This window comes from Cellulomonas humilata, assembly GCF_013359775.1.
Taxonomy (GTDB): Bacteria; Actinomycetota; Actinomycetes; order Actinomycetales; family Cellulomonadaceae; genus Cellulomonas; species Cellulomonas humilata.
The window spans coordinates 1-57671 of the sequence record NZ_JABMCI010000043.1; the positions used below are offsets into that span (position 1 = coordinate 1).

49 protein-coding genes (1 of these 49 running past the window's edge) are annotated in these 57671 nt (G+C 73.4%); 24 read left to right on the top strand and 25 right to left on the bottom strand.

All coding sequences use genetic code 11. The features are described from left to right. The coding region (locus HP550_RS02960; RefSeq protein ID WP_484482102.1) for an LCP family protein at positions 1-1061 on the top strand (1061 nt) is incomplete at its 5' end. Positions 1062-1065: 4 nt separating this feature from the next. Here the strand turns inward: HP550_RS02960 and HP550_RS02965 are convergent. From HP550_RS02965 to HP550_RS02975, 3 genes are all read right to left on the bottom strand, one after another. Further along, complete coding sequence (locus HP550_RS02965) at positions 1066-2193, bottom strand: acyltransferase family protein (RefSeq protein ID WP_175346109.1); 1128 nt, start codon at positions 2191-2193, stop codon at positions 1066-1068. Between the two features lie 71 nt (positions 2194-2264). Beyond that, positions 2265-2804, bottom strand: a complete 540-nt coding sequence (gene purE, locus HP550_RS02970; RefSeq protein ID WP_175346110.1) for a 5-(carboxyamino)imidazole ribonucleotide mutase — start codon at positions 2802-2804, stop codon at positions 2265-2267. Positions 2805-2893: 89 nt separating this feature from the next. Beyond that, positions 2894-4060: a 5-(carboxyamino)imidazole ribonucleotide synthase gene (locus HP550_RS02975; RefSeq protein WP_175346111.1), complete on the bottom strand. Its 1167-nt coding sequence runs from the start codon at positions 4058-4060 to the stop codon at positions 2894-2896. Between the two features lie 129 nt (positions 4061-4189). Here HP550_RS02975 and HP550_RS02980 point away from each other — a divergent pair, with 129 nt between their 5' ends. After that, entirely contained in the window at positions 4190-4705 is a 516-nt protein-coding gene (locus tag HP550_RS02980) for a GtrA family protein (RefSeq protein WP_175346112.1), read from the top strand. A gap of 3 nt (positions 4706-4708) precedes the next feature. Here the strand turns inward: HP550_RS02980 and manA are convergent, their stop codons facing one another. From manA to HP550_RS02995, 3 genes are all read right to left on the bottom strand, one after another. Then, positions 4709-5905, bottom strand: a complete 1197-nt coding sequence (gene manA / locus HP550_RS02985) for a mannose-6-phosphate isomerase, class I (protein ID WP_175346113.1) — start codon at positions 5903-5905, stop codon at positions 4709-4711. Positions 5906-6010: 105 nt separating this feature from the next. Further along, entirely contained in the window at positions 6011-7333 is a 1323-nt protein-coding gene (locus tag HP550_RS02990) for a HAMP domain-containing histidine kinase (RefSeq protein WP_175346114.1), read from the bottom strand. A 3-nt stretch (positions 7334-7336) separates the two neighbouring features. Continuing rightward, complete coding sequence (locus tag HP550_RS02995; RefSeq protein WP_056089661.1) at positions 7337-8038, bottom strand: response regulator transcription factor; 702 nt, start codon at positions 8036-8038, stop codon at positions 7337-7339. Between the two features lie 153 nt (positions 8039-8191). Between HP550_RS02995 and HP550_RS03000 the strand changes: the two genes are divergently transcribed. The 5 genes from HP550_RS03000 to HP550_RS03020 all read left to right on the top strand — a co-directional run bounded on the left by HP550_RS03000 (position 8192) and on the right by HP550_RS03020 (position 17429). Continuing rightward, positions 8192-9496, top strand: coding sequence for a DUF7134 domain-containing protein (locus HP550_RS03000; protein ID WP_175346115.1), 1305 nt, complete (start codon positions 8192-8194; stop codon positions 9494-9496). After that, positions 9493-10209, top strand: a complete 717-nt coding sequence (locus HP550_RS03005; RefSeq protein WP_175346116.1) for a response regulator — start codon at positions 9493-9495, stop codon at positions 10207-10209. Before HP550_RS03000 ends, HP550_RS03005 begins: the two co-directional genes overlap by 4 nt. Before the next feature lie 103 nt (positions 10210-10312). Next, entirely contained in the window at positions 10313-11104 is a 792-nt protein-coding gene (locus HP550_RS03010; RefSeq protein WP_175346117.1) for an ATP-binding cassette domain-containing protein, read from the top strand. Beyond that, positions 11104-13695 (top strand): ABC transporter permease, encoded by a 2592-nt coding sequence (locus tag HP550_RS03015; protein ID WP_175346118.1) that lies wholly within the window; start codon positions 11104-11106, stop codon positions 13693-13695. Before HP550_RS03010 ends, HP550_RS03015 begins: the two co-directional genes overlap by 1 nt. Positions 13696-13808: 113 nt before the next feature. Beyond that, the gene (locus HP550_RS03020) at positions 13809-17429 is read left to right on the top strand and encodes an FtsK/SpoIIIE domain-containing protein (protein ID WP_175346119.1); all 3621 of its coding nucleotides are present in this window, start codon (positions 13809-13811) and stop codon (positions 17427-17429) included. Here HP550_RS03020 and HP550_RS03025 read toward each other — a convergent pair. Continuing rightward, the gene (locus tag HP550_RS03025) at positions 17411-17806 is read right to left on the bottom strand and encodes a hypothetical protein (protein ID WP_175346120.1); all 396 of its coding nucleotides are present in this window, start codon (positions 17804-17806) and stop codon (positions 17411-17413) included. The two genes, HP550_RS03020 and HP550_RS03025, sit on opposite strands and share 19 nt — an antisense overlap. Positions 17807-18196: 390 nt before the next feature. Here HP550_RS03025 and HP550_RS03030 point away from each other — a divergent pair, with 390 nt between their 5' ends. Continuing rightward, positions 18197-18445, top strand: a complete 249-nt coding sequence (locus HP550_RS03030) for a WhiB family transcriptional regulator (RefSeq protein WP_055912771.1) — start codon at positions 18197-18199, stop codon at positions 18443-18445. Between the two features lie 111 nt (positions 18446-18556). On the opposite strand, the gene HP550_RS03035 is transcribed toward HP550_RS03030, so the two are convergent. Then, positions 18557-20038: a histidine kinase N-terminal domain-containing protein gene (locus tag HP550_RS03035; protein WP_175346121.1), complete on the bottom strand. Its 1482-nt coding sequence runs from the start codon at positions 20036-20038 to the stop codon at positions 18557-18559. 111 nt (positions 20039-20149) lie between these two features. Here HP550_RS03035 and HP550_RS03040 point away from each other — a divergent pair, with 111 nt between their 5' ends. The 5 genes from HP550_RS03040 (at position 20150) to HP550_RS03060 (ending at position 25470) form a co-directional block, all read left to right on the top strand. Next, positions 20150-20668, top strand: a complete 519-nt coding sequence (locus tag HP550_RS03040; protein ID WP_175346122.1) for a DUF2505 family protein — start codon at positions 20150-20152, stop codon at positions 20666-20668. Positions 20669-20956: 288 nt separating this feature from the next. Beyond that, positions 20957-22258, top strand: a complete 1302-nt coding sequence (locus HP550_RS03045) for an ABC transporter substrate-binding protein (protein WP_343047955.1) — start codon at positions 20957-20959, stop codon at positions 22256-22258. Positions 22259-22344: 86 nt separating this feature from the next. Further along, complete coding sequence (locus tag HP550_RS03050; protein ID WP_175346123.1) at positions 22345-23355, top strand: carbohydrate ABC transporter permease; 1011 nt, start codon at positions 22345-22347, stop codon at positions 23353-23355. After that, the gene (locus HP550_RS03055; RefSeq protein ID WP_175346124.1) at positions 23352-24266 is read left to right on the top strand and encodes a carbohydrate ABC transporter permease; all 915 of its coding nucleotides are present in this window, start codon (positions 23352-23354) and stop codon (positions 24264-24266) included. Before HP550_RS03050 ends, HP550_RS03055 begins: the two co-directional genes overlap by 4 nt. A gap of 163 nt (positions 24267-24429) precedes the next feature. Beyond that, positions 24430-25470 carry a substrate-binding domain-containing protein gene (locus HP550_RS03060; RefSeq protein WP_175346125.1) on the top strand — a complete coding sequence of 347 codons (1041 nt, stop codon included), beginning with the start codon at positions 24430-24432 and terminating at the stop codon, positions 25468-25470. Between the two features lie 92 nt (positions 25471-25562). Here the strand turns inward: HP550_RS03060 and HP550_RS03065 are convergent, their stop codons facing one another. Beyond that, positions 25563-28844, bottom strand: coding sequence for a proline dehydrogenase family protein (locus HP550_RS03065; protein WP_175346126.1), 3282 nt, complete (start codon positions 28842-28844; stop codon positions 25563-25565). A 225-nt stretch (positions 28845-29069) separates the two neighbouring features. Here HP550_RS03065 and HP550_RS03070 point away from each other — a divergent pair, with 225 nt between their 5' ends. The 3 genes from HP550_RS03070 to HP550_RS03080 all read left to right on the top strand — a co-directional run bounded on the left by HP550_RS03070 (position 29070) and on the right by HP550_RS03080 (position 31906). After that, positions 29070-29462 carry a hypothetical protein gene (locus tag HP550_RS03070; RefSeq protein WP_175346127.1) on the top strand — a complete coding sequence of 131 codons (393 nt, stop codon included), beginning with the start codon at positions 29070-29072 and terminating at the stop codon, positions 29460-29462. Between the two features lie 82 nt (positions 29463-29544). Then, on the top strand, positions 29545-30816 hold the full coding sequence (locus HP550_RS03075) for a Glu/Leu/Phe/Val dehydrogenase dimerization domain-containing protein (RefSeq protein ID WP_175346128.1): 1272 nt from the start codon (positions 29545-29547) through the stop codon (positions 30814-30816). Between the two features lie 37 nt (positions 30817-30853). Beyond that, the gene (locus HP550_RS03080) at positions 30854-31906 is read left to right on the top strand and encodes an MsnO8 family LLM class oxidoreductase (RefSeq protein ID WP_343047956.1); all 1053 of its coding nucleotides are present in this window, start codon (positions 30854-30856) and stop codon (positions 31904-31906) included. Here the strand turns inward: HP550_RS03080 and HP550_RS03085 are convergent. The 8 genes from HP550_RS03085 to HP550_RS03120 form a co-directional block, all read right to left on the bottom strand. Then, the gene (locus tag HP550_RS03085) at positions 31903-32259 is read right to left on the bottom strand and encodes an META domain-containing protein (RefSeq protein WP_175346129.1); all 357 of its coding nucleotides are present in this window, start codon (positions 32257-32259) and stop codon (positions 31903-31905) included. The two genes, HP550_RS03080 and HP550_RS03085, sit on opposite strands and share 4 nt — an antisense overlap. 24 nt (positions 32260-32283) lie before the next feature. Beyond that, positions 32284-32976, bottom strand: coding sequence for a hydrogen peroxide-dependent heme synthase (hemQ, locus tag HP550_RS03090; RefSeq protein WP_175346130.1), 693 nt, complete (start codon positions 32974-32976; stop codon positions 32284-32286). A gap of 25 nt (positions 32977-33001) precedes the next feature. Beyond that, a complete protein-coding gene (locus tag HP550_RS03095) occupies positions 33002-34213 on the bottom strand; it encodes a ferrochelatase (RefSeq protein WP_343047957.1) in 1212 nt (403 codons plus the stop codon). Between the two features lie 93 nt (positions 34214-34306). Beyond that, positions 34307-35275 carry a carbohydrate ABC transporter permease gene (locus HP550_RS03100; RefSeq protein ID WP_175346131.1) on the bottom strand — a complete coding sequence of 323 codons (969 nt, stop codon included), beginning with the start codon at positions 35273-35275 and terminating at the stop codon, positions 34307-34309. Then, positions 35272-36201 carry a carbohydrate ABC transporter permease gene (locus tag HP550_RS03105; RefSeq protein WP_175346132.1) on the bottom strand — a complete coding sequence of 310 codons (930 nt, stop codon included), beginning with the start codon at positions 36199-36201 and terminating at the stop codon, positions 35272-35274. The genes HP550_RS03100 and HP550_RS03105 overlap by 4 nt, the downstream gene beginning before the upstream one ends. Positions 36202-36286: 85 nt before the next feature. After that, positions 36287-37681: an ABC transporter substrate-binding protein gene (locus HP550_RS03110; RefSeq protein ID WP_175346133.1), complete on the bottom strand. Its 1395-nt coding sequence runs from the start codon at positions 37679-37681 to the stop codon at positions 36287-36289. A gap of 97 nt (positions 37682-37778) precedes the next feature. After that, the gene (locus tag HP550_RS03115; protein ID WP_175346134.1) at positions 37779-39410 is read right to left on the bottom strand and encodes an alpha-amylase family glycosyl hydrolase; all 1632 of its coding nucleotides are present in this window, start codon (positions 39408-39410) and stop codon (positions 37779-37781) included. A gap of 269 nt (positions 39411-39679) precedes the next feature. After that, on the bottom strand, positions 39680-40708 hold the full coding sequence (locus tag HP550_RS03120; protein WP_175346135.1) for a LacI family DNA-binding transcriptional regulator: 1029 nt from the start codon (positions 40706-40708) through the stop codon (positions 39680-39682). Positions 40709-40863: 155 nt separating this feature from the next. Here HP550_RS03120 and HP550_RS03125 point away from each other — a divergent pair, with 155 nt between their 5' ends. Further along, complete coding sequence (locus HP550_RS03125; RefSeq protein ID WP_175346136.1) at positions 40864-41724, top strand: protein kinase domain-containing protein; 861 nt, start codon at positions 40864-40866, stop codon at positions 41722-41724. Between the two features lie 23 nt (positions 41725-41747). Here the strand turns inward: HP550_RS03125 and HP550_RS03130 are convergent, their stop codons facing one another. Next, a complete protein-coding gene (locus HP550_RS03130) occupies positions 41748-42236 on the bottom strand; it encodes a MarR family winged helix-turn-helix transcriptional regulator (RefSeq protein WP_175346137.1) in 489 nt (162 codons plus the stop codon). Positions 42237-42422: 186 nt separating this feature from the next. On the opposite strand from HP550_RS03130, the gene HP550_RS03135 reads away from it, so the two are divergent. The 4 genes from HP550_RS03135 (at position 42423) to HP550_RS03150 (ending at position 47666) form a co-directional block, all read left to right on the top strand. Further along, the gene (locus HP550_RS03135) at positions 42423-43874 is read left to right on the top strand and encodes a glycoside hydrolase family 10 protein (RefSeq protein WP_175346138.1); all 1452 of its coding nucleotides are present in this window, start codon (positions 42423-42425) and stop codon (positions 43872-43874) included. 62 nt (positions 43875-43936) lie between these two features. Further along, complete coding sequence (locus HP550_RS03140) at positions 43937-44512, top strand: NYN domain-containing protein (RefSeq protein ID WP_175346139.1); 576 nt, start codon at positions 43937-43939, stop codon at positions 44510-44512. Between the two features lie 243 nt (positions 44513-44755). Beyond that, positions 44756-45370 carry a hypothetical protein gene (locus tag HP550_RS03145; RefSeq protein ID WP_175346140.1) on the top strand — a complete coding sequence of 205 codons (615 nt, stop codon included), beginning with the start codon at positions 44756-44758 and terminating at the stop codon, positions 45368-45370. A gap of 1 nt (position 45371) precedes the next feature. Next, positions 45372-47666, top strand: coding sequence for a hypothetical protein (locus HP550_RS03150; protein ID WP_175346141.1), 2295 nt, complete (start codon positions 45372-45374; stop codon positions 47664-47666). Between the two features lie 63 nt (positions 47667-47729). On the opposite strand, the gene HP550_RS03155 is transcribed toward HP550_RS03150, so the two are convergent. Genes HP550_RS03155 through nirB form a run of 6 tightly spaced genes read right to left on the bottom strand, consistent with a single transcriptional unit; the run spans position 47730 to position 54627 of the window. After that, complete coding sequence (locus tag HP550_RS03155; RefSeq protein WP_175346142.1) at positions 47730-48488, bottom strand: alpha/beta hydrolase family protein; 759 nt, start codon at positions 48486-48488, stop codon at positions 47730-47732. 44 nt (positions 48489-48532) lie between these two features. Beyond that, positions 48533-49273, bottom strand: coding sequence for a sirohydrochlorin chelatase (locus HP550_RS03160; RefSeq protein WP_175346143.1), 741 nt, complete (start codon positions 49271-49273; stop codon positions 48533-48535). Beyond that, positions 49270-50388 carry a uroporphyrinogen-III synthase gene (locus HP550_RS03165; RefSeq protein ID WP_175346144.1) on the bottom strand — a complete coding sequence of 373 codons (1119 nt, stop codon included), beginning with the start codon at positions 50386-50388 and terminating at the stop codon, positions 49270-49272. Before HP550_RS03165 ends, HP550_RS03160 begins: the two co-directional genes overlap by 4 nt. Further along, positions 50385-51656: a uroporphyrinogen-III C-methyltransferase gene (cobA, locus tag HP550_RS03170; protein ID WP_175346145.1), complete on the bottom strand. Its 1272-nt coding sequence runs from the start codon at positions 51654-51656 to the stop codon at positions 50385-50387. The genes HP550_RS03165 and cobA overlap by 4 nt, the downstream gene beginning before the upstream one ends. Then, positions 51653-52039 (bottom strand): nitrite reductase small subunit NirD, encoded by a 387-nt coding sequence (nirD, locus tag HP550_RS03175; protein WP_175346146.1) that lies wholly within the window; start codon positions 52037-52039, stop codon positions 51653-51655. Before nirD ends, cobA begins: the two co-directional genes overlap by 4 nt. Then, the gene (gene nirB, locus HP550_RS03180; RefSeq protein ID WP_175346147.1) at positions 52036-54627 is read right to left on the bottom strand and encodes a nitrite reductase large subunit NirB; all 2592 of its coding nucleotides are present in this window, start codon (positions 54625-54627) and stop codon (positions 52036-52038) included. Before nirB ends, nirD begins: the two co-directional genes overlap by 4 nt. 134 nt (positions 54628-54761) lie before the next feature. Between nirB and HP550_RS03185 the strand changes: the two genes are divergently transcribed. The 3 genes from HP550_RS03185 (at position 54762) to HP550_RS03195 (ending at position 57517) form a co-directional block, all read left to right on the top strand. Continuing rightward, positions 54762-55295, top strand: coding sequence for a DUF1697 domain-containing protein (locus HP550_RS03185; RefSeq protein ID WP_175346148.1), 534 nt, complete (start codon positions 54762-54764; stop codon positions 55293-55295). 14 nt (positions 55296-55309) lie between these two features. After that, positions 55310-55756 carry an HIT family protein gene (locus HP550_RS03190; RefSeq protein ID WP_175346149.1) on the top strand — a complete coding sequence of 149 codons (447 nt, stop codon included), beginning with the start codon at positions 55310-55312 and terminating at the stop codon, positions 55754-55756. Positions 55757-55987: 231 nt separating this feature from the next. Then, positions 55988-57517, top strand: a complete 1530-nt coding sequence (locus HP550_RS03195) for a molybdopterin-dependent oxidoreductase (RefSeq protein WP_175346150.1) — start codon at positions 55988-55990, stop codon at positions 57515-57517. 133 nt (positions 57518-57650) lie between these two features. Here the strand turns inward: HP550_RS03195 and HP550_RS03200 are convergent, their stop codons facing one another. Beyond that, a protein-coding gene (locus HP550_RS03200) for an FAD-dependent oxidoreductase (RefSeq protein WP_175346151.1) crosses the window boundary here: on the bottom strand, positions 57651-57671 show its 3' end. 1506 nt of this gene lie beyond the right edge of the window; only the last 21 of its 1527 coding nucleotides appear in the window; its start codon lies off the right edge, out of view; it ends in the stop codon at positions 57651-57653.

Here is a 57671-nt window from a genome sequence, read left to right on the forward strand (position 1 = left end):
CCTCCCGCCCGGCAACGGGCCGGCCGCCCGCACGGCCCGCCGGCACCCGCCCGCAGGCCGCGCCGACCCGGCCGAGCACCCCCGCCGCACCGCCGCAGCCTCCCGGGGGGCACCGCAGCCGGAAGCCGCTCATCGGGCTCGTCGCGGCACTGCTGGTGGTGGCAGTCGTCGCGTGGCCGATCGGTCTCGCGGTCTGGGCCAACGGCAAGGTCCAGCACACCCCGGCGCTCAGCGGCGCGGCGAACACCCCGGGCACCACCTACCTGCTGACGGGCTCGGACTCGCGGGCGGACGGAGCGGTCGGCGAGGACGGCACCGAGGGCGCGCGGACCGACACGATCCTGCTGCTGCACGTGCCCGACAGCGGTCCGACCGCGCTGATCTCGCTCCCGCGGGACACCTACGTGGACATCCCCGGGCACGACCCGTCGAAGCTCAACGCCGCCTTCTCCTGGGGCGGGGCACCGCTGCTGGTGCAGACGGTCGAGGGCCTCACGGGCCTCACGGTGGATCACTACGCCGAGATCGGCATGGCCGGCGTGGAGCAGATCGTCGACGCGGTCGGCGGCGTGAACCTCTGCCACGACGCCAACGTGAACGACCCCGACTCGGGCATGGTCTGGGTGGCCGGCTGCCACGACGTCGCCGGCGAGCAGGCGCTCGCGTTCGCCCGCATGCGCAAGGCGGACCCCACGGGCGACGTCGGCCGCGCCGAGCGTCAGCGCCAGCTCATCGGCGCCGTGATGGGCAAGGTCAAGCCGAGCCAGCTGCTGTTCCGCCCGACCCAGCAGGTGGCGCTCATCGACGCCGGGACGCAGGCCCTGACCGTGAGCGACGAGACCGGCATCGTCGACATGGGCAGGCTGGCGCTCGCGTTCCGGGCAGCCAACGGCGCCGACGGCATCACCGGCACCCCGCCCATCGCCAGCATCGACTACCGGCCCGGCGGCAACGTCGGCTCGACCGTCCTGCTCGACCCTGACCTCGCGCCCGCGTTCTGGGTGGCCATCGCGGACGGGTCCCTGCCTGCCGGTCCGGTCGGCGGGATGCCCGGGGCCTGAGCCCTCAGGCCATCGCCTCCACCAACCGGGGGCCGCGCATCACGCGGTCGAGCACGGCAGCGCGCGGTCGCTCCAGGGCGGCGAGGGTCGCGCTGCGGAGCCGGGGGCCCAGCGGGACCTCGACGTACCGGTGCACCACCCACGCCAGGGCGGTCACCACCCCGAGCGCCGCCGCGAGGGCGACCGCCGCGGGCACGTGGTCGGCGAGCAGCCGGATCACCGCCAGCCCCCAGTACTCGTGCACCAGGTACAGCGGGTAGGTGAGCGTGCCGAGCACGACGAGACGGCGGTGCTGCCAGCGGCTCACCCGCGTGAGCACGACGACCGCGACGAGCGCGACGCACCCGATCACCGCGAGGCCGAGCAGCGCGGTCGAGGGCGTGTACCCGGTGGTCCGTCCGAGCACGGCCGCGCGGGACGGGACGACGAGGGCGACCGCGAGCGCGGTGTTCACGGCGACCGCGGCCCACGGCAGCACGCGGCGACGGGCGGACTCGCGGTCGCCGACCAGCACGTACAGCGCCATCCCGGCGGCGAACAGCGGGGCGTAGTCGGCGATGAGCAGCGCGGCGAGACCGTCGGCCCCGGCGCGCTCGGCGAGCAGGGCGACCCACGGCCAGGCCAGTGCGACACCGACGACGCGGCGGCGGGTGATCCCGACCAGAGAGAGCACGCCGAGCAGCAGGTAGAACCGCAGCTCGGTCCAGAGAGTCCAGTAGACGCCGTCCACGTGCTCCACGCCGAGGGCCGGCTGCAGCATCGTGAGGTTCACCAGCACCTGGTGCGGGGTGACGTGCTTGCCCTCCGGCCAGACCAGCAGCAGCAGGGCGCCCGTCGCCAGAACCGCCACCCAGTACGCCGGGTAGAGCCGGGCGACGCGCGACGCGACCACCTGCGCCGTCGGACGACCCCACGCCGTCATGAGGATGACGAAGCCGCTGATCACGAAGAACAGCTCCGGCCCGAGCGAGCCGTAGCCCGTCCACCGGCCGATGCCGCCGAGCCGGTCGGCCTGCCCCTCCCCCCACGCCGAGCTGGTGCGCGCCGTGAAGTGATAGAGCACCACGGCAGCAGCCGCGAGGAACCGGAGGGCGTCGAGCGCGGCGAGCCGCGGGCGGGGCGCAGAGGTCATCCGCTCGACGCTAGGCAGCCCGGGCCGGGCCCGCACGCCGAGCGGGGGCTCCGCACGGACCCTTCACACGGTCAGACGCTGAAGCCCACGCTCGGCCGGGAGGTCGTCTGGGACCGCAGCCGCTCGCCCTTCCCGTCGGCCTGGCCCTCGAGGTCCTTCTGGAACGCGGCCATCGCGGCGCGCAGGCGCGTGGACTGCTCTCCCTCCCCCGAGGCCAGGATGCGGACCGCGAGCAGGCCCGCGTTCCGCGCACCGCCGATGGAGACGGTCGCCACGGGCACGCCCGCGGGCATCTGCACGATGGACAGCAGGGAGTCCATGCCGTCGAGGTAGGCCAGCGGCACGGGCACCCCCACGACGGGCAGCGTGGTCACGGCGGCCAGCATGCCGGGCAGGTGGGCCGCTCCCCCCGCACCGGCGATCACCACGCGCAGGCCGCGGTCCGCGGCGGTGCGGCCGTACGCGATCATCTTCTCCGGCTGACGGTGCGCGGAGACGACGTCGATCTCGACCGGCACGTCGAACTCGGCGAGCGCCTCCGAGGCGGCCTTCATCACGGGCCAGTCCGAGTCGGAGCCCATGACGATCCCCACCAGGGCCTGCGCTGCCATCACCGTCTCCGTCCGTGCAACCGATCAGCTACGGCGACGCCGCGCGCCCATCATCACCCAGCCTGCGCGCTGCGGGTGCCCTGTTCGCGTCAGGCGGACGCGTCGCCCCGCAGCACGGCCGCCGCGGCGACCGCGCGGCGCCGGACGTCGTCGAGGTCGTCGCCGCTGACGTTCACGTGCCCGAGCTTGCGCCCCGCGCGCACCTCCTTGCCGTACAGGTGCACCTTCGCACCGGCGTCGAGCGTGGCGACGTCCGCGAGCGCGTCCGTGGGGTCCGGCAGCGCGCTGCCGAGCACGTTCGCCATCACGGTCCACGGTGCGCGCGCCGACGTGTCGCCGAGGGGCAGGTCGAGCACCGCGCGCAGGTGCTGCTCGAACTGGCTGGTCACGGCACCGTCGATGGTCCAGTGGCCGGAGTTGTGGGGTCGCATGGCCAGCTCGTTGACCAGCACGCGCGGCGGTCCGCCCGCGCTGTCGGCGACCTCGAACAGCTCCACCGCGAGGACGCCGGTGACGCCGAGTCCCGCGGCGATCCGCGTGGCCACGTCGAGGGCCTCCGCCCGCGTCGACGGATCCAAGCCCGGGGCGGGGGCGACGACCTCGGCGCACACGCCGTCGCGCTGCACCGACTCGACCACCGGCCACGTGCGGATCTCGCCGCTGGGGCGTCGCGCCACCAGGACGGCGAGCTCGCGGGTGAACGGGACCTTCTCCTCCGCCAGGAGCGGGACACCGGTGCCGTCGGCGACCGCGGCGAACCAGTCCTCGACCTCGCCGGCGGCGCGGACCACCCGGACACCCTTGCCGTCGTACCCGCCGCGCGACGTCTTCACCACCGCCACCCCGTCGTGCTCCGCCAGGAACGCGGCGAGGTCAGCGGCGTTCGACAGTGCCGCCCAGGCCGGGACCGGGACCCCCAGCGCCGCGAGCCGGGTGCGCATCACGATCTTGTCCTGCGCGTGCACCAGGGCGGCCGCGTCCGGGTGGACCGCGACCCCGGCCGCCTCCAGCCGGTCCAGCAGAGCGTTGGGCACGTGCTCGTGCTCGAACGTCAGGGCGTCGGCCCCGTCCGCCAGGCGCGTGATCGCGGCCTCGTCGGACGCGGACCCGACGGGGGCGTCGACCACCACCTGCGCCGCCGAGGACGTCGGGCTCTCGACCAGGACCCGCAGGTGCACCCCGAGCGCCGTCGCCGCCGGCGCCATCATGCGGGCCAGCTGGCCACCACCGACCACGGCCACCACGGGTGCTGTCACGGGCGACGACACTAGCCGAGCGCCGCAGCGCGCCGAAACGCTTCGCCCTGGCCCGCACGAGGCCCCACCCAGGCCGTCGGGCTATCCTCTCTGGACTGCCCGACACCACACCCACGCCCGAGGAGCTCCGTGAGCGCGCACGACGAGCTGACCGCCAGCCCGTCCGTCCTCGCGCCCACGACTCCGCCCCTGGCCTCCACGGTCCGTGCGGCCGCCCTGCGTGCACGCGCCTACGAGCTGGCGCGGTTCCTGTCGGTGGGCGGGGTCGCGTTCGTGGTCGACCTGGGCCTGTTCAACCTCCTGCGGTTCGGCCCGGGGCAGCTGCTGGAGCACAAGCCGCTCACCGCGAAGATCCTCTCGGTGATCGCGGCGACGTTGGTGTCCTGGCTCGGGAACCGCCACTGGACGTTCTCCCGGCAGCGCACCGACCGCCCCACGCGCGAGCTGGTCGTGTTCACCGCCATCAACCTCGTCTGCGCGGTGGTGCCGGTGCTCACGCTGGCGTTCTCGCACTACGCGCGCGCCCTGACCACCCCGCTGGCGGACAACGTGGCGACCGTGATCGGCATCGCGATCGGCACCGCGATGCGCTACGTCGCCTACAAGCGCTGGGTGTTCACGGGGTCCACCCGACCGACGGCCTGAGCGTCAGGGCACGTCCGCCTGCACGATCACCGCGTCACCCGACGCGGTGACGTCGCCGTCGGTCGCCGGCACGAACGCCGACTGCCCACGGGTGAGCAGGAACGAGCCGTCGTTCTGGGTCGAGACCTCGGCCTCGCCCTCGATGCACACCACGACCCGCGGGCCGCGGCCGGGGATCCGGATGGGACCCTCGTCGGTCAGGCGCGTCACCGACAGCTCGAAGTCGTCCACGGGCGCGTAGAAGATCCGCGTCGAGGTGAACACCCGCTCAGGGGCGATCCGGATGGGCGGGGCGGCCACGCAGTCCACGTTCCGCAGCAGCTCGTCGACGTCCACGTGCTTGCGGGTCAGTCCCGCGCGGAGCACGTTGTCGGAGTTGGCCATGATCTCGACGCCGACCCCGCGCAGGTACGCGTGCACCGCGCCGGCCGGGACGAACAGCGCCTCGCCCGGCCGCAGCGTGACGGGGTTGAGCAGGACGGACGTCACGGCGCCGGGGTCCCCCGGATAGGCGGCTGCGAGGCGGATGACCGTGCGGTCGGTGCGCGGCGACGGGGAGCCCTCGGTCAGCCGGCGCGCGCAGGCGTCGACGAACTTGGCCACGTCGTCCGCGCCCGGCCGGGTGTCCGGCAGCAGGAGCCACTCGAACGCCTGGCGGACGCCGGTCGAGGTGGGGTCGCTGACCAGCAGGGAGTGCAGGTCCGCAGCGAGGGGGGCGTCGAGGTCAGCCAACAGCTCCGCCGCGCGCCGGGGCGCGCGGAACCCCACCATCGCGTCGAACCGGGTCAGCGCGTACAGGAGCTCGGGCTTGTGGTTGGTGTCCCGGTAGCTGCGCGTCGGCGCATCCACGGCGATCCCGGCGCGCTCCTCGTCGGCGAACCCGGCGCGGGCGCGCTCGATCGAGGGGTGGACCTGGAGCGAGAGCGGGGCGTCGGCGGCGATGATCTTGAGCAGGTAGGGCAGCTGGGAGCCGAACCGCGAGCCGACGTCCCCGCCCAGGTGACGGGCCGGGTCGGACGCGATCAGCCGGTCGAGCGAGATCGGTCCGTCCTCGGTCTCGACGATCGAGGGGGCGCTGGCGTGGGCGCCGAACCACGCCTCAGCGACCGGGCGGCCGTCCGGCACCAGTGCGAGCACGTCCTGGATCGCGGTGGTCGATCCCCACGCGTAGCTCTGCGTGGCGGGCGTGATCCGGTACACGGCGGTGCTCTCCTGCGGGTGCTCGGTGGTCAGGTTGGCGTCCCAGGTTACTTGGCCGCCCGCCTCGGCCGGCGCGGTCCGCCGGGTGAGACCTGGACATGTCGGTCAGCGTCGGCGCCGGTCCGGCCGGGCGGAGACGACGGCGCCCAGCGGCAGCACCACGTCCGGGCGCAGGGACGCGGGGACGCCGGACAGGAACAGGGCGAAGACGGCGGGCCGGCGCTGGGCGAGCTCGAGGCGGCCGCCGTCCGCGGAGGCCAGGTCGCGGGCCAGGGCCAGGCCGAGGCCGGTGCCCCTGCCCGAGGTCACCTCGCGCTCGAAGATGCGCGGCGCGAGGTCGTCCGGCACGCCGGCGCCCTCGTCGGCGACCTCGACCACCACCGCACCCGACGGTCCGCTGGGGCGCGACCGGACCGTCGTGGTGCCGGCGCCGTGCTTCAGCGAGTTCTCGACGAGCGTGGCGATCACCTGCGCGAGCGCACCGGGCGTGGCGAGCACCTGGGTGGCGGGGTCCACCTCGACGACGAGCCGCCGGCCCACCGCCTGGAACGTCGGCTGCCACTCCTCCTCCTGCTGGTGCACCACCTCGAGCAGCCGGAGCGCCTCGGTGGTGCCGCCCGCGACCCGGCGCGAGCTGGCGAGGAGGTCGTCGACCACCCGGACGAGGCGCTCGACCTGCTCGAGCGAGATGCGCGCCTCCTCGCCCACGGTCGGGTCGTCGGTGGCGAGCATGATCTCCTCGAGCCGCATCGACAGCGCGGTCAGTGGCGTGCGCAGCTGGTGGGAGGCGTCGGAGGCGAACTGTCTTTCGGCCGCCAGCCGGCCGGCCATCCGGTCGGCGCTCCGCGCCAGCTCGGCGGCGACCAGGTCGATCTCCTCGACCCCGGAGGGTTCCAGGCGCGGACGCACCTGTCCCGCGCCCAGCTGCTCGGCCGAGGCGGCCAGGTAGACGAGCGGAGCCGTCAGACGGTTGGCCTGCCAGATGGCCATGGCGATGCCCGCGGCGAACGCGACGACGGCGGCCACGACGACGAGCGCGATGACCCGCGCGCTGAGCCAGAACACGTCCCACCACGACACGTACAGCAGGACGGTGGCGCCCGTGTCGGAGTCCACCTTCACCGACAGGCTGCGGCCCTGGATGCGGTCACCCGCCCGGTACACCTCGCCGTCCGGCGCCTGCACGACCACGGACGCCGGGATGTCGCCCGGCCCGCCCGCGGCGTTCTCGAACATCCGGTTGGTCAGCGGGATGTCCTGCTCGAGCCGGAAGTCGACCGCGCGGGCGGTGTCGGCCGCACGCGACTGGAGCGCCTGCATCTCGTTCTCGCGGACCAGCTGCGCGCCCAGGAAGGCCAGGGGGAAGCCGAGCAGGACCACCGCGACGGTCACCGCCGCGATCGTCGCCTGCAGGACGCGACGACGCAAAGCTCAGGCCCGCTCGGACGCGCCCGCGCCGCCGGTCTCGAAACGGAAGCCCATGCCGCGCACCGTGGTCACGTAGCGCGGGGCGTTGGCGTCGTCGCCGAGCTTGCGGCGCAGCCAGGAGACGTGCATGTCCAACGTCTTGGTCGAGCCGGTCGGGTCCGAGCCCCAGACCTCGCGCATGAGCGTCTCGCGCGCCACGACCGTGCCGGCGGCGCCGACGAGCACGCGCAGCAGGTCGAACTCCTTGGCGGTGAGGTGCAGCTCCCGCTCGCCCTGGAACGCGCGGTGGGCGGCGACGTCGACGCGCACGTTCTGCGCGTGCAGCTCGTCCTCGTCCGCCGGGTCACCCACGCTGCGGCGCAGCAGGGCGCGGACCCGGGCGAGCAGCTCGGCCAGTCGGAACGGCTTGGTGACGTAGTCGTCGGCGCCCGCGTCGAGGCCGACCACGAGGTCCACCTCGTCGGCCCGGGCGGTGAGCACGAGCAGCGGGGTGGTCAGGCCGAGGTTCCGGATGGCGCGGGCCACGTCGAGCCCGTCCATGTCCGGCAGCCCGAGGTCCAGGACCACCAGGTCAGCCGCGGCGGCCCCGTCGATCGCACCTTGACCGGTGCCTTGCACGCGCACGTCGTAACCTTCACGCCCGAGGGCGCGGGCCAAAGGCTCGGCAATCGCGGGATCGTCCTCGGCCAGCAGCACCTGGGTCATTTGCCCATGCTAGGTCATGGGACGGTCTTGACCACCAGCGGGGCGCGCCCAGATGTTCGCGTGAACCGTCTGCCCCCGGGGACGGACGGCGGGCGGGTCCCGGTCGTCCTGCAGGGGCACGACGATCGGAGCCCTCACGCCTACCCTCGGGGGGTGACGAGATGGGAACGCCTGCTGCGGTGGGAGGAGGCGCACCGGTTCGCGGTCGACGCCACCGGCACCGGGTTCCTGCTGCTGGTGATGGTCGCGACGTCGACGGACATCGCCAGCTCGACGAGCAACGCGATGCGCACCTTCGCGTCGCCGCTGATCGCGATCGCGATCGTCACCCCGCTCGCCTGGCGCCGCGTGCGACCCGCCGCGTCCGCCGCGGCCGTGTACACCGTGGGGCTGCTCCAGCTCGCGTTCTGGACGCCCCTGGTGCTGCCTGCCGACATCGCCGTGCTGGTCGCGCTCTACTCCGTCACGGTGCACGGTCCCCGGTGGGCGCACCGGGTGGCGATCGTCGGTGCGCTCGTCGGCTCGGTCCTGCTGGGCGTCGTGATGAACGGGTGGTACGGCGCCGCCGCGGTGTCGACGGCCGTCTTCGCCGGCGTGGTCGCCCTGTCGGTGTGGGCGTTCGGCCTGGTCCGGCGCTCCCGGCGAGAGACCATCGCGGCCCTCGTGGACCGCGCGCGGCAGCTGGAGGTCGAGCGCGACCAGCAGTCGCAGATCGCCACCGCGGCGGAGCGCGCCCGGATCGCCCGGGAGATGCACGACATCGTGGCGCACTCGCTGACCGTGATGATCGCCCAGGCCGACGGAGGCCGGTACGCCGCGGACGCCGACCCCGGCGCCGCGACCCGGGCGCTGGGCACGATCGCCGAGACGGGCCGCGCCGCACTCACGGACATGCGGCGGCTGCTCGGCGTCCTGCGCGGCAGCGGGGACCGCGAACCAGGCGCGGAGCTGCCCGGGCCGGGTGGACTCGGCCACGGCGCGGTCCCGGGGTTCGCACCGCAGCCTGCCGAGTCGGACATCGGCGCCCTGGTCGACCAGCTCCGCGCCAGCGGTCTGCGCGCGTCGCTCGTGCGCATGGGTGAGCCCCGCAACCTCCCGCCCGGCGCTGGGCTGACCGTGTTCCGGATCGCGCAGGAGGCGCTGACCAACGTGCTCAAGCACGCCGGGCCCGATCCCCTGGTCACGGTGCTGGTGCAGTGGCTCCCCGACGCGATCGTGCTCGAGGTCACCGACGACGGCCGCGGCGCCTCCGCCGACTCCGACGGGCTGGGGCAGGGTCTGCTCGGCATGCGCGAGCGCACCACGATGTTCGGGGGGACGGTTGCCGCCGGACCCCGTCCGGGCGGCGGGTTCCGGGTCCGCGCCCAGCTGCCCACCCCCGGGGACGGCCCTGCCGGCCGCGCCCCCACCGACGAGAGGAACTCCGTGATCCACACCCAGGACGAGGCCACCCGATGAGCGACAGCCCGATCCGCGTCGCCCTCGTGGACGACCAGCAGCTGGTGCGGGCCGGGTTCCGGATGGTCATCGACTCGCAGGCCGACCTCGAGGTCGTGCTCGAGGCCGGCGACGGGGCGCAGGCGGTGCGGGCCCTCGACCCCGCGGCACGGACGGCCACCGGTCCGGTGGACGTGGTGCTCATGGACGTCCGGATGCCCACCATGGACGGCCTCACGGCGACCGCGCAGATCACCGCGCGCGCCACCGACGACGCCCCGGCGCCCCGCGTGATCGTGCTGACCACCTTCGACCTCGACGAGTACGTGCTGTCGGCGATCCGGGCGGGCGCCAGCGGGTTCCTGCTCAAGGACGCGCCCCCGGAGGAGATGCTCGCCGCCATCCGCACCGTGCACCGCGGGGACGCCGTCATCGCCCCGTCCAGCACCAAGCGGCTGCTGGAGCACCTGGTCACCGCGCTGCCCCCCGACGAGCCGGGCACGCCGACGGACCCCGCCCGGCTCGCCGTGGCCGACCTCACCGACCGCGAGCGCGAGGTGCTGGTGCTGATGGCGCGTGGCCGGTCGAACACCGAGATCGGCTCCGACCTGTTCGTCGCGGAGGCCACCGTCAAGACGCACGTGGGCCGCATCCTCGCCAAGCTGCACGCCCGGGACCGGGTGCAGGCCGTCGTCGTCGCGTACGAGACCGGTCTGGTGCGGCCGGGGTCCTGATCGGCCCACGGGATGACGGACGACCACACCAGGGCCTGATGCGCCGGGCCGGGGCGGCTCCGTAGCGTCGAGAGCGTCATCACCGCCCCCGAAGGAGCCCCCCGTGGACACCACCGTCTTCCGCCCGCTGGACACCCCGCCGCACCCCCCGGCCACCGTGGCGGTCAGCGCCCGGTCGCTGACCAAGGTCTACGGGAAGGGTGCCGCCGAGGTCCGGGCGCTCGACGGTGTCGACGTCGACTTCGCGGCGGGTGCCTTCACGGCGATCATGGGGCCGTCCGGCTCCGGCAAGTCGACGCTCATGCATGTCCTCGCGGGACTGGACGGGGCCACCGCGGGCACCGCCCGGCTCGGCGCCACGGAGATCACGTCCCTCGACGACACCGCGCTGACGCGCCTGCGCCGCGACCGCGTCGGGTTCGTGTTCCAGAGCTTCAACCTGCTGCCCATGTTCACGGCCGAGCAGAACATCCTGCTGCCGCTCGAGCTGGCCGGGTCGGCGGTGGACCAGGAGTGGTTCGACACCCTGGTGTCCACGCTCGGGCTGGGTCAGCGGCTGACGCACCGGCCCTCCGAGCTGTCCGGTGGGCAGCAGCAGCGCGTGGCCATCGCCCGCGCGCTCATCGCCAGGCCGGAGGTCGTCTTCGCCGACGAGCCGACGGGCAACCTCGACTCCCGCTCGGGCGCGGAGGTGCTGAGCTTCCTGCGGCGCTCGGTCCGGGAGCTGGGCCGCACGATCATCATGGTCACGCACGACCCGACGGCTGCCGCGTACGCGGACCGGGTGGTCCTGCTCGCCGACGGACGGATCGCGGGCGACATCGCGGACCCGACCCCGGAGTCCGTCCTCACCGGCCTCGAGGCCCTCCGCGCGCTCGACCAGGCGGCCCTCTGATGCTGCGACTCACCCTGGCGCAGATGCGCCGCAGCCTCGGTCGCCTGACCGCCGCCGCGGTCGCGATCGCCATCGGCACCGCCTTCCTGGCCACCACCCTGCTCGCCGGCAACGTCATGACCCGCACCGGCTACGACGCGGTCACGGCGACCTACGCGGACGCCGACATCGTGGTGAGCGGCGAGGTCACGCAGGCCGAGCTGGAGGACGTGCGCGCCCTCCCCGACGTCCAGGCCGCCGACGTGCTCGCCCCGACCGGCATCGAGATCCGCAAGGGCGGCACCAGCCGCTGGGAGCTCGTGCTGGCCACCACCGACGACCCGCGGCTGAGCTCGCTCGCGGTCGACGACGGTACCGTGCCGTCCGGCACCGGCGAGATCGCGCTGCCTGCCGCGACGGCGAAGGCCCTCGGGGTCGACGTCGGCGACACGGTGCAGGTCCGGTGGACCACGGCCGTGCCGGTCGACGACCCCACGGCGGGCACTGACGAGTCGGCCGCGCCCCAGGAGGCCTGGGAGACCGTCGACGACGACGTGCTGGTGACCGGCATCGCCGCGGACCCGTCGAGCGCGTGGTCGCAGGCCGGTGGCGCGGGGCTGGTGACCACCGACGACCTCCTGCGCTGGACCGGCGTCGAGTCCCTCACGGAGCTGGGCTCGGACGTCCTCGTGGTCGCACGCCCCGGTGTCGGCGCCGACGCGCTGCGCGACGCGGTCGCACCCGTGGTGCCGGGGTCCGAGGTGCTGACCAAGGACCAGGCGGCCGCGGAGGCGGTCTCGGAGTTCTCGAACGGCGGGAACGTCCTGGTCACGATCGTGCTGGGGTTCGCCTCCGTCGCGCTGCTCGTCGCCGCGCTGGTCATCGCCAACACGTTCCAGGTGCTCGTCGCGCAGCGCACCCGCACGCTGGCCCTCCTGCGCTGCGTCGGTGCGGGCAAGGGGCAGCTGCGCCGCTCCGTGCTGACGGAGGCGGCGATCCTCGGGTCGGCCGCGTCCGTGGTCGGACTCGTCTTCGGCCTGGTCCTCGGGCAGACGGCGCTGATCGTCCTGGGCCGGCTGGACCTCGGCGTGCCGCTGCCGAGCACCATCCAGGTCACGCTCCCCGTGGTGCTGGTGCCGCTCCTCGTGGGCACCGTGGTCACGGTGCTCGCCTCGCTGGTGCCGGCGCGCGAGGCGACCCGCGTGTCGCCGATCGCCGCCCTGCGCCCCGCGGACGCCCCCGCCGTCGGCGCCCGCGGAGGACGCGTGCGGCTCGTCGCGTCGATCCTGCTCATGCTCGGGGGCGTCGGCGTCCTGCTGCTCTCCACGGCGCTGGCCAGCGCCGGTGGTGCCGATCCCACACTCATGCTCGGCGTCGCGGTGCTCGCCGGGGCGCTGTCGTTCGTCGGGCTCCTGCTCGGGGCCGTGTTCTGGGTGCCGAAGGTGGTCGCGTTCGCCGGGCGGCTGCTCGCGCGGACGGGCACCAGCGCCCGCCTCGCGGCAGCCAACACGGTGCGCAACCCGCGCCGGACGGCCGCGACGAGCGCCGCCCTGCTGATCGGCGTCACCCTCGTGGCGATGATGAGCACCGGCGCCGCGAGCGCGCGTGTGTCGCTGGCGCAGGAGCTGGACGAGCACTTCCCCGTGGACCTGATGGTCGACGGCTCGGTCCAGGGCGACGACCCGACCCTGCCGTCCGACGTCACCGACGCGGTGGTCGGCGTCGCGGGCGTGGACACGGTGCTCGAGATGCGCACCGCCTGGGTCCCGCTGAAGGACGACACCTGGGTCATGGTGGCCGCACCCGCCGACGGTGCAGCCACGGACGTGCTGCGCGACCCGCGCACCGCCGACGACCTCGCGGACGGCACGCTGCTCCTGCCGAAGGTCTACGCGGACCGCGCCTCGGACGAGAGCCTCCCGGTGGCCGCGTACACGACCGCTCTCGACACCTCCGAGCCCGCACCGGGCGGGGGCGAGGTCCCGCTCCAGCCGGTGGCGAGCGACCTGGGCGGGATCTACGCGCTCGTCACGCCGGCCACCCTCGACGCGCTGGCGCCGAGCGCGCCCGTGTCGATGCTGTGGGTGGCGCTCGACCCCGACGCGGACGCGGCGCTCGTGCTCCAGGAGGTCCGGTCGGCCCTGCCCGACACCCCGGCGGAGGTGAGCAGCGCCGGGGCACAGCGGGCCAGCGACGAGGCGGTCATCGACTCGCTCCTCGCCGTGGTGGTGGGGCTGCTGGGCGTCGCCGTCGTGATCGCGCTGATCGGCGTCGCGAACACGCTCTCGCTCTCGGTCCTGGAGCGGCGCCGCGAGTCCGCGACGCTGCGGGCGATCGGGCTGTCGCGACGCCAGCTGCGCTGGATGCTCGCGGTCGAGGGGATGCTCATCGCGGGCGTCGGCGCGGTGCTCGGTGCCGGGCTCGGGCTCCTGTACGGCTGGGCCGGTGCCGTCGTGGTGTTCGGTGAGGTCGGTGACGTGGTCCTGGTGGTCCCCTGGTCGCACCTCGCACTGCTGCTGGTGGTCGCGCTGGGCGCGGGGCTGCTCGCCTCGGTGCTGCCGGGCCGGGCGGCCGCCCGGACCTCGCCGGTCGCGGCCCTCGCGGTCGACTGACCTGCTCGCCCGCGGGCCCACCGAGATGACCGGTGGGCCTGTGGGCGGCGTGGCGCGTCCCGGGCGCGGGGCCGACGCCGCCCGTGCGGCGGGGCGCGCGACAGGGTCGTGCCGTGCGGTTCACCTTGCTCCACCCCGACCCCGCCCGCGGTCCGGGGCTCCAGACCACCGACGTCGAGGCGGACGTCGGCACCGCCCTATCGGCGCTGCGGCCCGCGCTCGCCCGGGTGAGCGGCTACCCGGGGTGGGCCAGCACCGGGGTGCGCCCCGCGGTCGCGGCCGCCGTGCTCGACGACCACCACACCGTCGGGCAGCCGCCGCTGGTCGAGGGGTGCGTGCTGCGGGCGGAGCCGGGGCCGCGCACGACGGTCGACGTCGCCGTGGCATCCGCGTGGCACGTGGCGGTCACGGCGGGTCCCGACAGCGGCGGCGTCGTCGCGGTACCGGTGGACGCGGCCATGACGGTCGGCCCCGCGGGCTCCTGCCTTGCCGTGCACGACGACACGTTCCCGGCCGTGCAGGTCCGGCACCGGCGCGGGCGGGTGCAGCTGCGGACGGGGCTCCTGTGGCGGCGGTGGCGGACCGAGCGGCCCCGCCGGGTCGGGGCGTCGACCGTCGTCCTGCGCGCCGCCCCGGACAGCTCACCCGGGAGCCGACCGGCCGAGCCGGTCCCGGCCGCGCGCCCGGCCACCTGGCTCACCCCGCTGGTCGGCTCCGTGGCCCTGGCGGTGGCGCTCCGGCAACCCCTCCTCGCGCTCGCGGGCCTCGCGGTGCCCCTCGTCGGTCTGGGCGCTGCCGGGGTCACCCGGTTCCGGCGGCGGCACGGCGCGGGGGACGACGAGTCGGTGCGGGACCCGGCCGCACTGGTGGCCGCGACCGTCCGGGCCGCCCTGACCGGCAGCGATCCCGCCACGCTCGACCAGCCCTGGGACGCCGGCGGCTCGTTGGCGGTGGTCGGTCCACGAGCGCTGGTCCTGCCCGTGGCCCGAGCCGTGGTCCTCGGCACGCTCGGCACCCATCTGATCGGGACGCTCGCGGTCCGCACCCGGCACGACACCGACTGGTCGTGGTGCGTCTGGGTGACCGCGGCCGACGCCCCGCTCCCCCACGGGCCGCACGAGGCACTCGTCGTCGCGGACCAGCCCACCGACCCGGCCGCGCTCGCCCGGTGGCGTGCGTCCGCGCCGCCCGCGCACCGCCTGCTCGTCGTCGCCGGCTCCGCAGCCGAGGTCCCTGCGTGGTGCCGCGCCCGGCTGGAGGTGGGCCTGCGGTCGGTCCGGCTGCGCGACGCGTCGGGCACGGTCCGGGACGTCCCTCGGCACACGCTGACCGCGCAGCGCGCGCTCGACCAGGTGCGCGCCGCCGTCGCCGTCCGGGCGGCCACCGATCCGGTGGGCACCGGCGCTGCGCTCCCGCCGCGGGCGTCGTTGGCCGCGCTCGACGGGATCCCGGCGCCCGACCGGGTGTCCGCCGTGTGGGCGGTGCCCCGCTCCGGGCTCGTCGCGGCGCTGGGCGTCGGTGCGGGAGGGCGCACCGTCGCGGTGGACCTCGTCGCCGACGGGCCGCACGTGCTGGTCGCGGGCACCACGGGCGCCGGGAAGTCGGAGCTGCTCACCACCCTGGTCCTGGCCCTCGCCCTGACGCACCCGCCCGACCGGCTGGCGATCCTGCTGGTCGACTTCAAGGGCGGGACGGGTCTCGGGCCGGTGTCGGGGCTGCCGCACGTGCTGGAGCACGTGACGGACCTGGACGCGGCGCACGCACGGCGGGTCCTCACCGCGCTCCGCGCCGAGCTGCGTCGCCGCGAGCACGCCCTGGCCGCGGAGGGAGCCCGTGACCTCGCCGAGCTGGATCCCGCGGCTGCGGGCACACCGCCGCGCCTGCTCGTCGTCGTCGACGAGCTCCGCGCCCTGACCGAGGACGTCCCGGAGGCAGCAGCGGCTCTCACCCGGATCGCCGCACAGGGGCGCGCGCTCGGCGTCCACCTCGTGCTGGCCACCCAGCGTCCGGCGGGGGCCGTCGGAGCCGACCTGCGCGCGAACGTCGCGTTGCGCATCGCCCTGCGCGTGACGGACCAGGCCGACTCGACCGACGTGCTCGACGCGCCGGACGCCGCCCTCATCGACCCGGCGGTGCCGGGCCGCGCGTGGGTGCGCCGCGGGACGCGGTCCCTCGAGCCGGTGCAGGTCGCTCGCGCGGTCCTGGCGCCCGCCGCCCCGACCGTCCGGCCGGCCCGTCCGTGGTCGTCCGGTGGTGTCGGGTGGTCACCGGACCACCCAGCGGTGGCACAGCCGGTGGACGACCCCGTCGAGGTGTGGGTGCGGGCTGCCGTCGAGGCCTCGTCGGGTCGGCCACCGGGCGGCCGGTGCCCGTGGCTGCCGGCACTCCCACCGGTGGTCACGCGTGCGGACGTCCCGGACGGGCCCGGGCTCGCCCTGGGAGTCTCGGACCTCCCGGACGAGCAGCGCCGGGGTGCGGTGCGCTGGGACCCGTCCGCGGGGCCGCTCCTCGTCCTCGGCGGTCCGCGCTCGGGACGCACGACCGCCCTGCTCGCGGCGGGCCTGGAGGCGCTGGACCAGGGCTGGGAGCTCCACACGGTCGGCCTGCCTCCCGACGCCGTGCGCCGGCTCCGGGCAGGTGACCGGCAGGGCCGTCTGGGCAGCACTCTCCAGTCCGACGACCCGCGGTCGGTGGCCCGCCTGCTCGAGCTGGCTGTGGCGTCGGGACGGACGCGGGTGCTGGTCCTGGTCGACCGCCTCGACCTGCTCCTCGAGTCGCTCGGCGGGCTCGCGCGCGGCGCGGGCGCGGAGCGGCTGACCGCGCTCTGGCGGGGCAACGCCGGTGGTCCCGCCCTGGCAGCGGGTGCCGACGTCGGCGCGGCGGTGCTGCGGCACGCCGGCTCGTTCGCCCACCGGCTGGTGCTCCCGCTGCCGGACGCGACGCTCGACGCGCTGGCGGGCGTGCCCGGCGAGCTGGCGGGACGCCGCACCACCGCCGGTCGGGCGGTGCACGTGGACGCCGGCGGCGCGGAGCTGTGCCAGGTCGTCCTGCCTGAACCGGAGCACGAGCCCGACCGGTCCAGGGTCTCGCGGGACAGTGCCGTGCTGCTGGTGCGCAGCCTGCCCGACCGGGCGGAGCTGCCCGTCGGCACGGAGGCCCTGGACGGGCTCACCGTCCCGCTGGGACCGGGGGGTGATGACGGCGGGACCCTGCGGGCCGACCTCACGCACGGTCTCCTCGTGGCGGGTCCGCCCGGGTCGGGCCGCAGCACCGTCCTGGCGGTCGTCTCGCGCTCGCTCGTGCGGGCGGGGGTGCGGGTGGTCCGGCTCGTGGACCCCGCGGGCGTCGCCCCGCCTCCGCTGCCCGGCGTGCGGGACAGCGGACCGGGGGACGTCCTGTCGACGTGCGAGCGGGAGGGTGCGGCCGTGCTCCTGGTCGACGACCTGGACGAGCTGGAGCGCAGCCATCCCGGGCTGCTCGGCGCGGCGCTCACGCCGAGCCTCGTGGCCACCGTCACGTCGGCGTCCGCGGCGCAGGCGTTCCGGGGCACCGTCCCCGCGCTGCTCCGACGCCGCCGGGTGCTCGTGCTGGACCCGCACGACCCGGCGTCGGCCGAGCTGGTGGGTCCCCGTGCGCCCTGGTGCGTCGACCCCCTGCGCCGGCCCCCGGGCCGCGGCGTGCTGCTCACGGGACGGGACGCGGTCGTCGTGCAGGTCTACTCCGGTGCGTCCTGACGTCGCGCCGTCACCGCGACAACGGCCGGCAGCAGGAGCCCGACGCCGACGGCGACCGCGACGACGAGCACGAGGGCCGCCCAGACCGTCGGCTCCGCCCCGAGCCAGCCGACCGCCAGGACCACGAGCAGGATCTGCCACATGATCACCGGCGACCGCGCCCAGCGCCGGCCGCGCCACAGGCCACGGGCCGCCAGCAGGAGCAGCAGCGCGATCCCGATCCCGAAGGCCGCGAGGAAGAGGCTCGCACCTGCCATCGTCGCGGTGCCGCGTACGACGTCGGCGATCCAGGCCACCCCCAGCCCGAGGAAGGCAGCGGCCTCCAGGGTCAGCAGGAGGCAGACGACGAGCAGGGCGACGGGTCGGCGGTCGGTCACGTGCCCGAGCCTAGGCAGGTCGGCGGCGCGGGGCCGCCCCCATGTGCGCTGACCTGCACCGACGTGACGAAAGACCCATTACCACGTCCGGAGCGTGTCTCACGCCACGACGTGACGCTGCTCACCGCCTACGACTGGCGCGGCGACACGGACTTATGTCCTACACCGGCCCTCACCTGCACCAATACGCGGGAGCGATGCTCACACAGTCCACCCACAGGTGTGACGAACGCCTCAGCCGTTATCGACGTGAAACCTTCCCGTAACTCTTGTGGACTTGCCATACCGGTGCGAGCCTTGATGCAGCAAGTCACCCACCCCCGATCTCATGTCCAGACTCGCGCGCCCTGACCCAGGGTGCCGTCTCGACGTGTGCCTAGGAGAGATCTGATGGATTGGCGCCACCGCGCAGCGTGTCTCGACGAGGACCCGGAGCTGTTCTTCCCCATCGGCAACACCGGTCCCGCGTTGCTCCAGATCGACGAGGCGAAGGCTGTCTGCCGCCGCTGCCCCGTCGTCGACACCTGCCTCAAGTGGGCGATCGAGACCGGCCAGGACGCCGGCGTGTGGGGCGGGCTCTCCGAGGACGAGCGCCGCGCCCTCAAGCGCCGCACCGCGCGCCAGCGCCGCGCCGGCTGACCTCCCGCCGCCCCGCTACGGCCCCGCCGCGCACCGCGCTGCGGGGCCGAGCCACGTCTGCGCCGGTCAGACGAGCCGGTCAGATGAGCCGGTCAGATGAGCCGGTCAGGGTCAGATCAGTGCCGCCGCGTCCCGCGGTCCGCGCAGGCGCGCCTCGATGACCACCGACGTGCCGCCCCCGACGCGGCTCGACCACTCGATCGTGCCGCGCATCTCGTTGGTCACCAGCGTCGAGACGATCTGCGTCCCGAGCCCGGTGCCGGCGCCACGACCGGTCGGCAGGCCGGAGCCGTCGTCGGCCACCTCGACGCGCAGGGCGTCGTCCTGCCGCTCCACGATGACCTCGACGGTCCCCGACTCCCGCCCCTCGAACCCGTGCTCGACCGCGTTGGTCACCAGCTCGGTGAGGATCAGGGCGAGCGCGGTCGCGTCCTCCGCGGGGATCGAGCCGAACGACCCGCGCACCAGCGTGCGCACGCTCGCGCCCTCGGTGGCCACGTCCGCGGCGAGCCGGAGGCTGCGACCGACCAGGTCGTCGAACGGCACGCTCTCGTCCAGGGTCTGCGACAGGGTCTCGTGCACGAGCGCGATCGTGGCGACCCGACGCATCGCCTCCCCCAGCGCCTCCTTGGCCTCGGGCGACGCGACCCGCCGTGACTGGAGCCGCAGCAGTGCGGCCACCGTCTGGAGGTTGTTCTTCACGCGGTGGTGGATCTCCCGGATCGTCGCGTCCTTGGTGATCAGCTCGCGCTCACGACGACGCAGCTCGGACACGTCGCGGCACAGCAGGACCGCACCGACGCGCTGGCCGTGCTCGGTCAGCGGCACCGCGCGCAGGGAGAGGGCGACGCCGCGCGCCTCGACGTCCACCCGCCACGGCGCCCGCCCCATGAGCACCAGGGGCATCGACTCGTCGACGGTGTCGTGCTGCTCGATCAGGTCCGCGGTCACCTCGACCAGCGACCGGCCCACCAGGTCGCCGACCACACCGAGCCGGTGGAAGCAGGACAGCGCGTTCGGGCTCGCGTACAGGACCTCGCCCTCCGAGTTCAGGCGGACGAGCCCGTCGCCCACGCGCGGGGCGCCGCGGCGCGGACCGGTCGGGGCGTCGGGCGCCGGGTACTCCCCGCGTCCCACCATCGCGAAGATGTCGTCGGCCGCCTCGACGTAGTTGAGCTCCAGGCGGCTGGGGGTGCGGGCGCCGCCGAGGTTGGTCTGGCGGGCGAGCACCGCGATCGGCTTGCCGCCGCGGACCACCGGGACCGCCTCCTCGCGCACCGCGTAGGAGCCGAACCAGCGCGGCTCGCGGGAGCGCTGGGCGGTGCGCTCGTCCAGCGACCGCTGGAGCTGGGGGCGCTGGCCCTCGGGAGCGCTCGAGCCGACGACGTCGTCGTAGTGCACCGTGGCACCGGTGGACGGGCGGCACTGCGCGATGGCCACGAAGTCGCCGTCCGTCGTCGGCAGCCAGAGCACCAGGTCGGCGAACGCGAGGTCGGACAGCACCTGCCAGTCGCCGACGAGCAGGTGCAGCCACTCGAGGTCGTGGGCATCGAGCGCGGCGTGACGAGCGGCGAGGGTGCTCAGGGTGGACACGGGCACCAGGTTAGGTGTCGTCTGGCGGAGCCAGGTGCACGAACTGCCAGGACGCCCGGGACGTGGCCGGATAGCCTCGGACCCACCGACCCGATCTTCGAAGGACCCATCGTGCGACTGAGCGTGACGATCGACCTGCCGACCGACGCCCACGCCGCGGCACGGCTGCTCGCCGACCCGGAGTACGTCCACCAGAAGGTGCGCGCCAGCGGTGCGCTCGAGCAGCACGTGGACATCACCGGCGCGCCCGACGAGGCCTTCACCGTGACGACGCGCCGCGCCCTGCCGACGGACCAGATCCCCGCGCACCTGCGGGGCTTCGTCGGGAGCCGGATCGACATCCGGCAGGTGGAGGCCTGGGAGGGTCCCGCGGCGGACGGCTCCCGCGTGGGGACGGTGGTCGTGGAGATCACCGGCGCCCCGGTGCGGCTCAGCGGACGCACGGCGCTGGCGCCGGCCGGCGACGGCTCGACCACCGTCACGTACGACGGTGAGCTGCGCGCGAGCGTGCCCTTGTTCGGCTCCGCGATCGAGCAGGCGACGGCCGAGGCCATCCGCTCGGCCCTCGAGGTCGAGCAGGACGTGGCGCGCCGGTGGATCGCAGGTCACGGGCCGACGCCACAGCAGTAACGATTCGGTAACACGGACCGATGTCCATATCGCTCTGACCTGCACAAACACTGGTGTGGGATCGCTACCACACGTAAACCGCCCATGTCCGTCCTTGACACTCGCGGGGGCGCCGACGACAGTATCCGCAGCGCGTGGGAACGCTCCCGCATCACTGCGGATGGGAACGCGACCACGCCGGGTCCACACGGCCCAACCCGACGTCCGTTCGCGCCCCCTGCGGCGAGCAGACGACGGGTGCCCTAGGGGTACGGCGAGGACGCCGTCCGACTGACAAGGGAGTCACCAGTGCGCAAGACCACTAGCAAGATGTGGGCGGCCGCGGCGGGGGTCACGGGCATCGCCCTCCTCGCAACCGCCTGCTCCGGCAACTCGGACACGCCCAGCGACGAGGGGTCCGACGGCGGCACCGAGAACATCACGCTGACGCTCGGCACGTTCAACGAGCCTGGCTACACCGACGAGATGTTCGCGGCGTACGAGGCCGAGAACCCGGGCGTCACCATCGAGAACAAGAAGGCCGCGACCTCGAACGAGGCCCGCGACAACCTGAACACGCGCCTCGCGTCGGGTTCTGGTGCCTCGGACGTCGAGATGATCGAGATCGACTGGCTCCCCGAGCTCATGCAGTTCCCCGAGAAGTTCGAGGACCTGGCGGACCCGGCGCTCGACGGTCGCTGGAAGGACTGGAAGGTCGCTCAGGCCACGACGCCCGACGGCAAGCTCCTCGGCTACGGCACCGACATCGGCCCGGAGGCCATCGCGTTCCGCGGCGACCTGCTCGCCGCTGCCGGCCTGCCGTCCACGCGTGAGGAGGTCGCCGCCGAGCTCGGCGGCGCCGACGCCACGTGGGACGACTACTTCGCCTTCGGCAAGCGGTACACCGACGCCACGGGCAAGCCGTTCTTCGACGCCGCTGGTGCCATCTACCAGGGCATGATCAACCAGGTCGAGAACGCCTACGAGGAGAACGACGGCACGATCATCGCCGCCACGAACCCCGAGGTGAAGGACATCTACGACGCCGTCACCAAGGCCTCGGTCACCGACAACCTGTCGGCGCACCTCGGCCAGTGGAGCGACGACTGGACGGCCTCGTTCCAGACGGACGGCTTCGCGACCATGCTGGCGCCGGGCTGGATGCTCGGTGTCATCGAGGGCAACTCCGCCGGCATCACCGGCTGGGACATCGCTGACGTCTTCCCCGGCGGCGCCGGCAACTGGGGCGGCTCGTTCATGACCGTCCCGTCGCAGGGCAAGAACGTCGAGGCCGCGAAGAAGTTCGCCGCCTGGCTGACGGCCCCGGAGCAGCAGCTCCAGGCCTACAAGAACAAGGGCACGTTCCCGAGCCAGGTCGAGGCGCTCGCCTCGGACGAGCTGCTCGGCTCCACGAACGCGTTCTTCAACGACGCCCCGGCCGGCCAGATCCTGGCCAACCGCGCCGAGGGCATCATCGCCCCGTTCAAGGGCCCGAACTACTTCGCCATCAACGACGCGATGCAGTCGGCTCTGACCGAGGTCGACGTCAACGGTGGTGACGCCGCTGCTCAGTGGGACACCTTCGTGAGCGCGGTCAACGCGCTCGGCTGACGCTAGCCAGGGGCCGGGCCGATGGGTCACCCATCGGCCCGGCCCTGCCAGCGAAGGCTCCGGACCACTGCCACGAAGGACACCTGATGGCCACCTCCACCACCTCGCCCCACCTCGACAGCGGCCGCCGGCGCGATCCCGATCGCGCACCCCGTCGGGTGGGCTTCAGCCAGACCCTGGGTCGCTGGGACGTCAAGGTCTCGCCCTACCTCTACATCTCGCCGTTCTTCATCCTCTTCGCGCTCACGGGCTTGTTCCCGCTGGTGTACACGGCCTACGTGTCCGTGCACGACTGGAACCTGATCGGCGGCAAGGGCGAGTTCGTCGGCTTCGAGAACTACCTCTTCGTCGTCCAGGAGCCCAACTTCTGGAAGGGCCTGCGCAACACCTTCAGCATCTTCCTCATCTCGACGGTCCCGCAGCTGATCATCGCGATCGTGCTCGCGGCGCTCCTCGACGCGAACCTGCGCGCACGGACCTTCTGGCGCATGGGCGTGCTCCTGCCCTACGTCGTCGCGCCCGTCGCGGTCAGCCTCATCTTCGGCAAGCTGTTCGCCGACAAGTCCGGCCTCATCAACACGGTGCTCGGGTACATCGGCATCGACCCGATCGGCTGGCACGCCCAGATCCTGCCCAGCCACATCGCGATCGCGACCATGGTCGACTTCCGCTGGACGGGCTACAACACCCTCATCCTGCTCGCCGCGATGCAGGCGATCCCGAAGGACCTCTACGAGGCCGCCGTCCTGGACGGTGCCTCGCGCGTCCGCCAGTTCTTCTCGGTCACCGTCCCGATGCTGCGGCCGACGATCATCTTCGTCGTCATCACGTCGACCATCGGTGGACTTCAGATCTTCGACGAGCCGCGACTGTTCGACCAGACCGGCCAGGGTGGCCCGAGCCGTCAGTGGATGACCGCCACGATGTACATCTACGAGCTCGGCTGGGGGAACCAGAAGAGCTTCGGACGAGCGTCCGCGGTGGCCTGGATCCTGTTCCTCATCATCATCGTGATCGCCATGATCAACTTCGCGGCGACGCGCAAGATCTCGTCGGAGACCTCGGCGACGAAGAAGCGGAAGAAGGTTTCCCGATGAGCGCCCCCTCGCTGCCGGTCATCCGGCAGACCGCCGGCCGCGGTGCCGCCCGGGCTGCCGGTCGGAGCCGCTCCACGGCCGCCGGGTCCGACCGTCGGCCGGGCTGGGTCACGTACGTGCTGCTCGCGGTCGCGATCGTCCTGGCCATCGCCCCGCTGTACTACGCGTTCCTGCTGGCGTCGTCCAACTCGGCGTACATCGCGCAGAACCCGATCCCGTCGCTGATCCCGCAGGGCGAGTTCTTCGACAACGTCAGCAAGGTCCTGAACGGGGACATCCAGTTCTGGAAGGCGCTCGGCAACTCGATCATCGTCGGGACGGTCACCGCGCTGTCGGTGGTCCTCTTCTCCACGCTGGCCGGCTTCTCGTTCTCGAAGCTGCGGTTCCGCGGCCGCAACGGCCTGCTCGTGTTCGTCATCGCCACCACGGCTGTGCCGACGCAGCTGGGCATCGTGCCGCTGTTCATCCTGATGTCCCAGTTCGGCTGGACCGGCAAGCTCATCGCCGTCATCGTGCCCGGCCTGGTCACGGCGTTCGGCGTGTTCTGGATGACGCAGTACCTCGAGTCGGCGCTCCCCTACGAGCTCGTCGAGGCCGCCCGCGTCGACGGTGCCTCGATGATCCGGACCTTCTGGCACATCGCCCTCCCGGCGGCGCGTCCGGCGGCCGTCATGCTCGGCCTGTTCACGTTCGTCGCCTCGTGGACGAACTTCTTCTGGCCGTTCATCGTCCTGGGTAACCAGAACCCGACGCTCCCGGTGGCCATCCAGCTGCTCCAGGCGTCGTACTTCAAGGACATGTCGCTGATCATGGCGGGCGTCACCATCTCGACGATCCCGCTGATCATCCTGTTCTTCGTCGCCGGCCGTCAGCTGGTGGCCGGAATCATGCAGGGTGCCGTCAAGGGCTGAGCCCCGCACACTGGTCACGGCAGGTCCCGGACCCTCACCACGGTCGCACCTCGACCGCGTGAGGCCGGTCGATGGGAAGGGCGGGGTGCTCCCCGAGCGCCCCGCCCTCCTCATCACCCGCTCGTCATCGCTGCCTCGGCAGCCACAGGAGGGAAGACCAACGGTGGTCGACAACATCCCGGTCCACGTGGACCCCGCGCGGCCCCCCGCGCCGACGCTCGAGCAGGTCGCCGAGCGCGCCGGCGTCTCGCGCTCGACAGCCTCTCGCGCCATCAACGGCGGGCTGCGCGTGTCTCCCGAGGCGCTCGCCTCGGTCGAGGCCGCGGTCGCCGATCTCGGCTACACGCCGAACCGCGCCGCCCGCTCGCTCGTCACCAAGCGCACCGACTCGATCGCGCTGGTGGTCCCCGAGCCCGACGAGCGCGTGCTCTCGGACCCGTTCTTCGCCGGCACGCTCAACGGCCTGAGCACGTCGCTCGCCGACTCCGACATGCAGGTCGTGCTGGTCATCGCCCGCCCGGGCGAGAGCGAGCGCACGGTCCGGTACCTACGCAACGGGCACGTGGACGGGGCGATCGTCGTCTCGCACCACGCCAACGACGAGCTCGACCGGGCGCTCCAGCTCTCGCACGTGCCCAACGTGTTCGTCGGTCGCCCCCTGTCCGCGGACGAGCGGGACGTGCAGTACGTCGACACCGACAACGTCGAGGGCGGTCGGCTGGCCACGCAGCACCTCATCGACCGCGGCTGCACGCGCATCGCCACGATCGCGGGACCGGCGGACATGTCCGCCGGCATCGACCGGCTCACGGGGTGGCGCAACGCCATCCGCGCGGCCGGGATGTCCGACGACGCGGTGGTGCACGGCGACTTCACCATGGCGTCCGGCACCATCGCGGCGCGCGAGCTGCTGGCGCGGTACCCCGACGTCGACGCGATCTTCATCGCGTCCGACCTCATGGCCGCCGGGGCGCTCAGCGTCCTCGCGGAGCACGGCAAGGAGGTGCCGCGGGACGTCGCGGTGGTCGGGTACGACAACCTCGGTGTCGCGGCGTCGACCACTCCCCCGCTGACCAGCGTCATCCAGCCGGTCGTGGCCATGGCGCGTGCGGCGGGTGCTCGGCTGCTCGACCAGCTCAACGGCGCGCCGCCGTCGCCGCCCCTGATCTTCGCCCCGGAGCTGGTCATCCGCGCCTCGGCGTAGTGCGACCGCGTCGACGCCACGGGAGCGCGCCGACACGGTGACCGAAGGCCCGGCGGGACGACCCGCCGGGCCTTCGGTGCTCCTGCGCCGGCTCAGTCGGCCGCGGGGGGCACGTGACCGAACCGGTGCAGCGTGCGGCTGACCGCCTGCTCGCGCACGACCGTGAGGAGCTCGCGCACTCCGCTGGCGAGCACGGGTCCGTCGAGGACCGTCACGTCGCCCACCCGGGTCGCCGCGGCCGCGCGCAGGCCGGGCGCCGACCCGACGACACGCACGCGCCCGGTGACGCCGCCGGCGCGCAAGCGAGCGGCGAACGCCTCGTGGGACTCGCCGGACACGTCGCTGAGGGTCACCTCGACCCCCGCCGTCCGGGCCGCGTGGCAGACCCGGTCGATCTCCCGGGAGCGGGCGTCGTCGCCGGTCCGGACGGTGAGGTGCGGGACGGGCCGGTACCGCAAGAGGTTGGCCTCGACGCGCAGTCCCGACGGGTCGTGCTCGAGACAGAGGTCGCCGGCCCAGACCCGGGCGTCGTCCGCACGCGCCCAGGCCAACCAGGCGTCGTCGTCCTGCGGTACGTCGGGGGCGTCCTGCCAGCGACCGATCTGCGCGACGTAGTGGGGCCCGCCGGCCTTGGCGCCGGGACCGACCGTGGACGCCTTCCACCCCCCGAACGGCTGGCGCCGCACGATCGCCCCGGTGATGTGCCGGTTGACGTAGGCGTTGCCCACCTCGACCCGGTCGAGCCAGTGGTCGATCTCCGCCTCGTCCAGCGAGTGCAGCCCGCCGGTCAGCCCGAACGCGACCGCGTTCTGGAGGTCGATCGCCTCGTCCAGGGTCGCGACGCGCATGATGCCGAGCACCGGGCCGAAGCACTCGGTGGTGTGGAACCACGAGCCGGGCGCGACGCCGTGCTTGACGCCCGGGCTCCACAGCCGCCCCTCCTCGTCGAGCTGCCGCGGTGCGACCAGCCACGACTCCCCCGGGTCGAGCGTGGTCAGCGCGCGCAGCAGCTTGCCCGACGCGGGCTCGGTCAGGGGACCGACCGCCGTGCCGAGGTCGGTGGCGGGGCCGACGCGCAGGGACGACACGGCGTCGGCCAGCTGCCGGCGCAGACGGTCGGAGCGCCCGGCCGACCCGACCAGGATGGCGAGCGAGGCGGCCGAGCACTTCTGCCCGGCGTGCCCGAACGCGGACCGCACCAGGTCGGCGACCGCGAGGTCCACGTCGGCGGACGGCGTGATGACCAGCGCGTTCTTGCCGGACGTCTCGGCGAGGACGTCGAGGTCGGGACGCCAGCCGGCGAAGAGGCGTGCGGTGTCGATCGATCCGGTGAGCAGGACGCGTTCGACGTCGGGGTGGGTGACCAGGCGGCGCCCGACGTCGCCCTCGGGGCTGAGCACGACGGTGAGGATGCCGGCGGGGGCGCCCGCGGCGTCGAGCCCGCGCTGGATCGCGGCCATGGCGACCTGCCCGCAGTGCGGCGCCTGGGGAGCGGGCTTGACCAGCACCGGACTGCCCGCGGCGAGCGAGGCGAGCACCGACCCGACGGGGATGGCGACCGGGAAGTTCCACGGCGGCGTGACCACGGTCAGCCCCGAGGGCCGGTGCACCGCACCCGGCACGACGCCGTCGGCGAGGTCCGCCGCCCGGTCGGCGTAGTAGCGCGCGAAGTCGACGGCCTCGCTGACCTCGGGGTCGGCCTCGGCCACGGTCTTGCCCGTCTCGTGCACCATCGTCGCGACCAGGTCGGCGCGGGCGTCTTCCAGCGCGACGGCGACGGCGTGCAGCGCCCGGGCGCGCTCGGCGGGCGGTGTCGCGGCCCACTCTGGCAGCGCTGCGGACGCTCGCGCGACGGCCGCGTCGACGTCGTCGACGGTGGCGACACGGATCGCTCCGTCGGGCACCGGCACCTCGCGGTCGACGATCCCCCGTGCCCACGCGCGCGCCACCCCGACGGCGGGGTCGGTGTCCGGCGTGTTGGCGAAGGTCTCGTGCCCGGGTGCGTCGGCGTACGGTCGGGCCGCGCGGCGGGCAGCGGTCGACGGCACGTGCCGGTCGCGGAACGCCACGCGGAAGGCGTCCTCCTGCGCGTCCATCGCCGCACCCTCGGCGAACAGGGCGTGCAGGAAGTTCTGGCTCGCGGAGTTCTCCTCCAGCCGGCGCACGAGGTAGGAGATCGCCACGTCGAAGTCGTGCCGGGCCACCACCGGCGTGTAGAGCAGCACGGCGCCGACCGCGTCGCGGACCGCGCGCGCCTGCGCCGGGGCCATGCCCTGGAGCATCTCCACGTCGAGGGCCTCGGAGACGCCGCGCTGCTGCGCGATCAGGTGCGCGGCGGCGACGTGGAACAGGTTGTGGCTGGCGACGCCGACCCGCAGGGCCGACGTGCGGGCGGGGTCGAGGGCCCGGTCGACGAGCCGCAGGTACGCAGCGTCGACCTCCGCCTTGGACCCGTACGGCGCCTGCGGCCAGCCGTGCAGCTCGGCCTCGACCTGCTCCATCGCCAGGTTGGCGCCCTTGACCAGCCGCACCTTGAGGCGCGCCCCGCCGGCCTCCCGGCGCTCGGTCGCGATGCCCGTCAGCTCCTCGAGGGCGTCGGCGGCGTCGGGCAGGTAGGCCTGGAGCACGATGCCGGCCTCGGCGCCCATCAGCTCGGGGTCCGACACCAGGCGCTCGAAGACCCGCAGGGTCAGGGTCAGGTCGCGGTACTCCTCCATGTCGAGGTTGAGGAACGTGCCGTGCCGTGCCGCGGTCAGGTACAGCGGACGCAACCGCTCGACCACCCGGGCGACGCTGCCCTCCGTGTCCCACGTGGACAGCTGGCTGGCCACCGCGGAGACCTTCACCGACACGTAGTCGACGTCGGGACGCTCCACCAGGGCGTGCACCCGCGCGAGCCGCGCCGCCGCCTCACGCTCGCCGAGCACGGCCTCGCCCAGCAGGTTGAGGTTGAGCCGGAAGCCCTCGGCGCGGGTCGCCGCCAGGTGCGTCGCGAGGCCGGGACCGTCGTCGGCGACCAGGTGGCCGACGAGGCTGCGCAGCCTCTGCCGCGCCGCCGGCACGACGACGTCGGGCAGCACGGGTGCGACGAGCGCCCCGGCACCGAGCATCGCGCGGTCGAGCGGGCCGAGGAAGCCCGACGCGGCTCCGGCGGAGAGGCCGGCGAGCTCCCGGGCTGCGACGCGCACGTCCTGCGGGCGGGCGACCCGGTCGACGAACCGCACCGCCAGCTCGAGCCCCGCGGGATCCGAGACCAGCGCCGCCAGCCGCCCGGTGGTGCGGCGCTCGCGGGCCGTCTGGCCCTCCGCCGTCGCGGACAGCCAGGTCCGGGCCAACCGGATCGCGTCCTGCGTGACGTCGTGCGTCGTCGACATGCTGCTCCTCGCTCCGCCCGTGGGCCGGGTTGCGGCCGGGCTCTCGTGGTCTGCCGTGCGGTGGCCGGGTCCGGCCTGGGGCCAGTCTGGCTGTCAAGGACCGTCCGTGCGACGTCCATCGCCCGGATGCCGGTTGACCCGCCCGCCGGTTCTCGCCAGGGTGAACCCGTCCGCGCACCGTTGCGCGGTCGCGCCGACGCCACCGTCGACTCCCAGGGGACCCGCATGCCTGATCGTCACCGTGCCCGACGAGCACTCGTCACCGCCCTGAGCGCCCTCGCGCTGCTGGTCGGCGGCCTCGTCGCCGCCACCCCGGCCTCCGCCGGCGACGCCCTGGAGCCGGCGCCGCTGCGCACGGTGCCGGTCACGGGCGGTCTGGTGCAGCCCATGGCCACGATCGAGGACGAGGAGGAGTTCTGCCGGTGGTTGACCGGGGTCTACGTCAACCACCCCACCTACTACACCGTGCGCGTCTACAACTGCCGCGCCACCGACGTCTTCGTCAAGGGCGTCTACCTCAACGGCTCGTTCGGCACGTGCGTGCTTGTTCCGGCTCGCAGCTCGAGGCACCTCGGTGGCTCGGTGCTCAAGCCGCTCGACGGCGCGCAGGTCTGCTGACGGGTGCCCGCGGTGCGGACACGCACGGCTCGCCCCTCGGGCCTGCCGTGCGCCGACGCCACGCGGTGACAAGGTGGGGGGCGTGACGGACCTCACAGCGGAGACCCCGCAGCAGACCACGCCCCTCGCCACCGCCAAGGCCCAGCTCGCCGGCGCCGTCGAGATCCTTGGCTACACCGAGGGGCTCCACCGCATGCTCGCCACACCCCGGCGCGAGATGAACGTCGCTGTCCCCCTCCGGCGGGACGACGGCGAGATCGAGCTCTTCACCGGGTACCGCGTGCAGCACAACATCTCCCGCGGCCCGGGCAAGGGCGGGCTGCGCTACTCGGCCGGCGTCGACGTCGACGAGGTGCGGGCGCTCGCCATGTGGATGACCTGGAAATGCGCGGTCGTCGACGTCCCGTACGGCGGCGCCAAGGGTGGCGTCACCATCGACCCGCGGCAGTACTCGCAGTCGGAGCTCGAGCGGGTGACCCGGCGCTACACCAGCGAGATCATGCCGATCATCGGCCCCGAGCGGGACATCATGGCCCCCGACATCGGCACCAACGAGCAGACCATGGCCTGGGTCATGGACACCTACTCGGTGAACCTCGGCTACACGATCCCCGCCGTGACCACCGGCAAGCCGCTGGCGGTCGGCGGTTCGCTCGGACGCGCGACCGCAACCTCCCGCGGTGTCGTGCACTCCGCGGCCGCCGCTCTCGGCGACGCCGGGGTCAAGCTCCACGAGGTGAGCGCGGCCGTCCAGGGCTTCGGCAAGGTCGGCTCGCACGCCGCCCGGTTCCTGCACGACGCGGGCACCCGGGTGGCCGCGGTCAGCGACGAGCAGGGCGGGGTGATGAACAGCGACGGTCTCGACATCGTGGCCCTGATGCGGCACGTGGCCGAGACGGGCACGGTCGTGGGGTTCGACGGCGGCTCCCCGATCGACAACGCCGAGCTCCTCGCGCTCGACGTGGACCTGCTCATCCCCGCCGCGGTCGAGGGGGTGCTGGACGCCGAGGCCGCCGGCCGGGTCAAGGCGCGCTGGGTGGTCGAGGCCGCGAACGGGCCGACGACGCACGAGGGTGACCGGGTGCTCGCCGAGCGAGGCGTCGTCGTCGTGCCGGACATCCTGGCCAACGCCGGCGGTGTCGTCGTGTCGTACTTCGAGTGGGTGCAGGCCAACCAGGCGTACTGGTGGACCGAGCAGGAGATCGAGGACCGCCTGGAGCACCGCATGGTCACGGCGCACCGGGCGGTCGCCGCGGTCGCGGGCGCCGAGGGCATCTCGCTGCGCGACGCGGCGCTGACCATCGGTGTCCGGCGCGTGGCCGAGGCGCACCTCATCCGGGGTCTGTACCCCTGACGGGAGTACGGACGCGGGCACGGGTGTTGCGAACGAGGTGACTCGTCCGAACCCCGTGCCCCTGTCCGTGCTCGACACCTCCCCGGTCGCCGTCGGCCAGTCCTCCGGCGAGGCGCTCGCCGCGACCACCGCGCTCGCGCGTGCCGCCGACGCCGCCGGCTACGCGCGCTTCTGGGTGGCCGAGCACCACGCGATGCCGGCGGTCGCGTCCACGTCGCCCGGTGTCCTGCTGGCGCACCTCGCGGCGGCGACCGACCGCATCCGCGTGGGGTCCGGCGGGGTCATGCTGCCCAACCACCCGACGCTGGTGGTCGCCGAGCAGTTCGCGATGCTCGAGGCGCTGCACCCCGGCCGCATCGACCTCGGCATCGGCCGCGCGCCCGGCGCCGACCCGATGACCGCGGCCGCCCTGCGCCGCACCGTCGAGGGGTTGGGTGCCGAGGACTTCCCGGCCGAGGTCATCGACGTCCTCGCCCTGCTCGGGCAGCACCTGCCCGGCCGGGCTCCGTCACTGCGGGCCACCCGGCTGTCCGCGACCCCGTCGGCCACCTCGACCCCGCAGGTCTGGCTGCTCGGCTCCAGCTCGTTCAGCGCCGAGCTGGCCGGGTCGCTCGGCCTGCCGTTCAGCTACGCCCACCACTTCAACACCGGCTACACGCTCCAGGCCGCCGACGCCTACCGCCGCGCGTTCCGGCCGTCGCCGGTGCTCGACGCCCCGCGGCTCATGGTCTCGGCGTCCGTGCTGGTCGCCGGCTCCGACGACGAGGCCCACTACCTGGCGGGCCCCAGCCGAGTCATGGCCCTGTCGCTGCGCACCGGGCGGCCGCTCGGGCCGATCGTCTCCCCCGAGGACGCGGCCGCGGAGCTTGCGGCGCTGGACCCGGCCGCGGCCGCGGACTTCTTCGCCCGCGTCCCGGGCACCCAGGTGGCCACCACCGCCGACCGGGCCGGCGAGGCGCTGGCCGCCCTGGTGGAGCGCACCGGTGCCGACGAGCTGATGATCACGGGGACCGCCTACGACGTGGCGACCCGGGTGCACACGGTCGAGCAGGTGGCCGCGCGCTGGCCGGCGGTCGCGATCGCTGCCTAGACCCGCTGGTCGGCGGCGTGCGGGTCCCGGACCAGCCGGGCAGGGGCGATCCCGTCCAGCACCAGGGTGTCGTCGTCGGGAGCCGACACGGTCACCGGCTCGCCGAGCAGCCGCAGCACCTGCTGCTCGCACGCCATCGCGTCCGGAGGTCCCGCCATGAGTGTGGAGACGACCGGGCCGAACGTCAGGGTGTCGCCGTCGAGCTCCCACGTGCCGCGCACGCGGTTGACGCCGGCCAGGCCGAACACCTGCCCGTCACCGTCGAACGTCAGCCACGGGGTCGCGCGGCGCCGACCCTCCACCTGCGCGCCCTCGAGCGCCGTGAACCGCCAGGTACCCGCCAGGTCGACCATCCCTCGATCATCGCACTGCTGCTCTCACCCACGGGGCTGGCGGTCTGCCCAGGTCTCCAGGCTCACGCGCGGGCCGGTGTAGAACGGCACCTCCTCGCGCACGTGGAGGCGGGCGTCGGTGGCGCGCAGGTCCCGCATGAGGTCGACGATGCGGTGCAGCTCCTGCGCCTCGAACGCGAGGATCCACTCGTAGTCGCCGAGCGCGAAGGCGGAGACGGTGTTCGCGCGCACGTCGGCGTACCCGCGGGCGGCCTGGCCGTGCTCGACGAGCATGCGGCGGCGGTCGTCCTCGGGCAGCACGTACCAGTCGTAGGACCGCACGAACGGGTACACCGTCATGTAGTCGCCGGCCGGCTCCCCCGCCAGGAACGCGGGGACGTGCGTCCGGTTGAACTCCGCGGGCCGGTGCAGGCCCACCACGGACCACACGGGCAGCAGGTGCCGGCCGAGGTCGCTGGCGCGCAGCCGCTGGTAGGCACCCTGCACCTCCTCGACCGTCTCGGCGTGCCACCAGACCATGAGGTCGGCGTCGGCACGCAGCCCGGCCACGTCGTACCAGCCGCGGACCACGAGCCCGTCCGCGGCGACCGCGGCCTGCGCGGCGGCGATGAGCTCGGCGCGCTCGTCGTCGTCCTCGGGCAGCACCTCCTCGAGGGCGAACACGGTCCACATCGTGTACCGGACGGTGGCGTTCAGGGCCTCGGCGTCGTGCGTCATCGCGGGTGCGCTCCAGGTGGTGGGATCAGGACCAGGGGTCGGTCGAGCAGGCGGCGGGGATGCCGGTCGGGGTTCCGGCGCGCATCTGGCAGCAGCCCGGGCGGCAGACGGACCGGTAGGGCGGCAGCGCGCCGGCCGTCGCCTCGGGCACGGGCCTCGCGGCGTCCGCGACGACGTCGGCCGTGACGGGGTGCGGTCCGCTCGCCTCCGCGTCGCGGGCCAGCGCGGCCCGCTCCAGGACGAGGTCGACCAGGCCGCGCACGAACGGCTCGCGGGTCCCGACGCTGTCGGCGCGCACCGCCACGAGGCCGAGCTCCGCCGCGGTGGCCAGCGCCTCGGTGTCGAGGTCGAAGGCGACCTCCATGTGGTCCGAGACGAAGCCGATCGGTGACAGGACCACGGCCTGCACCCCCTGCGCCGCGATCGCGGTGAGGTGGTCGTTCACGTCGGGCTCCAGCCACGGCTGGCTGGGCGGCCCGGAGCGCGAGCAGTAGGCGAGGTCCCAGGTCACGGGCCGGCCGATCCGCTCCTCGACGGCGGCGGCCACCGTGGCGGCGACGTCGAGGTGCTGCGCGCTGTACGACGCGCCGGAGACCTGGGAGGCCTCCTCCATGGTGTCCGGGATCGAGTGCGTGACGAAGACCAGGCGGGCATCGCGCCCGATCGACTCGAACGCCTCGGTCACCGCGTCGACGTTCGCCTGCACGAACCCGGGGTGGTTGAAGTAGGACCGCACCTTGTCGACGACCAGAGGGTGCTCGCCCTCGCCCAGGCCGACGTCGGTGCCGAGCTCGTCGAGCGACGCCCAGAGGTTCTCCCGGTACTGCCGGCATCCCGAGTAGGACGAGTACGCGCTGGTCACGACCGCGACCATCCGGCGCGCGCCATCGCTGTACGCGGCCGACAGGGCGTCCCGGGTGTACGGCTCCCAGTTGCGGTTGCCCCACACCACGGGCAGGTCGAGCCCTCGTCGCGCCAGCTCCTCGGTGAGCGCCTTCTGCAGCGCGAGGTTCTGCCCGTTGATCGGGCTGGCACCGCCGAAGTGGTGGTAGTGCTCGGCCACGACGGCCAGCCGCTCGTCCGGGATGTTCTTCCCCCGGGTGACGTTGCGCAGGAACGGCAGCACGTCGTCGGGTCCGTCGGGCCCCCCGAACGAGAAGAGCAGGAGCGCGTCGTACGGGGCGACGGGGCTGCGCACGGTCGAGGTCGGGGTGCTCACGGCGGTGTCGGGGGCCACCTGACGATCATCGCATCGGCCGCCCGCGGGCCTCGCGGTGGGAGGCTCCCGCGGACCGTGATCTTGACCGCACGCGGTGTCAGCACGTTCCGCTCAGCCCTTGACGGCACCACCGAGCCCGGCGCCGCGCAGGAACATGCGCTGGAAGATCAGGAACATCAGGATCGGGATGATCGTCGCGATCGCGTAGGCGGCCATGAGCGTGCCCTTGTCGGTCGTCGCCTCGAGGGACGGGAGCCGGACCGACAGCGGCTGGAGGTCCGGGTTGCGCAGGACCAGCAGCGGCCACAGGAAGTCCTTCCAGGACGCGATGACCGCGAACACGGACACCACGCCGAGGATCGGCTTGCTCATGGGCAACACGATCGACCAGAAGAGCCGGAACGGCCCGGCGCCGTCCACCTTGGCCGCCTCGAAGATCTCCCGCGGCAGGTTGTCGAAGAACCGCGTCACCAGCACCACGTTGAACGCGCTCGCGCCGGCCGGCAGCCAGACCGCCCAGAACGAGTTGACCAGCGAGTGATCGACCAGGGGCGGGTGCAGGATGATCAGGTAGAGCGGCACCAGGAGCACCACCGCCGGCACGAAGAGTGTCGCCAGCACCAGGGCCTGCGCGTACTTCGCCCATCGCGGTCGCAGCACCGAGAGCACGTACCCGCCGGTGGTCGCGACGAGCATCTGGGACACCCACGACCCGGCCGCGAGCACGATCGTGTTGACGAAGTACTTGCTGATGTTGATGTCGAACCACGCCTCGTGCAGGTTCGACCACTTGACGCCGTTCGGGAAGATCGCCAGCGGGGTGCGCAGGATGTCCTGGGTCGGCGTGATCGCGAACTTGCCGAGCAGCAGCAGCGGACCCACGCACCAGACCACCAGCAGGATCAGCAGGACCACGTGCAGCGTGTTCCAGGTACCGCGAACCCGGGGTCGACGCCAGTCGGCCACGGAGAGGGCGGTGCGGTCCGCGTCGGGGCCGGCGGCACGCCTCGACCGGGTCGGGGGGTTCTCGAGGGCGTCGGGGAGCACCGCCTCCGGGAGCTTCGGGGTGGTGGTGGTCACGAGGTGCTCCAGCTGCGGGTGAGTCGGAAGTAGACCAGGGACATCACGGCCAGGAACGCCGCGAGCATGAGGCTCAGGGCCGTCGCCATGCCGTAGTTGCCGCCGAGGCTGTTCTGGAACGCGTACCGGTAGACCAGCAGCAGGACCGAGATCGTGGCGTTGGCCGGACCGCCGCCGGTGAACAGGTAGGGCTCGAGGAACACCTGCGCGGTCCCGATGATCTGGAGGATGAAGGTGATGAGCAGGACGCCGCGCAGCTGCGGCATCGTGACGTGCCAGATCTTGCCCCAGACGGAGGCGCCGTCCACCTCGGCGGCGTCGTACAGCTCCGTCGGCACGCTGGTCAGCGCCGCGAGGTAGATGATCACCGTGCCTCCGGCGGCCGCCCAGGTGGCCTCGAGCACGAGCGACGGCATCGCCGACGTCGCGCTCTGCAACCAGGGTTGGGGCGGTATCCCGACGTACCCGATGATCGTGTTGAACACGCCCTCGGGGCGCGGGTCGTAGAAGAACTTCCACAGCAGGACGGCGACCACCGGCGGGACGACGACGGGCAGGTAGGCCAGGGCCGAGAACAGGCCCTTCGCGCGGCGCACCTCGCTCATGAGCACGGCGGCGATCAGCGGCACCGGGTACCCGAAGATCAGTGCCAGGAGCGCGAAGTACGCGGTGTTGCGGACCGCCATCGGCAGCACCGGGTCGGCGAAGACGCGCTGGAAGTTCTCCAGGCCCACCCACTCCGTCACGATCAGGTTCGTCTTCTGGAAGCTCATGACGACGGCCTTGACGATGGGCGCCCACGAGAAGACCCCGAAGATCACCAGCATCGGCAGCGCGAACACCAGGGTGGTCAGGCCGCCGCCGCGCACCCAGCTCACAGGGGTGCGTCGGTGTGCCGAGGTCGCGACGAGGGTGTCGGAGGTCATGCAGTCCTTCTCTCGGGGGTGCCGTACCGGTGCGACGAGGTGAGGTGCCCGGCCCGGGGGTCCCGGGCCGGGCACCGTCAGCGCGTCAGCCGGCCTGGTCGATCAGGGCCTGCGACTGCGTGTTCGCCTCGGCGAGCAGCGCGTCCAGGTCCACGCCCGGGTCGGTCATCACGGCCTGCACGATCGGGAACAGCAGGCCGTACGTCTCCTGCGTCGCGCGGGCAGCCTCGGGGATGACGGGCTGCTCGAACATCACGTCCGTGTAGCCGGCCATGTGGTCGAGCGGGACGTTGACGTAGTCCTGGATCCAGCCCAGCGAGGTCTCGTACTGCTCCTTGCTGAAGATCGGGAGCGTCGGGGTCCCCACGGCCTGCGGCGGGTCCTGCTCCGCGAGGATCTTGGCGTCGGCCACGGCCTGGTCCTGGTCCACCAGCTTGGACAGGTACCAGAAGTCGATCCACTTGACCGCGGCGTCCTTCTCCTCGGCGGTCGCCTGCGGAGCCACGGCGGCGTAGGTGCCTCCACCGAGGGTGCCGGAGTCGTCACCGTCGTTCGGCAGCGCGGTCAGCCCGTAGTCCAGGTTGTCCGCCGTGACGCCGTTGTTCTGCACCAGCGCGGTGTAGATGTCCGAGCCCGACGTGTACATGGCGAACTGCCCGGCGGCGAAGCCGGAGTTGACGTCACCCCAGCCCAGCTGCGTGTTCTCGAGCAGCGAGCCGTCCGCCTTGAGGTCACCGAGGAACTGCAGCGACTCCTTGACCGCCGGGTCGGTGAGCGTGGCCTCGTAGGTGTCGCCGTCGAGCACCTGCGTGCGACCGCCGCGCGAGTAGGCCGCAGCCGTCAGCTGCCACCCACCGGCGTTGTCGAGCGCCATCATGGCGTAGCCCGGCACGCCGGTCGCGTCCTTGATGGTCTTGGCGGCCGCGCGGACCTCGTCCCACGTGGTCGGCGGCTTGTCCGGGTCCAGGCCGGCGTCCGTGAAGAGCTTCCGGTTGTAGTGCAGCGCCACGGCGTAGATGGACTTGGCGGGGACGGCATAGACCAAGCCGTCGTCGCTGAGCCCGGCCGCGAGGACCTCCGGGTTGAAGTCGTCCGCGTAGGACAGCTGCTTGACCTGCTCGTCGATGTCGGCGATCTGGCCGTTCTGGATGAGCACCTTGGTGTCGGTGGCCGGCACCTCGAACACGTCCGGCAGGGTGCCGCCGGCGAGGTCGGCCGCGAAGGTCGACGCCAGCCAGTTGTACTCCTGGGTCTCGATGTCGATGTCTGGGTACTTGGCCTCGAACTGCTCGACCCGCTCGTCGAGCGCGTCGACAGCGGTCTGCTCGGCGCCGGGCTGGAGGCCGGCGACCGTGATGGTGATCTTGTCGCCGTCGGCCGTCGAGTCGCCGGACGGGTCGTCGTCGGTGCTGCACGCGGCCAGCAGGCCGAGCGAGAGCACACCGGCCATGGCGAGCGCGGTGCTGCGTGAGGACCTCATCGTCACTCCTTCGTGAGGGAACGCGCCGGACAGGGTGCCTGGACGCGATCTGGTGCTGCGGTCAGAGGTGGTGCGTGTGCGGGTGGTGCGGTCGGGGTCAGGCGGGGGTGCGCAGCCACGCGGCGGTGTCGCGCGGCAGCAGACCTGCCTCGAGCGGGGCGCTCGAGAGCAGGAGATCGGTGTGGGTGGGCAGGGCGGCGGGTTCGTCGCCGAGGTTGACGACGCACACGAGGTCGCCGCGGGCGAACGCGAGCACGTCGTCGGGGGTGTCGATCCACGTCATCGGTCCGTCACCCAGGGCGGGCTCGGCGCGGCGGATCGCCAGGAGGTCGCGGTACAGGTGGAGGGTCGACGTCGGGTCGGCCTCCTGCGCCGTGACGGTCAGGGCCGCCCAGCCCGCGGGCTGCGGGAGCCACGACCCGCCGGACCCGAAGCCGTACGGGGCGGACGTGCCCGCCCAGGGCAGCGGGACGCGGCAGCCGTCCCGGCCGGGGTCGACGCCCTCGGACCGGAAGTGCATCGGGTCCTGGAGGAGCCCCAGCGGGAGGTCCTCGACCTCGGGCAGGCCCAGTTCGTCACCCTGGTAGAGGTAGAGCGATCCCGGCAGCGCCGCGGTGAGCAGCGCGGCCGCCCGGGCCCGTCGCAGGCCGACAGCCAGGTCGGTCGGGGTGCCGAAGCGCTTGGCGGCGAACGCGAACGACGTGTCCTCGCGGCCGTACCGGGTGACCGGCCGCGTGACGTCGTGGTTGGAGAGCACCCAGGTGGCGGGCGCTCCGACGGGTCCGTGCGCGGCGAGCGTGATGTCGATCGACTCGCGGAGCTGCTTGGCGTCCCACGGCCGGGCCATGAAGTCGAAGTTGAACGCCGTGTGCATCTCGTCCGGGCGCAGGTACTGCGCGAATCGCGCCTTGTCCTGGAGCCAGACCTCGCCGACGAGGACCCGGGTGCCCGCGTACGAGTCGGCGACCGCGCGCCATCCGCGGTAGACGTCGTGCAGCTCGTCGCGGTCCACGTGCGGGTGCTCCCCCGGCCCAGGGTGGGCGGGGACCTCGGGCAGCTCCGGGTCCTTGACCAGCAGCGCGGCCGAGTCGATGCGGATGCCGGCCACGCCGCGGTCGAACCAGAACCGGAGCACGGCCTCGAACTCCGCGACGACGTCCGGGTGGGACCAGTTGACGTCGGGCTGCTGCGGCGCGAACAGGTGCAGGTACCACTCGCCGGGCGTCCCGTCGGGGTCGGTGGTCCGCGTCCACGTGTTTCCCTGGAAGTCCGACACCCAGCCGGTGGGGATCTGCTCGCCGTGCTCGCCCTTGCCGGGGTGGAACCAGAACCGCTCACGCTCCGGCGAGCCCGGTCCGGCGGCCAGCGCGGCCTGGAACCACACGTGCTGGTCCGAGACGTGGTTGGGGACGACGTCGATGATGGTGCGGATGCCCAGCCCGAGGGCCTCGCTGATGAGCAGCTCGGCCTCCTCGAGGGTGCCGAAGGCCGGGTCGATCGCGCGGTAGTCGGCGACGTCGTAGCCGCCGTCGGCGAGCGGGGAGACGTACCAGGGGGTCACCCAGATCGCGTCCACGCCGAGGTCCCGCAGGTACGGCAGCCGCGACCGCAGGCCCGCCAGGTCGCCGGTGCCGTCGCCGTTCCCGTCGGCGAAGCTGCGCGGGTAGACCTGGTAGATCACGGCGCCGCGCCACCACAGCGGGTCCGTCTCGGGCTGCGCCTGCGCCACTCGCGTCTCGTCTCTCGTGGGCCTCCGTCGACGTCGACGGGGCCGTTCGTCCGCTGCTCCTCGCGCGGCCGCACCGTCTGCCACGGACCCGGAGGACCCTGCAAGACGCCGCTGTCGCGTTCCAGACACTAAAGGAACCGACTAGAACCACGCAAGAAACTGACAGGACAGTTATCGAAGTGTGACCGGAACGCCGGGGGATCTCGATGAGACGACGCAGACCCCGCCCCGCTCGACGGCGGGACGGGGTCTGTGAGAACGGCGGAAGGTCAGTCCCGGACGGTCACCGGCTGCGTCGGCGCGGGGCCGGTGGAGCCGCGCACCACCAGCTCCGGCTCGAAGAGCAGCTCGTCCTGGGGCACCGCGCTGCCGTGGATCTGGCTGACCAGCAGGTCGATCGCCGCACGACCCATGGGCTCGATCGGCTGGCGCACCGTCGTCAGAGGGGGCTCGGTGCAGCTCATGAACGCCGAGTCGTCGTAGCCGACGACGGACACGTCGTCCGGGACGCGCAGGCCGGCCCGTCGAGCGGCACGGATGACCCCGAGCGCCAACGGGTCGCTGGCGCAGACGATGCCGGTCACGCCCTCGCGCAGCAGCCGGTTGCCCGCCGCCTGGCCGCTCTCGAGGGAGTACGCGCTGCGGACCACCTGGTTCTCGCCGAGCTCCAGGCCGAGCCGCTGCGTGATCGCCTGCGCCGCACGGAGCTTGCGCTCGGACGGCACGTGGTCCACCGGACCCAGCACGAGGCCGATCTTCGTGTGCCCGAGGGAGGCCAGGTGCCCGACCGCCTGCTCGATGGCGACCTCGTCGTCGCACGAGACGCGCGGGAACGGGAGCTCCTCGATCGAGGCGTTGATGAGGACGACCGGCAGGTTCCGCCCGGTGAGCCGCTCGTAGTGGCCGTGGGTGGCGTCGCGCTGCGCGTAGTGCCCCCCGGCGAACACGATCCCCGAGACCTGCTGCCCGAGCAGGAGCTCGACGTAGTCGGCCTCCGAGACTCCCCCGGCCGTCTGCGTGCACAGGACGGGGGTGAACCCCTGCTGCGCGAGGGCGCCGCCGACCACCTCGGCGAACGCGGGGAAGATCGGGTTCTGGAGCTCGGGGAGCACCAGGCCCACCAGGCGGGCGCGCTCACCGCGGAGCTTCGTCGGCCGCTCGTACCCGAGCACGTCGAGGGCCGTGAGCACGGCCTCGCGCGTGGACTCCGAGACGCCGGGCTTTCCGTTGAGCACGCGGCTGACCGTGGCCTCCGAGACGCCGACCTTGCGTGCTACCTCTGCGAGTCGCCGGGACATGGCTGTCACTGTACTGCGCGGGACTGCAAGTGGCTTGCATCCTCTTGCAAGCGCGCCGCACGCGTGCGTCACCCGTTCGCCGCGGCCCCGGCGTGCGGTCCGCGCCACGGGCTTCTACCGTCAGATCTGCCCACATCGCCGACGACAGGTATGCCGTGCCACCGACCGAGTTCCGCCCGTCGGCGACCGCACCGCTCGGACGCCGCTACCACCTCGAGCAGCAGCTCGGCCGGGGCGGTTCCGGCGAGGTGTTCCGGGCGACCGACGCACGGCTGCACCGGCCGGTGGCGCTCAAGCTGTTCTCCATCGGCGCGGCCTCGCCCGACGAGATCCGCCGGTACGCGCACGAGGCGCGCATCCTGTCCTCGCTCGCGCACCCCAGCCTTGTCGCCCTGCTCGACGTCGGCGCGGACGTGCTCCCGGACGCCGGTCCCGTCGCCTTCCTCGTCATGGAGCTGGTCGACGGCCGCACCCTGCGCGACACCATCGCGGACGGTCCGCTCGCCCCGTCCCTCACCGCCGACGTCGGACGGCAGCTGGCGCTCGCGCTCGGCCACGCGCACGGCGCCGGCGTGGCCCACCGCGACGTCAAGCCGTCCAACGTCCTCGTCGCCACGGACCGCGCAGAGAGCGGCGCCCGTGACGCGCCCTGGTTGCCGGTGGTCCTCGCCGACTTCGGCATCGCCGTGACTGCCGCGGGCGCGCCGCTCACGCCGCGCGGGACCTCCGGTACCGCCGGCTACCAGAGCCCGGAGCAGGCACTCGGCCACCCTGCAGGGCCCCCGAGCGACGTCTACTCCCTCGGCCTCGTCCTGCTGGAGTGCCTGACGGGCGTCCGGGCGTATCCCGGCGACCCCCTGACCAGCTCGCTCGCCCGCCTGCTGGACCCGGTCGACGTCCCGGAGCGCTTCGGCCGCGACTGGATGCGGCTGCTGCGGGCGATGACGGCGGAGGACCCCGCCGCGCGGCCCACCCCGGCGGTCGTGGCCGCCGAGCTGAGGGCCCTGCGGGTATGAACGCAGCGGGGAGGAACACAGCCCTAGGCGTCTGACCCCGACGGGTCGGGGATCTGCGCCTGCGCGGCGCGCAGCTTGTCGGTGAGGGCACGCAACGTCGCCAGCTCCTCGGTGTCCAGCGCCCCCCCGACCAGGCGTCGGATCGAGCGCACGTGCCGACGGCCGATCTCGCGCTGCACGCGCCGGCCCTCGGGGGTCAGGCAGACCGCCACGCCCCGCGCGTCGCCCTGCACTGGTCCGCGCTCGACCAGGCCGGCCTGCTCGAGGCGCTCCACCATCCGGGACAGGCTCGGTTGCGTCAGCAGGCTCCCCTCACCCAGCTCCTTGAGCCGCGCCGTGCCCCCCGGGCAGCCGGAGAGGGTGAACAGGACGTCGTACTCGCGGATGGTCAGGTCGCCCCAGACGTCGTCGCGCTGGAACCGCCGCATGAGCGCCACCTGGGCGCGGAACAGCGACTCCCACGCCTCCGCGGCCTCCCGTGCGCCCGGCAGCTCCCGGTCCGCGTCCGTCATCGACCCACGCCCTCCCTTTCATGCATACGCATCGATCTTGTCTCAACCGCCTCGGTTCGGGGGATGTTCCGAGCCGGTGATATCGAAAGTGTCGCGCGTCGGCGTCTGAAATGTTTCGGTACCTCGCGGCGGGGACCACCGACCACCACTGTGCGATCGGCACCTGGCTCAACGAGGAGGAACCCCATGCCTGTCGTCCATCCACCCCGCCGTTCCGCGCTCCGCACCGCGGCGGTCGCCCTCGCGGTGACCGCCGCCGTCGGGGCCGCACTGGCGATCCCCGCGCAGGCGGCGTCGACCCTGAAGGACCTGGCCACCGCGGCCGGCAAGGACATCGGCTTCGCACTGGACCCGAACCGGCTCTCCGAGTCGGCCTACAAGTCGATCGCCGACAGCGAGTTCAACCTCGTCGTCGCGGAGAACGCGATGAAGTGGGACGCCACCGAGCCGTCCCAGAACTCGTTCAGCTACGGCTCCGGCGACCAGGTGGCCAGCTACGCCGCCAGCACCGGCAAGGAGCTGTACGGCCACACCCTCGTGTGGCACTCGCAGCTGCCGGGCTGGGTGAGCAGCCTGTCCGGGACGGCACTCGAGTCGGCGATGAAGAACCACGTCACCAACGTGGCGACGCACTTCAAGGGAAAGGTGTCGTCCTGGGACGTGGTCAACGAGGCGTTCGGGGAGAACGGCGAGCGCCGCTCCGACTCCCCGTTCCAGCAGAAGCTCGGTGACGGGTACATCGAGACCGCGTTCCGGGCCGCTCGCGCCGCCGACCCGAACGCCAAGCTCTGCATCAACGACTACAACACGGACGCCGTCAACTCCAAGAGCACCGCGATCTACAACCTGGTCAGGGACTTCAAGGCGCGCGGCGTCCCCATCGACTGCGTCGGCTTCCAGTCCCACCTGATCATCGGGCAGGTCCCCTCGACCATGCAGCAGAACCTGCAGCGGTTCGCCGACCTGGGGGTCGACGTGCGGATCACCGAGCTCGACATCCGCATGCAGACGCCGTCGGACGCCACCAAGCTGGCCACCCAGGCCGCCGACTACAAGAAGGTCTTCCAGATCTGCCTCGCGGTCAGCCGCTGCCAGGGCGTGACCATCTGGGGCATCACCGACAAGTACTCGTGGGTTCCGGGCGTGTTCTCCGGGCAGGGCGCCGCGCTCGTCTGGGACGACGGCTACGCCAAGAAGCCCGCGTACGACGCGATCGCGTCGGCCTTCGGCGGTATCACCCCGACGACGCCGCCGGTCACGCCGACCACCCCGCCGGTGACCCCGACGACCCCGCCCGTCACGCCGACCACCCCGCCGGTCGGGGGCTGCCAGGTCACCTACGGCGTGAACCAGTGGAACACCGGCTTCACCGCGAACGTCGTCGTGAAGAACACGTCGTCGACCGCGATCAACGGCTGGACTCTCACGTTCAGCTTCCCCGCGGGCCAGGCCGTGACGCAGGCGTGGAGCTCGGTGACCACGCAGTCCGGCTCGGCCGTGACCGTGAAGAACGCGGCCTGGAACGGGTCCATCCCCGCGGGCGGCAGTCAGCAGTTCGGGTTCAACGGCTCGCACGGCGGCACCAACACCGCACCGAGCGCGTTCAGCCTCAACGGGACGGCGTGCACGATCGGATGACGCGTCCGGCCCGGGCCCGCTCGTCGGGTCCGGGCCGGTCCACCTGCGGATACGCTGACGCGATGACGACCGAGGCGGCCCCGCGCACCACCTACCTGCTGGTGGACGGCGAGAACATCGACGCGACGCTCGGCTCGTCGATCCTCGGCGGGCGGCCCACCCCCGAGCAGCGGCCCCGCTGGGAACGCGTGCTGACCTTCGCGCAGCAGACGTGGAACCAGCCGGTCAAGGCCCTGTTCTTCCTCAACGCCTCCAACGGCAACCTGCCCATGTCGTTCGTGCAGGCGCTGCTGGCCATCGGGTTCCAGCCCATCCCGCTGTCGGGCGAGTCGTACGAGAAGGTCGTCGACATCGGCATCAAGCGCACGCTCGAGGCCATCCACGGCCGCGGTGGCGACGTGCTCCTGGCCAGCCACGACGGCGACTTCGCGCCCGAGCTCGAGCAGCTCGTCGACGACGAGGACCGCCGCGTCGGCCTGCTCGCCTTCCGCGAGTTCACGAGCACCCAGCTGTCCGCCCTCGTCGGCCGCGGGCTGGAGACGTTCGACCTCGAGGGCGACGTCGCCGCGTTCAACGTCCAGCTCCCCCGCCTGCGGATCATCCCGCTCGACGAGTTCGACCCGCTGCGCTACCTCTGAGCCCTCCACAAGGGACCTAGGTCACGGGGCCATAACGGTTACCTGCTACTGGCGCAGATTTACCTAGTACCCCGTGGCTCACATGCTTTGTGCGCTGGTAGACAGTGCGCTGGTCCCGCCCGAGAACCCCGGTGACCTGCCCCGTCAACGGTGACGGTGCAGGTCAACGGACTCTTGGGCGGCCATCTACCGGCAGCACTGCTGGAGCGGATCCGCTCCGCCAGTCACCACGACGAGGTGGTCATGAAGCGTCACATCTTGGCGGGGCTCGTCCTCGCGCTCCTGACGACAGTTATCGTCCTGATCTCCGGTCCCGAGCTCCAGGGCGTCGCCCTGCTCGGCGCGGCACTCGGCGGTGCCCTCGGCCTCGTGCCCGACCGGACCCCCGCGCAGCGCGCGGCCGGGTTCGCCGTCGGCTTCGTCGCAGCCTGGCTCGGCTACGCCCTGCGCGCCGCGGCCCTGCCCGACGCCGCAGCCGGCCGTGCCGTCGCGGTCCTCGTCGTCCTGGCGCTCTGCCTGGCGGTCGCCGGGCTCAGCCGCGGGAAGCTCCCGCTGTGGTCCGCGCTGCTCGGAGCCGCCGCGATGGCGGGTGCGTACGAGGCGACCTACACGGCCGACCCGGCATCCTTCGTCACCTCGTCGGCCGCGACCGCGACGTCGATCCTGCTCGCCGCCGGTGCGGGCTACCTCGCGACGTCGCTGCTCGGCGCCGTCGTCGAGCAGGACCGCGAGGAGGAGCGCGCCGCCGAGGTACCGCTCTTCTCCCCCGTCGAGGAGGCGGTCGACGCCAACTCCGGCGTCGCCCCGCGCCGCGGCCTGCCCGCCACCCGTCCATTCGACCCCCAGCCGGAGGCCTGACGTGCGACGCACGACCACCACCGCGGCCGCAGCCGTCGTCCTGATCCCCCTGCTCGTCGCCACCGCCGGATCCCCCGCGTTCGCCGCGGACTCCGGCGACGTCGCCGTCACCAACACCGAGACCGTCCAGGCCCGGCTGTCCGCGACCGGCGCCTACCAGAGCGCGCGCGTGTACGAGCAGCTGGCCCTGAGCGGCACAGGCACCACGACGATCGAGAACCCGGTCTCCACCAAGGGCCTGCGCAACCTCGACGGGTTCGGCGGCCAGAAGGTGGTCGACGGCAAGCAGGTCACCACGCTGAGCGTCGACGGCGAGCGCCGCGAGCGGTCCGTGAGCACCTACGACAAGGACCTCCCCCTCACCGTCGAGGTCACCTACACGTTCGACGGGAAGGCCGTGCAGCCGGGCGCGGTGGTCGGCAAGACCGGCACGCTCGGCGTGCACTACAAGGTCACCAACGTCACCGGGTCGATGCAGGACGTCACCTACGACGACGGCACCGGCACGCAGGCGACGGCCTCGGCCCAGACGGTCATCCCGATGATCGGCCAGCTGGTCACGGTCCTGCCCGCCACGTTCACCGACGTGCAGTCCGACGAGGCCGGCATCGCCGGTGACGGACGCGGCGGCACCCGCATGCAGTTCCAGATGACCCTGTTCCCACCCATCGGCTCCGCCAGCGCCGAGTTCGGCTACACCGCGCAGGTCAGCCACGCGGTCGTCCCGAAGGCCACGCTCACGTCGATGGCGGTCTCCCCGCTCGACTACCCCTCGTTCAAGGGCGGCGCCGCCAGCTACCAGGCCGGTGCGCAGAAGGGCGTCGACCTCACAGGCGCAGGCCTGAAGCTCGACGACTCCGTCATCCAGCTGCACGACGGCGCGGCCCAGCTGCTCGCCGGTCTGCTCCAGCTCCGCGACGGCGCGTCGAAGCTCTCTGACGGGCTCAACGACTCGGCGGTCCCCGGAGCCAACCAGCTGGCCACCGGCCTGAACCGGGACGCCGCCCCTGGTGCCGCTCAGCTGGCCGCGGGCGCCAAGCAGCTCGACGACGGCCTCGCGCAGGCCCGAGCCAAGGCGCCGCAGCTGATCGACGGGCTGGTCCAGGTGGACGGCGGGCTCGCTCAGGTCGACGCCGGCCTGGCCAAGCTGTACGGCGACATCGGCGCGCTGCCGACGCAGGCACAACAGCTGCACGACGGCATCGCTCGGCTGCGGAACGCTATCGGCACGACCACCACACCGGACACGCTCCTTGCGGGCGTCGACCAGCTCCGCCTGGGCATTACGGGCGCCTCCGGCCAGGCGGCGACGCTCTCCGCGGGATCGGTGACGCTCGGCAACAAGATCCAGGCTGCTGTGGATGCCCTGGCGGCGATGAAGCCAGCGATGAACCCCGCCTACGCCGCCGACTATCAGAGCGCCATCGACGGCCTCGCCGGCGCAGTCCCCCTGCTGACCGCCACCGGCAACCCGGCGACGATCGCGGGTGGGGCGACCGCCCTCTCCACGGGGCTCGCCGGTGCTGCCGGCAATCTCGGGAGGGTGGAGTGCGGACTCAGCTCCCGCTCCCTGAGCGCGTGCCCCGCCTCGCAGCCCGGTCTGCTCGAGGGGCTCATGGCTAAGAAGGCGACCGACAATTTCGACGGCGTCGACGCCGGTGTCACGGCCCTGGTGGACGGCGTCGTTGCCAAGGTGCAAGGCGGCGTCGGAACCGCGACCGACACGAAGGCGAACGGCACTCTCCGCGGGGGCGTCCACTCGCTCCAGGCCGGGACTGACCAGCTCAGTGCCGGCGGCGACACCCTCGCGTCCGGCCTGGCCCAGCTCGGCGCCGGTGCGAGCCGGCTGAACACCGGCGCAAGCGACCTCTCCGCAGGCATCGCCAAGGCGGCCGCCGGATCGCGGGCGCTCTCAGACGGCCTCGCGGACGCAGCCGACGGCTCGACCCAGCTGTCCGAGGGCGCCGCCAAGGCGGCCGACGGTGCGCCGAAGCTGGTCGACGGCACGCAGCGGTTGTCCGACGAGGGCACCTCGCAGGTGGTCGTCAGCGGCAAGGGGACCGCGGAGGACTTCGGCGTGAAGTACGCGGTGCTCAGCGCCCAGGCCGACCGGGCCGCGGCGGAGGGCATGGCCTACGGCGCACCGGACGGTGCGGCGGGGTTCACGGCGTACTCGATCGACATCGCCGGGGTGGACGGGACCGGGGTCAGCTCGCTCGGTCGCCTCATCGCGGCGATCGCGCTGTTCGCCGCAGGGATCGGTCTGGCGACGTTCGCGCGGCGCCGGTTCGTCTGACCGCTCCCCCGACAGACGCCGAAGGCGTGCGACCCACCCCCGGGGTCGCACGCCTTCGGGCTGTCAGGAGTCGAAGCCGGTCGCGAGCGTGTCGTCGATCGCCTGCTGCACCTGCTCGCGATGCTCGGACTCGAGCAGGGCGACCCCGTGGGCGCTGCCGCTGAGCTCGACGAACGTGCTCGGGTCGTCCGCGCGTGCGACCGCCTCCGACGAGTCGACGCCGACGCTCGAGTCGTCGGTCGAGGCGATGACCAGAAGTGGTCCGTCGTAGCTGCTCGATGCCGACTGCGCGTCCTGACCGTCGAAGGCGGCCGGCGGTCCGAGCGCCACGACCGCGACCGCGTCGACCTCGGCGGCGAGCGCGGCCGAGTACGTGCCGCCCTTCGAGGCGCCGACTAGGGCGACGTCCGTCGCGCCGAGGCTGCGCAGCGTGTCGGCGGCGGCGAGGAACGACGCCCTGCCGTCGTCCGCCCAGCCGAACGACGCGACCAGGTAGCCCTCCCCCGCCAGCCGGGCCAGCTCGTCCGCCCACTGGCACGCGTCGCCCCGGTCCTGCGGCGCCAGGAGCACCCCTCGGGTGCCGCCCCCGGCGAAGGACACGAGCGTGGGGTCGTCCGCGGCGCCGGTGGTCACCGTCGCGGTGCCCGCCGGGAGGCACGCCGGGGTGTCGGCCGGGGTGAGCGAGGCGGAGATGGCGGTGGGTACCGGTGCGATCGTCGGGGTCGCCGCGTCCTCGGCCTCGCCGGGCCCACCGGACGACGTGCACGCGGCGAGGGTCAGGACGGCGACGGCGGAGGTCAGGGCGCGCACGGCTCTGGGCATCCCCCGTTCCTAGAGGAACGGAAGGTTTCGGGGCAACCCGCGTCTCAGGTCGCGGCGTCGTACCGGTCGAGCACGATGTCGACCAGGCGCTCGTCGGGCGCCAGCGGAGCGGTGACCACGTCGGCGCCGGCCTCGAGCACCCGGTCGTAGAAGTAGCCAGGCGCCAGCAGGTACGAGGCGACCACCACGCGTCCGCCGGGCGGCACGTCGGCCCGCGCCGTGGCGACGGCCGCCGGCACGCGCGGCTCAGCCCCGGCCCCGTAGCCGATGGTCACGGGCTGCTCCAGCCGGTCGGCCAGGCCGGCGGCGACCGACTCCACGGCGAGCGCGGCGGCGGGGTCCGTCGAGCCGGCCGCAGCCAGCACGACGAGGTCGTCGGGGGCCAGGCCTGCCGCGTCCAGGCGGTCCACCAGGATGTCCACCAGTCGAGGGTCCGGACCGAGCGGCGACGCCGCGGTGGCACCCGGCTGGTCGACCGCCGCCGCGATGTCGACCTTCACGTGGAAGCCGACCGAGAGCAGCAGCGGCACGACGACCGCACCCGATGCGTCGCTCTCCAGGGCGTGCTCGACCACGTCGGCGACCTCGGGCTCCTGGACGTCCACGAACGCCTCGCGCACGTCGAGGTCGGGCCGCGCCGAGGCGACGCCGGTCAGGATCGAGCGGACGGCCGCGCGGCCGGCGACGTCGTCGGTGCCGTGCGAGCAGCCGATCAGGACGGGCCCCTCGACCACGTCGTGCGGACGATCGGGCGCGGGACCGCGGGCGTGCAGCGCGTTCGTCATACGGCCTCCTCCAGCTGGAGACGGTATCCCCTCTTGACCACCGTGCGGATGAGCACGCGGCTCCCGGTCGCGTCCCGCAGGCGCGCGATCGCCACCTCCGCGGCGTGCGGGTCCCGCGAGTCGCCCGGGAGCACGGCCAGCACCTGGTCGCGCGGGACGACGGAGCCTCCCGCGGCGGCGAGCAGCCGGAGGACCTCCAGCCCGGTGGGCGTGAGCGCCAGCACGTGCCCGTCCAGGACTGCGGTGCCGCGATGGACCTGGAGCGGTCCGGCGACGGTCTGGAGGGCCTGGAGGCCGCCGTAGTGACCGACGAGCGCGCGGACCAGGGAGCCGAGGCGGCCGCGTTCCGGGACGAGCGGCTCGATGCCGCGGTCGAGCAGCGGCTTGGCGGTGATGGGGCCGACGGCGGCCATGACGACGTTGCCGCGTCGCGCGAGCGCGACGATGCGGTCGGTGACTCCGGCGTCGTCCGCGGCCTCCAGCCAGGCGTGCGCGCCGGGTGCGGACGTGAAGACCACGGCGTCGATCTCTCCGGCCGCGACCGCGCGGACAGATGCCTCCACCGCTGCGGGGTCCGGCGGCGGACCCCACCGGTACACGACGAGGCTGCGCACGCGCGCGCCGGCGGCGGCGAACGCCTCGTCGAGCCCGTCGGCGCCCGCGCCGTGGTGCTGGATCGCGATGTCGCGGCCGGCGACGCCCTCGTCGAGGAGCACCTCGGCGATCTCCGCGCTGGTCTCCGACTCGGCCACCCAGTCGGCGGTCAGGCCGGCCGCCTGGATCGCTCCGCGGGCCTTGGGTCCCCGCGCCACGAGGCGGGTGCCCCGGAGCATGTCCACCAGTGGCTCGGCGAGACCCAGGGCGTCCGCGGCCTCGATCCAGCCGCGGAAGCCGATCCCCGTGGTGACGACCACCGTGTCGGGCGGGTCGGCCAGCAGCGACCGCGTGCCACCCAGCAGGGCGGCGTCGTCGATGTGGGGCACCATGCTCAGCGCGGGGGCGTGCCGGAGCGTGGCTCCGCGGCGACCCAGGGCGGCGGCGAGCTCGGCGGACCGGCGGTCCGCGGTGATGAGCACGACGAGGCCCGCGAGGGTCTGGTCGATGGGTTCGCTCACAGGGCCATTGTGACGGTGCCGGGCGCTGTGGGGTCAGACGACGCGGGGGTGTGAGCCGCGTCACCATGGTCGGGCTCGAGCAGACCGGCCGCCGCGACGGCGCCCAGGACGATCACCGCGGGAGCGCGGACCCCGGCCGACGCGGCGACGTCGACCACGTCGTCGAGCCGCGCACGGGTGACGCGCTGACCGGGCAGAGTGCCCTCCTCCACGAGTGCCACGGGCGTGGCGGGGTCGGCCCCGGCGTCCAGCGCCTCGGTCGCCAGCGTCGCCAGGGCACTCACGCCCATGAGCACGACGACCGTGCACGACCCGTCCCGCAGGCCGGTGAGCGCGGCGGACGACCAGCCGTCGTGGCCGTTCATCACGTGCACGGCGCCGACCGTGCCGCGGTGCGTGAGCGGGATGCCTGCGGCGGCGGGCGCGGCGAATGCGCTGCTCACCCCCGGGATGACCTCCACCGCGACGTCGGCCTCACGGCAGGCGAGCACCTCCTCGCCGCCCCGGCCGTAGACGAACGGGTCGCCGCCCTTGAGCCGGACGACGACGCGACCGCGCTGGGCCTGCTCGACCAGGATCCGGCCGATCTCGTGCTGCGGCACCGGGTGGTGCCCGGGCGTCTTGCCGACGTCGATGATCTCCACCCCGGGAGCCAGCTCGTCGAGCACCGCCACGGGACCCAGCCGGTCGGTCACCACGACGTCCGCCTCGGCCAGCGCGCGGCGCCCGGCCAGCGTGAGGAGCCCGATGTCGCCGGGTCCGCCGCCGACCAGCACGACCCGCCCCGTGTGCGCCCGGCGCCGGCGCAGGTCCACGCGGCCCTCGCGCAGCTGCGTCGCGATGGCCTCGCGCAGCGCGAGCGTGCGTCGCGGGTCCGGGGAGCCCGTCGAGACCACGCCGACCAGGACGTCACCCTGCTGGGTGGTCGCCGGCGTGCGGGCCGACCCCGCGGAGCCGTCCCCCGCGTCGACGCAGAACGTCTGCCGCGCGGCAGCCCACGCGACGACAGCCTCGTCCGTCGCGCGGTCGCCCGTGGCCGTGTGCACCAGCCAGGCGCCGTCGAGGTCCGGCTCGACGACCTCGCGCGGGCGCCACACGATCAGTCCCCACCGGTGCAGGTCCAGGAGCACCTCGCACAGCTGCGGCGCGACCACCTCCACCTGCGCGGCGTCGGCCAGCAGGGACTGCACGCGGCGGGCAGCCACAGGTCCGCCGCCGACCACGAGCACCCGGCGGCCGGTCAGCTGGAGCCCGAGCATGGTGGTCATCGTCCGACCTCGACGAGTCCGTCGGTCACCCGGACGTGCCAGGTGCGCAGGTCAGGGCTGAGCCCGCGCGCGGGGACCTTGCCGGCGACGTCCAGGCAGCGGCCCGTCGTGAGGTCGAACACCTGCTTGTACATCGGGGAGGCGACCGTCGGGACCTCGACCTCGTCGACGAACCGCGATCCGACGATGCCCCGCGAGATCACGTGCGCGTCGCTGAACGGGTCGTGCTGCTGGACCGCCAGCACGCGGCCGTCCAGCAGGCGGAACAGGGCGACCTGCTCCCCGTCGAGGAGCGCGGCGACGCCCCGCTCGGGCGCCAGGTCGTCCAGACGGCACACGGTGGTCCACACAGCGGTGTCCAGCGTGGTCTCCAGCGCGGTCATGAGCGGACCTCCAGCCGGGCACCGGCGACGAGGACGGGTTCGTGGTGGGGCGTCGGACGCGCGTCGCCGCGCTCGTCGGCCGTGGCAGGGCGGGACTGTCCACGCTCCGGCACGTAGGCGAGCGAGGGGTCGGGGGTGTCGGGGGCGTTGACGAAGGACGCGAACCGGCGCAGCTTCTCCGGATCCTCCAGCGTGGCCTTCCACTCGTCCTCGTACTCGACGACGTGCAGTGCCATCTGCTCGTCCAGGTCGGCCGCGATGCCCAGCGAGTCCTCCATGACGACCGCGCGGACGCCGTCCAGGCCGCCCTCGACGTCCTCGATCCACGGCGCCGTGCGCTGGAGGCGGTCCGCCGTGCGCACGTAGTACAGGAGGAAGCGGTCGATGGTGCGGATCAGGGTCTCGGTGTCGAGATCCTCGGCGAGCAGCTGCGCGTGGCGCGGGGTGAAGCCGCCGTTGCCGCCGACATAGACGTTCCAGCCCTTGTCGGTGGCGATGACGCCGACGTCCTTGCCGCGGGCCTCCGCGCACTCACGGGCGCAGCCGGAGACGCCGAGCTTGATCTTGTGCGGAGAGCGCAGCCCCCGGTAGCGGAGCTCGAGCATGACCGCGAGGGCCACCGAGTCCTGCACGCCGAACCGGCACCACGTGGAGCCGACGCAGGACTTCACGGTGCGCAGCGACTTGCCGTACGCGTGCCCGGACTCGAAGCCTGCGTCGATCAGCCGCTGCCAGATGAGGGGCAGCTGGTCGATGCGGGCGCCGAACATGTCGATCCGCTGGCCGCCCGTGATCTTGGTGTAGAGCCCGAAGTCCTTGGCCACCTCACCGATGGCGATCAGACCCTCCGGCGTCACCTCGCCGCCGGCGATGCGCGGGACCACCGAGTAGGAGCCGTCCTTCTGCAGGTTGGCCATGACGTGGTCGTTGGTGTCCTGGAGCGTGGCCCGCTCGCCCTCGAGCACGTGCGCCGGGGACGTGGTGGCCAGGATCGAGGCGACCGTCGGCCGGCAGATGTCGCAGCCGCGTCCCTCCGCCCGGGTGCCGAACCGCTCGATGACCTGCGTGAACGACGACACGCCACTGACCCGGACGGCGTCGTAGAGCTGGGCGCGGGACAGGGCGAAGTGCTCGCACAGGGCGGTGCTGACGGCGATCCCCTGGGCGGCCAGCTCGGTGGTGACCAGCTTCTTGACCAGCGGGAGGCAGGACCCGCAGCTGGTGCCGGCCTTGGTGCACGCCTTGACCGCGCCGAGGTCGGTGCAACCGTGCTCGGTGACCGCACCGCGGATGGTGCCGGCCGAGACGTTGTTGCACGAGCAGACGGCGGCGTCGTCGGGCAGCTCCAGCTCGGGCGCTCCCCCGCCGCCCTCGGGCAGCAGGTACGCGCCCGGGTCGCCCGGGAGCTCGCGGCCGAGCATCGGGCGCAGGCTGGCGTAGGCACTGGCGTCGCCGACGAGGACGCCGCCGAGCAGCGTGCGGGCGTCATCGGACATGACGAGCTTCTTGTAGACGCCACCCACCGGGTCTGCCCAGACGATCTCGAGGGCCCCGGGGGTCTGGCCGAACGCGTCACCGAAGCTGGCGACGTCGACACCGGAGAGCTTGAGCTTGGTGGCCGTGTCCGCGCCGGGGAACTCCGAGAAGCCCCCGAGCAGGCGGTCGGCGGTGATCTCCGCCATCGCGTACCCCGGGGCGACCAGGCCGATGGTGGCGCCCTGGATGCAGGCGACCTCGCCGACCGCGGAGATGTCCGGGTCGCTGCTGAGGCAGGTGTCGTCGACCACGATGCCGCCGCGCTCGCCGATCGCCAGCCCGGAGGCCCGGCCGAGCTCGTCGCGGGGACGCACCCCGGCGGCGATCACGACGACGTCGGCGTCGACACGGCCCCCGTCGGCCAGCTCCAGGCGACCGACGCCGCCGCGGCGGTGGGGCTTGATCTTGGTGGTCATCGCGTTGAGGCGGACACCGACACCCAGCTGGTTGATGAGCCGGCGCAGCGCCTCGCCGCCGCCGAGGTCCACCTGCGCGGACATCAGGTGCGTGCCCACCTGGAGGACCGTGGTCCGGGCACCGAGCGCCTGGAGAGCGCCGGCCGCCTCCAGCCCGAGCAGGCCGCCGCCGAGCACCGCGCCCTTGACCACCCGGTCCTCGGAGAGCTTCTCGACGTACCCGCGCAGCGCGGCGACGTCGTCGACGGTGCGGTAGACGAAGACGCCCGGCAGGTCCGCGCCTTCGAGCGGGGGGACCCAGGCCGACGAGCCCGTCGCCAGCACCAGGTGGTCGTAGTGCTCCGTGCGGCCGCGGGCCGTGCTCACCGTCTTCGCGTCGCGGTCGAGGTGCGTCACCGCGTCGTCGCGGACCAGCGTCACCAGCGGGTCGGACCACAGCTCCGGGTCGCCGAGCGCGAGGTCGTCGGCGTCGCGGCCCGAGAAGTAGCTGGTGAGCGCGACGCGGTCGTAGGGACGCCGCGGCTCCTCCGCCAGGACGGTGATGCGCCAGGCGCCCGCGGTGTCGCGGTCACGCAACGCCTCGACCAGCCGCTGCGCGACCATGCCGCCGCCGACGACGACCAGGTGCTGGTTCATGGTGTGCTCCGTCGGGCTGGGGGGTGGGGCGACTCCCACGGTAGGAACCGGTTGTTTCCCTGGGTGGTGCGCGCCGTTACCTCGGAGGAACCTTTCCCGCACATGACGTTGGTCCTGGGTGTGAGAGTGGCGTCATGAGTCCCGTCATCGCCCTGCTCCGGGCCGCCAACGTGGGCGGTCGCACCATCAAGGCCGCCCAGCTGCGCGCCGCTGCCGAGGGTCTCGGCCACACCGAGATCACCACCTACGTGAACAGCGGGAACCTCGTCCTGGTGCCCCATGGCGCGGCGGCGTCCGTGGGTCCGGACCTGTCCGGTGCCCTGTCCGCCGAGCTGGGGTTCGACGTCCCGGTCCTCACCCGCACGCTCCCGCAGTGGGACCGCATCGTGGCCCGGGTGCCGTTCACCGACGAGGTGGCCTCCGACCCGTCGCACCTGGTCCTCTACTGCTGGGACGGCACCCCGAAGGTCACCTCGTTCGACCCGACGCCGTACGGCAACGAGAAGGTGGCGTTCGCCGGGGACGAGCTGTACGCGTACTACCCCGACGGCATCGGTCGCTCCAAGCTCACGCTCCCGGTGCTGGAGAAGGCGACCGGGCGCTCCGGGACGGCCCGCAACTGGAACACGGTGCTCGCCCTGCAGCGGCTCGCCCGCGAGCGCGCGTGACTAGCGTGGTCGCCATGACCACCCTGTTCACCAAGATCATCGCCGGGGAGATCCCCGCCCGGTTCGTGTGGGCCGACGACGTCGCCGTGGCGTTCGGCACCATCGCGCCCATCACCGACGGGCACATGCTCGTGGTGCCGCGCGACGAGATCGCGCAGCTGACGGAGGCGTCCGACGACCTGCTGGCGCACCTGATGCGCGTGGCGAAGGCGATCGGTGCCGCCCAGCAGCAGGCCTGGTCCGCACCGCGCGCGGCGCTGCTCGTCGCCGGCTTCGAGGTGCCCCACCTGCACCTGCACGTGCTGCCGGCGTGGGACGAGGCCAGCCTGTCGTTCCGCAACGCGCGCACCGACGTCCCCGCGGCAGACCTGGATGCCGCAGCTGAGCGCGTCCGCGCCACCTTGCGCGAGCAGGGCCACGGCGCCCACGTCCCGGCGACTCTCACCAGCCCCGCCCTCTGACCCCGGCAGCGTCCGCACGATCGAGCGTCCCGGCAGTCGGATGTGCGGACGTTGCGCATCTGCGGCAGCGGTGTCCCGGGAAGAGTGACCAGTCCCCCGGGACGGTCGGCTCCGAACTCTCGGCATCGCCCCGGCGCCCAGCGGTGTTGTGCTTGCGGAGCAGGGGTGACGACAACGGCACATCCGCGAGGCAGAGTCGGACCAGCGGCGATCACAGGAAGCAGGCAGCAGATGGCTGGACGTCGGGACACGGGGTTCGCGGCGCTCGCGGGGGTGGCGGCGGGCGTCGTGACGATCGGCGTGGGGTCGCTCGTCGCGCTGCTCACCGGGCCGACGTCCGACCCGCTGGTTGCCGTCGGGTCCGCGTTCGTCGATGCGACACCCGCGTGGCTGAAGGACTTCGCCGCCTCCACGTTCGGCACGGCCGACAAGGTGGTCCTCGGGATCGGTGAGGTGGTCGTGCTGCTGGCGCTCGCTGCGCTGGCCGGGGTGCTCGCCGCGCGGCGGTGGGCGTGGGGCGCGACGCTCGTCGTGGCGCTGGGGGCGGCGGCCGGACTGGCCGCGATGGCCCGGCCGGATGCCGGCACGCTCGCGGCGGCACCCGCGATCGTCGGTGCTGTCGCCGGGCTGCTGACCTTGCGCGCGCTGGTCCGTCGGCTGCCCGCAGCGCCCGGCCGCCCCGCTCCGGACGGAATCCGGCGGCGCGCGTTCCTGCAGGCCACGGCAGCCGCGGGAGCGCTCGGCCTGGTCGGTGTGGCCGTCGGGCGGGCGATCAGTGCCGGTGCGCGCGGCGCCCAGTCCGCGCGCGCGGCGATCCGGATCCCCCGCCCGGCCACCACCGCGGCACCTGTTCCCGCGGGCGTGGACGTCGGCGTCGATGGTGTCGGCCCCTGGCAGACGCCCGCGGACGAGTTCTACCGGATCGACACCGCACTGGTGGTGCCGCAGGTCGACCCGAGCACGTGGACCCTGCGCGTCTACGGGATGGTCGAGCAGGAGATCACGCTCACCTGGGACGAGCTGCTGGCGGGCGACCTGGTGGAGGCCTGGGTGACGCTGGCGTGCGTGTCCAACCCGGTGGGCGGCGACCTCATCGGGAACCAGAAGTGGCTGGGGCTGCCCCTCGCGGACGTGCTGGCCCGGGCGCGGCCGACCGCCGACGCCGACATGGTGCTCTCGCGCAGCGTCGACGGGTTCACGGCGTCGACACCCCTGGCCGCCCTGACCGACGGGCGCGACGCGCTGCTGGCGATCGCGATGGACGGCGAGCCGCTGCCCGTCGAGCACGGCTTCCCGGTGCGCATGGTGGTCCCCGGGCTGTACGGGTACGTGTCCGCGACGAAGTGGGTGACCGAGCTACGCGTCACCAGGTTCGCCGACGCCACCGCCTACTGGACCGACCGCGGCTGGTCCGCCGAGGGACCGATCAAGACGCAGTCGCGCATCGAGGTGCCGCGGCCGAGCAGCTCGGTGCCCGCCGGATCCGTGGTCGTGGCGGGCACCGCGTGGGCGCAGCACCGGGGGGTCACCGGCGTGCAGGTCCGGGTGGACGACGGATCCTGGAACGACGCGACGCTCGCCGACGACGGCGGGATCGACTCGTGGCGCCAGTGGTCGTGGACGTGGGACGACGCCGAGCCCGGCGAGTACCAGCTGTTCGTCCGCGCCTCCGACCCGTTGGGCCCGCAGACGGGTGCGGTGGCGGGAGTCATCCCGGACGGCGCCACGGGCTACGACACGGTCCGCGTCACGGTCACCTGACCGTCCACGACGTCGTCGAGCACTCGCGCGCCACGACCTGCTCGTGGTGACGAGAACACCCTGAGTGGCGTTCTGGCCCGTCAGAACGCCACTCAGGGTGTTCTCGACGGGCGGCGAGCCGCTGCGATGGTCGCTAGACCGTGGCCGCCGGGGT

Coding starts and splice junctions, on each gene's coding strand:
- HP550_RS03155 (WP_175346142.1), bottom strand. CDS start 48,488: ATGCCCAGAGCCGTGCGCGCCCTGACCTCCGCCGTCGCCGTCCTGACC.
- HP550_RS03105 (WP_175346132.1), bottom strand. CDS start 36,201: ATGACCTCCGACACCCTCGTCGCGACCTCGGCACACCGACGCACCCCT.
- HP550_RS03050 (WP_175346123.1), top strand. CDS start 22,345: ATGGCCACCTCCACCACCTCGCCCCACCTCGACAGCGGCCGCCGGCGC.
- HP550_RS03160 (WP_175346143.1), bottom strand. CDS start 49,273: ATGACGAACGCGCTGCACGCCCGCGGTCCCGCGCCCGATCGTCCGCAC.
- HP550_RS03005 (WP_175346116.1), top strand. CDS start 9,493: ATGAGCGACAGCCCGATCCGCGTCGCCCTCGTGGACGACCAGCAGCTG.
- HP550_RS02995 (WP_056089661.1), bottom strand. CDS start 8,038: ATGACCCAGGTGCTGCTGGCCGAGGACGATCCCGCGATTGCCGAGCCT.
- HP550_RS03120 (WP_175346135.1), bottom strand. CDS start 40,708: ATGTCCCGGCGACTCGCAGAGGTAGCACGCAAGGTCGGCGTCTCGGAG.
- nirD (WP_175346146.1), bottom strand. CDS start 52,039: ATGACCGCGCTGGAGACCACGCTGGACACCGCTGTGTGGACCACCGTG.
- HP550_RS03185 (WP_175346148.1), top strand. CDS start 54,762: ATGAGTCCCGTCATCGCCCTGCTCCGGGCCGCCAACGTGGGCGGTCGC.
- purE (WP_175346110.1), bottom strand. CDS start 2,804: ATGGCAGCGCAGGCCCTGGTGGGGATCGTCATGGGCTCCGACTCGGAC.
- HP550_RS03190 (WP_175346149.1), top strand. CDS start 55,310: ATGACCACCCTGTTCACCAAGATCATCGCCGGGGAGATCCCCGCCCGG.
- HP550_RS03140 (WP_175346139.1), top strand. CDS start 43,937: ATGACGACCGAGGCGGCCCCGCGCACCACCTACCTGCTGGTGGACGGC.
- HP550_RS03030 (WP_055912771.1), top strand. CDS start 18,197: ATGGATTGGCGCCACCGCGCAGCGTGTCTCGACGAGGACCCGGAGCTG.
- HP550_RS03085 (WP_175346129.1), bottom strand. CDS start 32,259: ATGGTCGACCTGGCGGGTACCTGGCGGTTCACGGCGCTCGAGGGCGCG.
- HP550_RS03110 (WP_175346133.1), bottom strand. CDS start 37,681: ATGAGGTCCTCACGCAGCACCGCGCTCGCCATGGCCGGTGTGCTCTCG.
- HP550_RS03145 (WP_175346140.1), top strand. CDS start 44,756: ATGAAGCGTCACATCTTGGCGGGGCTCGTCCTCGCGCTCCTGACGACA.
- HP550_RS03195 (WP_175346150.1), top strand. CDS start 55,988: ATGGCTGGACGTCGGGACACGGGGTTCGCGGCGCTCGCGGGGGTGGCG.
- cobA (WP_175346145.1), bottom strand. CDS start 51,656: ATGACCACCATGCTCGGGCTCCAGCTGACCGGCCGCCGGGTGCTCGTG.
- HP550_RS03070 (WP_175346127.1), top strand. CDS start 29,070: ATGCCTGATCGTCACCGTGCCCGACGAGCACTCGTCACCGCCCTGAGC.
- HP550_RS03015 (WP_175346118.1), top strand. CDS start 11,104: ATGCTGCGACTCACCCTGGCGCAGATGCGCCGCAGCCTCGGTCGCCTG.
- HP550_RS03065 (WP_175346126.1), bottom strand. CDS start 28,844: ATGTCGACGACGCACGACGTCACGCAGGACGCGATCCGGTTGGCCCGG.
- HP550_RS03130 (WP_175346137.1), bottom strand. CDS start 42,236: ATGACGGACGCGGACCGGGAGCTGCCGGGCGCACGGGAGGCCGCGGAG.
- HP550_RS02965 (WP_175346109.1), bottom strand. CDS start 2,193: ATGACCTCTGCGCCCCGCCCGCGGCTCGCCGCGCTCGACGCCCTCCGG.
- hemQ (WP_175346130.1), bottom strand. CDS start 32,976: ATGACGCACGACGCCGAGGCCCTGAACGCCACCGTCCGGTACACGATG.
- nirB (WP_175346147.1), bottom strand. CDS start 54,627: ATGAACCAGCACCTGGTCGTCGTCGGCGGCGGCATGGTCGCGCAGCGG.
- HP550_RS03135 (WP_175346138.1), top strand. CDS start 42,423: ATGCCTGTCGTCCATCCACCCCGCCGTTCCGCGCTCCGCACCGCGGCG.
- HP550_RS03055 (WP_175346124.1), top strand. CDS start 23,352: ATGAGCGCCCCCTCGCTGCCGGTCATCCGGCAGACCGCCGGCCGCGGT.